The organism is Microbulbifer maximicatervae (SeqCode) (assembly GCF_052468295.1).
Genome location: NZ_CP174340.1, coordinates 2,649,631 through 2,707,301, shown reverse-complemented (window position 1 = coordinate 2,707,301; position 57,671 = coordinate 2,649,631). Strand labels below are relative to the sequence as shown.

The following is a 57,671-nucleotide window of genomic DNA, read 5'->3' as shown; positions in this document are numbered from 1 at the left end:
CCGACCGTCCGAAGTAGCTTTGTATCGCGATATGTTGGCGAGCCAAGGCGGGCACACCTCTTCGGAGGAAGAGGCAAAAATCACCCGTCATTTGCAGGAGCGGGCTAAAACTCATCCAGATGATCTTAGCAGTCGCTATATATTGGCGCAGCGGCTACTAGTGAGTGGCGATTTGGCTGGGGCGGTAGATTCCTATCGCTATGTTGTGGCTCGCGAGCCCCAGGCGGCCAATGTTAAAGCTGAGCTGGCGCAAGCGCTGTTTTTTGAAGGCGGTTCCAAGATTACCGATGAAATCCGCTCCTTGATTGAGCAGGTGTTACAGGTGCAGCCATCCAACGGCACTGTGTTGGGCTTGGCGGGTATTGCCGCTTTTGAAGATGGGGACTACCGCAAGGCTCGCCAGCATTGGCAGCTAGCGCTTAGCCAGCTTCCCCCAGGATCTGCAGCAGCAGAGGCGCTTCAGGCTGGCGTTGCCAGGGCCGAAAGCGCTTTGGCAGACAGCGGTGAGGCTGTAGCGGTGCAGGCAAAGGTAGAAACGAAAGAGAAAGGCCCGCAGATTCGAGTTCAGGTCAGTTTGGGGGAGGGGGTTGAAGCTCCAGAATCTACCCCGGTATTTATCTATGCACGCAGTGCTGCGAGCCCGATGCCTCTGGCTATCGTGCGCCTCACGGCTGGACAGTTACCGGCAGAGGTTGTGCTGGATGAGTCCCGGGCAATGATGCCTGGAAGTTCCATCGCCACTGTCGACTCTGTGCAGTTGGTAGCGCGACTGGCCATTAAGGGAGATGCGCGTCCAGCCCCGGGGGATTGGCAGGGAATGATTAGTGAGTTGCCTAAATCCCGCTGGAGTGAAACTCAGTCAATAGCCATCGATAGTCAGCTGTAACTGGCTGTGACTGTCGAAAATGAGGTCACAGTGTAAGCTGTGGCCTCATTTTTATTTGCGGCCGGATGGCATTCTTGCGTCTAATTGGCCTCAAGCTCACATTGCCCAGATATTGATGAGTTCTATTGGGGCAAGTTGGCATTTGGTAGCGATCGTCATGTTTGACTTGACCGCTGCTTGGTCGGATTGATAATCCCGACTGAACATTACTGTGAAGAATAGCGCTGAATGCTCTGGCGACACCAAGTAAGATTGAAGGTTTGGTGTCCCGCCCGGCAGAGAAAAATATCGAGTTTATAAATACATGCGTCTGAAGTGCATCAAGCTAGCGGGCTTCAAGTCTTTTGTTGACCCTACCACTGTCTATTTTCCGACAAACCTCAACTCGGTGGTGGGTCCCAATGGCTGTGGTAAATCCAACACCATCGATGCGGTGCGCTGGGTAATGGGGGAATCCTCCGCAAAGAACCTGCGCGGCGATTCGATGACGGACGTTATCTTCAACGGCTCCAGTGGCCGCAAGCCCGTGGGGCAGGCCTCGATTGAGTTGGTATTTGATAACTCTGAGGGCAAGCTTTCTGGAGCCTATGCCTCTTTCTCGGAGATTTCCGTCAAGCGCAAGGTAACCCGGGAAGCACAGAACACCTATTACCTGAATGGCGAGAAGTGCCGCCGCCGCGATGTAACCGATCTCTTCTTAGGTACCGGTCTGGGCCCGCGCAGCTACGCCATTATTGAGCAGGGCATGATCTCCAAGTTGATCGAAGCCAAGCCCGAAGAGCTGCGCGTCTATATCGAAGAGGCCGCCGGTATCTCCAAATACAAGGAGCGCCGCCGGGATACTGAAAATCGGATGAGACGGACTTCGGAAAACCTTGAGCGCCTCACGGATATCCGCGATGAGCTGGATCGCCAGTTGTCCCGACTGGAGCGACAGTCCGCAGCAGCGGAAAAATACAGCCGATTTAAAGAGGAAGAGCGCAGCCACAAGGCCAATCTTCAGGCGCTCAAATACCGCGAACTGGATGACCAATCCAAGGCCAAGCAGCAACAAATAGGTGAGCTTGAACTCACCGTTGAAGAGCTGGTTACCCGCCAGGTCACCTGTGACACAGGCATTGAGCAAAAGCGCGTGGGGTACCACGAGCTATCTGACAGCTTTAACGAAGTCCAGGGGCGCTTTTACGCCGTCGGTGGAGATATCGCCCGTTTGGAGCAGAGCATTGCCCACGCTCGTGAGCGCTCTACTCGCCTGCATTCCGATTTGGCGCAAACCGAACAAGAATATCGCGAGGCGGAGACCAACCTCGAAGTGGATCGCGAAAAAGCGGCCCAGTTTGAGGAGGAACTTGAGATTATTCTGCCGGACCTGGAGATGGTCTTGGCAGCAGAAGAGGAGTCTGCTGCGGCACTGCTCGAATCTGAAGAACAGATGCGCAATTGGCAGAACGAGTGGGACCAGTTTAACCAGGGTGCCTCTGGCTCCCGTCAGAAAGCTGAAGTGCAACAATCCCGCATCCAGCACTTGGAAACTTCTGGCCAGCGGCTGCTGGAGCGGATCAATAAGCTATTGGCGGAGCAGTCCGGCCTCCAGGTCTCTGACGACGATGAAGAGACGCTGCAGCTGAACGAACAGATGGCCGAGCTGGAAATGCAGGCTGAAGAGCGCCGCGAGGAAGCGGCAGAGCGTCGCGAGTCTCTGGACAGTCTCCGTGTGCAGGAGCGGGAGCTGGCTACCGAACTCGATCAGTTGCGCTTGCAGTTGCAAACCGGGCGAGGCCGTCAGGCGTCTCTGGAAGCCTTGCAGCAAGCTGCTTTAGGGCAGGGCAAGGCAGTTGAGAATTGGCTGCAGCAGCAAGCCCTGGCTGACAAGCCCCGGCTCGCCGACCAGATTAAAGCCCAGCCCGGCTGGGAAACCGCAGTTGAAACTATCCTCGGCCCCCAATTGCAGGCGGTATGTGTTGAGCAGCTCGAATCCGTGGCTGAAGGATTGGCGGCACTGGAAAGCGGTCAAGCGGTTCTAATCGATAACAGTGCTGTAAATAGCAGTGTGAAAGGAGCACTTCCTTCGCTGCAGGATATGGTTCAGGGGCCAGCCTCTCTCTCCGGCATCTTGGCAGGAATTTATACCGCAGAAGATTTGACAGAGGCGCTGTCCAGGCGCGCGAGTTTGCAAGCTCATGAGTCTATTGTGACTCGCGATGGGCTCTGGCTCGGCCCCAACTGGTTGCGAGTGAATCGCGCCAGTGATGCAGAGGCCGGGGTCCTGGCGCGCAAGCAGGATCTTGAAACCCTGGGGCAGGAGCTGGCCCTGTGTGAGGAGCAGATAGAGAGTATTGCCGAGCGACGTGAGTCCCTGCGCACGCAAACGGTCGATCTCGAGCGCTCCATCGAACAAGCTCGCAATGAGTCCGACCAGCTCGGGCGTCGCGAGGCAGAGCTTCGCAGCCAGTTGTCCGCCCGACGGGCGCGTGCGGAGCAGATGAATGAGCGCCGTATCCGAATTGAGCAGGAAATCGGTGAGGTGCGTGAGCAGCAGGAGCTGGAAGGGGAGTCCCTGTCGGAAGCTCGTCTAATGCTGCAGGAGGCTGTCGAGGCGATGAGTGATGATACCGATCGTCGCGAAACGCTAATGGCACGCCGGGAGGAATTGCGCGAAGCTTTGGATGCCGTGCGCCAGCGTGCGCGGGAGGACAAGGATCGCGCCCATGAACTGGCTATGCGCGAGCAGTCAGTGCGCACCCAGATGGTGTCTCTCGAGCGCACTTTGCAGGTGATGAGCGAGCAGCTGGAAAGGTTGCGCAGTCGTCGTCAGCAATTGCAGGAGCAAATGGAGGAGACCCAGGACCCCTCCCAGGATTTTCAGGCTGAGTTGGAAGAAAAACTCGGCGAGCGTATTGAGGTGGAAACGGAACTCGCCGATGCGCGCAAAAAGCTGGAAGAGGTTGAGACCGGCCTGCGTGAGCAGGAACAGGAGCGCCACAAAGTGGAGGCGGCTCTTCAGGGAGTGCGCGCCCAGCTTGAGCAGGAGCGTCTCGCTGCGCAGACTCTGGAAGTGCAACGAAACGGATTGGTAGAGCAGCTGCGCGAGAGCGAGCACGATATCGATCAGCTGCTCGAGCAGTTACCTGGCGATCTTACGATTAAGCAGGTACAGGAAGATTTGGAATTGGTAGCCGCGCGTATCTCGCGTCTCGGGCCGATTAACCTCGCCGCTATCGATGAATACAAGCAGGAGTCTGAGCGCAAGAACTACCTGGATCGCCAGCATGGGGATCTGATGGAAGCGCTGGAGACCCTGGAAAATGCAATTAAGAAAATCGACAAGGAAACGAGAACCCGCTTCAAGGAAACTTTTGATCAGGTAAATGCGGGCCTGCAGGAACTCTTCCCGAAAGTTTTTGGTGGTGGTAATGCCTATCTGGAACTTACGGGTGAAGATCTGCTCGATACTGGTATCGCGATCATGGCCCGCCCGCCGGGCAAGCGCAACAGCACAATCCATCTGCTCTCGGGTGGAGAAAAAGCGCTGACGGCGATCGCATTGGTATTCTCGATTTTCCGTCTGAATCCAGCACCTTTCTGTATGTTGGATGAGGTGGATGCTCCCCTTGACGATGCTAACGTTGGTCGTTACGCACGAATGGTTAAAGAAATGTCAGAACACGTTCAGTTCATCTATATTACCCACAACAAGATCGCAATGGAGATGGCGGATCAGTTGCTGGGGGTTACCATGCACGAGCCGGGTGTATCCCGACTGGTGTCGGTGAATGTGGAAGAAGCAGCCGAGCTGGCTTCTGCATAAGGGCGTAAAGGGAGAGGCGCTAAAAAATGGATAACTGGCTGGTTACAATCCTGGTTGTCGTTCTGCTGGTCGTTGTGGTCGATGGCATACGCCGGGCGATCTTGCGACAGCGCGCGGCAGTTAAGGTCTCCCGCAATCTGTCGCGGGCCATGCAATCTGAAGTAAAAAATGAAGCTGATCCGGTCTCAGAGAAGGCTGAAGAAGAACCCCCGGTCCGCAAACCCCTGGAGACGCGAGAGCCCAAGCCCGCAAACAGCGAATTGCCCGGGCAGGCTCGCGTTGTTCAGCGCCGTCCGCTAGAGGATGCGCTACATGTGAATCGCCAGGTGCAGGAGAGCTTTATTTCCTCGCGCAAGCCGCTCGCTGGCAGCAATCCCCAGAGGAGTCCGGAAGAGCAGGGTATCCTCGATTTGGAAGAGCAAGTCCCCACTCTGATGGAGTCGGTCGGTGAAGAGCAACGCTATGAGCCTGCATTAGATGAGGCTGAAAGCCTAAATGCGATGGATAGTGCTCACAGTCCTGAGCATGAAGCGGTGCATGAGGATTCTCAACCCGAACGATCTTCTCAGTCTCCAAGCTCTGGCAGTGTTGGTGAAGGTGCTCCCACCCGTGAGGTGCTGGTGATTAATGTAATGGCGCCAGAAGGGGATTACTTCGAGGGTAATGATTTACTTCGGGTAATGGTTGCCTGTGGCATGCGCTTTGGTGAAATGAATATTTTTCACTACCATGAGCACGGCGGTGCTGATGGGGCCATTATCTTTAGTCTCGCCAATATTGTTGTGCCCGGCGTTTTCGACCTGGCCCAGATGGAAGAATTTGCCACGCCGGGTGTTAGCTTGTTCCTGACACTACCTGTGGAAGGCGAGGCGATTAAAGCTTTCGATCAACTGCTTTCCACCTCATACAAAATTGCCGAGCTGCTCGGTGGCGAATTGAAGGATGAGAATCGCAGTGTATTTACCGCGCAAACGGCGGAGCATTATCGTCAGCGGGTTGTGGAGTACCAGCGCCGCAGGACTTTAGCGATGGCGCAAAGCTAACTCGCAATCTCTAAATAATTGTTGCCATTTTTAATGCGGCCCGGGATGCCGGCTGATTTTCATTTTGGAAATTAGCCGTAAGCTCGGGCCGTATTTGCATGTAAAATCGAAATAATTTTCTAACTATTATTTTTATTCACTCGAATTGCCGATGACTCATCAAACTATTTCCCCTCAAGTGCGCGAGCGTGTTCAGGAATTACACGAAATCCTCCAGCGTGCGAATCACCAATACTATGTGCTTGATGATCCCGAGTTGCCGGATATTGAGTACGACCGGCGCCTGCGCGAGTTGCAGGACCTGGAAAGTGAATTCCCTCAGCTACTGACACCGGATTCTCCCACCCAGAGGGTAGGCGCAGAGCCGCTCTCCTCTTTCCAGGAGGTTCGCCACGAGGTGGCGATGTTGTCTTTAGATAACGCCTTTAATGATGAAGAGTTGCTGGAGTTTGACCGCCGGGTGTGTGAGCGCCTCAACAGTAAAGGGCCAGTGGAATACGCCTGTGAACCCAAATTAGACGGTATCGCTATCAGCCTTTTATATCGCGACGGAGTACTTGAGCGAGCGGCAACGCGAGGGGATGGCACGACGGGTGAGGATATCACCCAGAATGTACGCACCGTGGGATCTGTACCTCTGCGTTTGCGTCAAGCAGATGGTATTGAAAAGTATCCGGGTGTATTGGAGGTGCGCGGTGAAATCTATATGCCGAAAGCGGGCTTTGCCGAATTGAATCGCAAAGCGGCCGCGGCGGGTGAGAAGCTTTTCGTAAATCCTCGAAATGCCGCTGCTGGTAGTTTGCGTCAATTGGACTCCCGCATAACAGCGCAGAGACCGCTGGAATTGTGTGTGTATGGCACAGGTCTTGTAGAGGGCGGTGAACTGCCGGAAGAGCACGTTGAGACTTTGCAGCTGTTGGGACATTGGGGCTTCCGTACAAACCGGGAGATGCGCGTCGCTAAAGATATTCAGGGCTGCATCGATTACTACCGGGAAATCGGCGAGAAGCGCGAGGACCTCGCTTACGATATCGACGGTATTGTTTTTAAGGTCAACAGTATTCCCCTGCAGCGCCGTCTCGGTTTTGTTGCCCGCGCACCCCGTTGGGCCATGGCCTATAAGTTTCCCGCTCAGGAGGAAATGACTGAATTATTGGATGTTGAATTCCAGGTAGGGCGCACCGGTGCGGTTACCCCGGTTGCTCGCCTGCAGCCGGTTTTTGTCGGCGGCGTTACCGTTTCCAATGCAACTCTGCACAATCGAGATGAGATCGAGCGCCTCGGCGTACAGGTGGGTGATACTGTCATTATTCGCCGTGCCGGAGATGTTATCCCGCAGGTGGTTTCTGTAGTGGAGAGCAAGCGCAAGCCGGGTGGCCACGCTATTGAATTCCCCACGCATTGCCCAGTATGCGGCTCGCTGGTGGAATCCACGCCCGGTGAGGCGGTGGTCCGCTGTAGCGGCGGCCTGATTTGTAGTGCCCAGCGCAAGCAGGCCATCAAGCATTTCGCTTCGCGCAAAGCGATGGACATTGATGGGCTGGGAGACAAGCTGGTAGAGCAGCTGGTAGATGAGGACTTGTTACACTCGGTGTCCGGACTTTACCACCTCACCTTGGAGCAGGTGGCGGGACTTGAGCGAATGGGGCAAAAATCCGCGCAGAACCTCCTTGACGCACTGGAGCGCAGCAAAGAGACCACGCTGCCTAAATTCCTCTATGCCCTGGGTATCCGGGAAGTGGGTGAGGCTACTGCGCGCAATTTGGCGCGGCACTTTGGCGAATTGAATCCGCTAATGTCGGCAGATGTCGAGGCTTTGCAGGAAGTTGAAGATGTGGGCCCAGTGGTCGCTCATTTTGTTGCTGAGTTTTTTCAGCAACCTCATGCCCAAGAAGAGGTGGAGGCACTGCAGCAGGCGGGTGTGCATTGGCAAGCGGAAGAGAGTGACGAGCAGGATCAGCCCCTGGCTGGGGAAACCTGGGTGCTCACCGGCAAACTGGAAACCCTGTCCCGTAGTGAAGCAAAAGACTACTTACAGAGGCTGGGTGCGAAAGTCGCAGGAAGTGTTTCCGCCAAGACCGGCACCCTGGTTGCTGGGCCAGGCGCCGGCTCAAAATTGACCAAAGCACAGGAACTGGGTATCACGGTTATGGATGAAGAGGCGCTTCTGGATATGCTGCGCGAAAGGGGCTTTGAGATTTAGTCCTGGTATTTTAGGCGGGGCACCATTAGTAACTGAATAGCCGAACTTTTGAGCACTTTGCAGGTTCGTGTTTTGTTTTGTGGCTTTCTGGTCGCTTCGCCGTTAAAGTTGATGCCTTAGATCTGTTTTGCCCTGGGTACCTGATGTCCAGTGGCACTGTGGTAAGGAATGGAATTAATGCTTCAGGGCGATCAGGAATCCATCGTTTACGGATGTATCAAAGACAGCAATAGCCTCGCTGGCGGCAGCGATCGGCGCAGGGTGAACCGCAATGCTGTGCTCGCTCTGCCCAGTGCTGATGAATGGCCATTCCTGTGCCGGGATATGTTTGCTATTCCCACCATTAAGGTGAAGCAATCCCAGTACCAAACCGATGTAATCCACTTTGGCGCTTCCTATCGGGCGGTAGAATACGAGTGGGATTTGTGGATACAGAAGTTTGAAGAGTTGTTGAAGAGTATGTATTGGGTTTCGGCAACTGTGCATTTGGAAACTGAGCTTTCCGGCGTTCACTCTTTCAGCTGGGAATCCGCTGGCCTTTATCACGAGCCGGGCAGCGGCGATATGCAGGTTCGCTGCGAGTGGACCCAAGAGGGGCGGGTGAGTATCTGATTTTTCTGGCCCGGTTGGTCCGGGCCCTCTCTTGCCTAATTGCCGCAAAGCAGATTTAAATAAGCAGCCCTGTCACAAATCCTATCTCTCTTTTTCTTTCCGCAACTATATTCCCTGATAGTCTCTGGAACTGCAACTTTGGTCTGTTAAAGTGTCTTTGCCGAACGGTACCAAGGTGCCGCGGCCGAGAAGCTGTAAAGCCAGATTATAAGAATTGGCGCGATCTGGGCGCCCTATCAGGAAGGAATACACATGATTAAATCCAGTTCTCTGCTGTTTGCCAGCGCACTGATGTTGTCGCCGCTGTTACATGCGTCTGAGCACGAAAGCAAAATGGATATGAGCAGTAAGGCCCCAGCAGATGCCAAGGTCTATATTATCTCGCCGAAAGATGGAGAGAAGGTGCCCCAGACATTTACGGTGAAGTTTGGTTTGTCTGGTATGGGTGTGGCACCGGCGGGTACCAATCAAGAGAATACCGGCCACCATCATCTGCTGATTGATGTGGATGATATGCCGGATATGAGCAAGCCTTTGCCGGCGAGTAAGAACATCATTCACTTTGGCGGCGGGCAAACCGAGACTCAAGTTACCTTGCCACCCGGCAAGCATACGCTACAACTGGTTCTGGGCAACTATATGCATGTGCCACATAAAGAGCCTGTAATGTCCAAGAAAATTACCGTTGTGGTCGAGTAGGGCTGCAGCAGCTAAATAGCCTTCTGTTGATGCATTAAGCGCATCTGGGGAGAGTGAAATGGGTGGCGAATTCCGCACTGAAAAGGACAGCCTGGGCGAAGTTCAGGTGCCGACTGAGGCGATGTATGGCGCGCAAACCCAGCGCGCCGTGGAGAATTTTCCTGTCAGTGGTCACGGCTTGCCGGCAGAGTTTATCCGCGCCATTGTGCTGATAAAGAAATCTGCCGCAGAGGCCAACCGGGACTTGGGGTTGTTGGATAAAGCGCAGGCTGAGGCCATTATCAATGCCTGCGACAGTCTCGGTGATGAGGAGTATGCCACTCATTTCCCTGTCGATATTTACCAGACAGGTTCTGGTACCAGTTCAAATATGAATGTTAATGAGGTGCTCGCCCACCTCGCAGAAAAGCACAGTGATCAAACCATCAGCCCCAATGATCACGTGAATATGAGTCAGAGCAGTAATGACGTGGTTCCGACCGCGATTCATGTGTCCGCCCTGCTTGCAGTGCGCGACACCCTGCTGCCTGCGTTGCGCCATTTGCACACTGGCTTGTGCGACAAGTCCACGGAGCTTGAAAGTATTGTAAAAACCGGTCGCACCCACCTGATGGATGCAGTGCCTATGACAATGGCGCAGGAAGTTGGAGGTTGGGCTGCGCAAATAGAGGCGTGCCGGGAGAGAATTCGCGCGGTAATGTCTCGGCTTGCCCAGCTGGCTCAAGGCGGTACGGCGATTGGCACCGGGCTCAATGCTCACCCGGATTTTGCCGAGCTGTTCGCGCAAAAAATCAGCGCCCACACATCTCATCAGTTTCGCCCGGCAGAGAACTTTTTTACCGCAATTTCCAGTCAGGATACGTCGGTGGAATTGTCCGGGCAGCTCAAGGTGTTGGCAGTTTCCCTGATGAAAATTGCCAATGACTTGCGTTGGATGAACAGCGGTCCCCTTGCTGGTCTCTCCGAAATCGCCCTGGAGGCCTTGCAGCCAGGGAGCAGCATTATGCCGGGCAAAGTGAACCCGGTTATTGCCGAATCAGTTACTATGGTTTGCGCCCGGGTGATGGGTAATGACACCACAGTGACCGTGGCGGGACAGAGCGGCAATTTTCAATTGAATGTTATGTTGCCTCTAGTAGGCAGTACGCTGCTGGAAAGTATTAACCTACTCGCGAATGCATCGACCCTATTGGCTGATCGAGCCGTTGCCAGTTTCGCGGTGAATCGGGCGCATATTGAGGGAACCCTGGGCCGCAACCCCATTTTAGTGACCTCCCTTAACCCAGTGATTGGCTACCTGAAAGCGGCGGAGATTGCCAAGGCCGCCTATGCCAGCTGTAGGCCAGTGCTGGATGTTGCTGTTGAAATGACGGACCTGGATAGAGAAACGCTTGAGGAATTGTTAGACCCCGCCCATTTGGCCAAGGGTGGGTTGATTAGCTAGGGGCAAAAAAGGCGATTCCCAACAGTATTAAGGATATAATGGCGGTCAGGCACATAAGCCAGTGCAAAAGCCTTAACAGCGTGGCTCGATCCTCTGGTTCCAGCATTCTTCTGCTCATTGGTGCCTCCTGCGGCGTTGACAGGAACCGGCCAATCCCTCACGATTCGACGCCGCGTCGGTACTGGGTGCCGACAATACAATGGTAGCGCCACAAAATGTGGCAGTCTCACCTGTTTTGAAAATCAATGTATCCAGATCGTCATGGCTAAAAGAAGTCGCCGCTCCTTTATTACCAGTGTCCTCGCCTGTGTCGCCTTTGTAGTGGCGGCAGTCTACAGCTGGGACCTGCCCGTTAAGGATGTTGTCACCTATTTCATTCTTCTGTTAGTGATATTACTTGTCATCATTGCTCTGGCGTTTGGGTGCGGGGCTTTATTGAATTGGTTGCGCAGGCGTAAATAATAGATGGCGTCAACGGAAGAGGATATTCGCATCCCTATCGCCTACCTCGAGCGACTGCTCGAAGAGGCGACCAAGCATGGGTGTGATCGCAAGGAGCTTTTAGCTTCTGTCGATATCGATGAGTCTGAATTGCAGGGCGTATCCGCATTTTCAGCAGTGAAGTATGGCCGCTTGTACCAGCGCGTGATGTGGCTGGCGCAAAATGAGTGGTTTGGCATGCTTAGCGGTGGAAGGGTCCGTTCCGGGTCTTTTCGCTTGTTGTGTCTGGCGGTGGTGAATTGTGCAACCCTCCGCCAGGCGATTACGCTCTGTGCCGAATTTATGGAAATCTGCCGAGGTTTTAAGGTGAAGCCGGTACTCGGAGAAGGTGGCCATGGGCGCGAGCGGGTTGAAATTTGCGGGATCAGTTCGCTGGGCAAAGGCGAATTTGAGCAGCTGCTGAATAACACGAGCCCCAGTGTGGTGCGTACAACTCTAGCGGTTTGGCACAGGTTTTATTGCTGGCTGGCAGGGCGGGAGATTCCGCTGGCCAGGTTGCACTTCTCATTTGCTTGCCCGGAAGAGTTTCGCAGTCTCGCGCAAAGCGAGGCTAATGAGTTGTTATTTGAGCAACCGTTTAATGCGCTCGAATACGATACCCGCTACCTGGAATACCCTGTGGTGCAAAGCCCGCAGATGGTTGAGGACTTTATTCGCACCGCTCCTTACCACCTGGTGATCAGCGACGGCAGTGCCAACAGTATCAAAACCAAAGTAAAAACCATTTTGAACCGGGATGTGAGCGAGTCCATGCCTGCCGCTGAGGCGGTGGCGGAGAGGCTCAATATGTCGGTCACCACGTTGCGACGTCGTCTTCAGCAGGAGGGTACCTCCTACCAGAAGCTCAAAGACGAATGTCGGATGGAAGCGGCTTTTCACTACCTCAGCTGCCCGGATCTTTCCAATGGGCAGATCGCAGAGATGCTTGGGTTCGATGAATCCAGTGCTTTCTTCCGCGCCTTTAAAAAATGGACGGGAATTACGCCAGGCGAGTATCGCCGGGGTGGTCGCGCTGCAGCTGGCCTGGATATTTGACTGGGCCAGTCACCTTTTTTCATCCTCTCGCCTCGATTTGTCACCGCTTTGGACGGGTTTGGCCATAGAGGGGGCTGCTCGCTTACTACTATGATGAACCAATCTTAGAAATTAGTCATAAATATGACTGGATGGTTTTGCCTCCGGTCCCAAACATAAGCGAATTGAGGTTATCAGGATGACCGATATCAAAATGCCACTGCGTGATTTGCGTTTCGTAATGCGCGAGATGCTGGACTCAGAAAAGCATTATGAGTCACTTGGATATGAGGAGGCTACTCCTGATGTCGTGGATGCCATCCTGGAAGAGGGTGCAAAGTTTTGTGAAAACGTTATTGCACCGCTGAACCAAATTGGCGACCAGCAAGGTTGCACCTGGAAAGATGGTGAAGTTACTACCCCGGAAGGCTTTAAAGAAGCCTACCAGCAGTTTGTAGAGGGTGGCTGGGCTGCGCTGCCTCACGATCCTGAGTACGGTGGCCAGGGCCTGCCGCCCTCGCTCGGCACTATCATGAGCGAGATGGTTGGCACCGCCAACTGGTCCTGGGGCATGTACCCCGGTTTGTCCCACGGTGCCATGAACACCCTGGAAGAGCACGGTACTGAAGAGCAGAAGCAGGTTTACCTGACCAAGCTGGTTGAAGGTAGCTGGACTGGCACTATGTGTCTGACCGAGCCTCACTGCGGTACCGATCTGGGTATTCTGCGCACCAAGGCCGAGCCAAATGAAGATGGCTCCTACGCGATTACCGGCACCAAGATCTTTATCTCCGCCGGTGAGCACGACATGACTGACAACATTGTTCATATCGTACTCGCCCGCCTGCCAGACGCACCTGCTGGCACCAAGGGTATCTCCCTGTTTATTGTACCCAAGTTCCTGCCGAACGCTGACGGCTCTGCCGGTGAGCGCAACGGTGTAGTATGTGGTTCCCTCGAGCACAAAATGGGTATTCACGGCAACGCCACTGCAGTGTTGAACTTTGACGGTGCTAAAGGCTTCCTGATCGGCGAGCAAAATAAAGGCTTGAGCTATATGTTCACCTTTATGAACACTGCGCGCCTGGGCACTGCTCTGCAAGGCCTGGCTCACTCCGAGATCGGTTTCCAGAAGTCCCTGGCTTACGCAAAAGATCGCCTGCAAATGCGTTCTCTGTCCGGCGTGAAAAACCCGGAAGGCCCGGCTGACCCGATTATTGTTCACCCTGACGTGCGCCGCATGCTGATGACCCAGAAAGCCTTCTCTGAAGGTGGTCGTATGCTGGTTGTTAAGTGCGCACAGCTGGTTGATATCACTCACAAAGGCGATGCTGACGCGAAGAAAGCCGCTGACGATATGCTGGCGTTCCTGACGCCGATTGCAAAAGCATTTTTGACAGAAGCTGGTTTCGAATCTGCCAACCTGGGTATGCAGTGTTTCGGTGGCCACGGTTATATTGCCGAGTGGGGCGTGGAGCAGAACGTACGTGATGCGCGTATCTCCACTATCTATGAAGGCACCACTGGTATTCAGGCTCTGGACCTGTTGGGTCGTAAGGTTCTGATGACCCAGGGTGAATTGCTGCGCGGTTTCACCAAGCAGGTTCACAAATTCTGCCAGGCGGAAATTGATAACGAAGCACTGGCGCCATTCGTTGCTAAGTTGCAAGAGCTGAACAAACAGTGGGGCGACCTGACCTTGCACGTTGGCGGCAAAGCTATGGAAAACCCAGACGAAGTCGGTGCTGCCTCTGTAGATTACCTGATGTTCTCCGGTTACACCGTGCTGGCCTTCCTGTGGGCACAGGCGGCTAAAGTTGCCAATGAAAAACTGGCAGCGGGCACTGGAGAAGAAGATTTCTACAAGGCGAAAATTACTACCGCGCGTTTCTTCTTCGAGCGTATCCTTCCTCGCACTTCCAGCCACGCAACGTCCATGTTGAGTGGAGCAGGCAACTTGATGGAATTGGATGCCGAGCATTTTGCATTCTGATCCCGCTCTGAAATTAAAACCGCCGGCAAATGCCGGCGGTTTTTTTGTGAGTAATAAAGCGGCTTAAACGGAGAATTTCCGATGCAATTGCCGGATTCAGTTCAAGAGCGCCTGTGTCACTTAGCTTGTTCGTACCCGCTGGCTCGGGTACAGTTCCGGCTGCCAGATGCCTGTGACTTCTATGTTTATGTCACCGAAGTATCTAAAAATTACAAAGTGATTTCCGAATTTGGTCAGACTGATAATCCAGAACTAACATTGGAAATGGAAAACAGCACTCTCAGTGCTATATTGGACGGTCAATTAAGTGGGCGTCACGCCTTCCTTTTGGGGGATGTTCAATATTCTGGAAATCGCGAATTGGCCGCAGCATTGGCAGGTTTATTTCCTGCGAATAGTGAAGAGGGAGATCGGTAAAGAGAGGTTTTAAACCCTTCTTTTTCACCGTCTCAAAGATACTACAAACAATAAATAAATTCTCGCTCGCCAAGAGATATGGCAGCTTTCGCCTATGGAGACGGAAGGTGTGGGCAAGCGACGACAACAATCAGGAATGGGAGAAGAGAGTTGGACATTGATCGCAGCATACTTGATGTCTTTAAAGGCGCTTGCGCCAAATTCGGTGACCGGCCGGCTTTCACATGCCTGGGGCGCACACTTTCAATCAGTGACATTGATACACTGAGTGGAAGATTCGCCTCTTATTTACAAAATCATACCGACTTGAAGCCCGGCGACCGCATTGCTGTCCAGCTACCTAACGTGTTGCAGTACCCTGTAGTTGTTTTTGGTGCACTGCGCGCAGGTCTGGTTGTAGTAAATACCAATCCGCTGTACACGCAGCGCGAGCTTAAGCATCAGCTGAATGATTCAGGGGCCAAGGCACTGATCGTACTGGCGAATATTGCCGATACCGCTGCTGCCGTGGTTGCTGAAACTGATGTAAAGCAAGTTATTGTTACCGAAATTGCGGATCTGCACAGCCCGCTGAAACGTACCTTGATCAACAGTGTGGCGAAGTACGTTAAGAAAATGGTGCCTGAATTTTCTTTTGCCAATGAAGTTCGTTTCCGTGATGCCATGGCAAAAGGTGCTGAACGTCCACATAAGGATGTTGAGCGCACTAAAGAAGATATTGCGGTTCTGCAGTATACCGGCGGTACTACCGGGGTTGCCAAGGGTGCAATGCTGACTAATGGCAACCTGGTTGCCAACATGGAGCAAGTGCGTATTGCCTTTGCCAATGGCATGAAAGAGGGCGAGGAATTCTATATTGCACCTTTGCCGCTTTATCATATCTATGCATTTACCATCCACTGTATGTGCCTTTTCTCCACGGGTAACCATTCGCTATTAGTACCCAACCCGCGCGATATCCCAGGTTTTGTGAAAATGTTGAAAGGCCTGCGTTTCACCGGATTTGTTGGGCTTAACACCTTATTTAATGGGCTGATGCGCAACAAGGATTTTGCTGAGCTGGACTTTAGTAAATTGCACTCGACAGCTTCTGGTGGTATGGCGTTAACTCGAGATACCGCTAAGCGTTGGGAGGAAATGACCGGCTGTATTGTTATGGAAGGTTACGGTATGACCGAGACTTCCCCGGTTGTTTCATTTAATCCGGCTGATGGTGTGCAACTGGGTACAGTGGGCGTTCCGGTTCCCGGAACCGAGGTCAAGGTTGTCGATGAAAATGGCAATGACCTGCCAAACAACTCCCCTGGTGAGTTGTGCGTGCGCGGGCCGCAGGTGATGAAAGGTTATTGGCAGCGCCCGGAAGCGACTGCGGATACTATCGATAGTGAAGGTTGGTTGAATACCGGTGATATGGCCGTTATTCAGGATGACGGTTACATCAAAATTGTGGATCGCAAGAAGGACATGATTATTGTGTCCGGCTTCAATGTATATCCCAATGAAATTGAAGATGTGATCAGCGCGCATTCGAAGGTCACTGAAGCTGCCGCTATCGGTATCCCGGATGAGAAAAGTGGTGAGCAGGTGAAGCTCTTCCTGGTGAAGGCTGATCCATCTTTGACTGAAGATGAAGTTGTCGCCTACTGCCGTGAGCATATGACGGCTTATAAAGTGCCAAAGCATGTGGAGTTCCGTGAGGACTTACCCAAAACTAATGTGGGTAAAATCTTGCGCCGTGAACTTCGCGATGAAGAGTTGAAAAAGCTTGAGGCTACTAGCGCTGCTTAAGTCACTATTTGGCTAAAGAGTTCATTCGCATAAAAGGCCCTGCTGGAGACAGTGGGGCTTTTTTATTGGTTTCTATTCAGGGAGAGGCACCTGCAGCTAATGCAGGGTTGATGTTTGGGGAGGGAAGTTTGGTGACACCGAGGAGGTGCCACCAAGGAAAAGCGGGATGTTTATCCTGTTTGGTTATTTGCGGCTTTCGGCACTGGCGTCGCGAATAGCGCGGAACTCATTGCCTTCATACCAGTTGGGCCAGTCGCGGCTGTTTGCCAGCTTCAGGCCCAATTGTAGGCCCAGCTGCAAATTCATAGCGGCGCCTTTCAGGTTCCAGTTGGGGTCGTACTCATCTCCCGGCTTGTGGTAGTGCTGGCTGAGATATTCCTTGTCCTTGGATTGTGCCCACTCCCGGCCGTGCTCATGGTTTTCGCTACCGGAATCAAAATACAGCATTGGCACGCCTTCTTTTGCCAGGCTGAAATGATCTGAGCGATAGAAGTAGCCGCGTTCCGGGTGCTCTTCAGCAGCCAGATAGCGGCCCTGCTTTTTGGCGGCTGCTTCTAAGAGATTTTCCAGCTCGCTGCTGCCGAAGCCTACGACGGTGATGTCTTTGGTGGGGCCCAAGACATTCATAGCGTCGAAGTTAAAGCCGGCAACCGTCTTTTCCAGAGGATCAACAGGGTTAGCGGCATAGTATTTGGAGCCGAGTAAACCGGACTCTTCAGCAGTTACTGCGACGAATACCAGGGAGCGATCAGCTTGATCCTCTTTTACTGCTTGGGCTGCAAGAGCAAGTAGTCCAGCGGTACCGGTGGCATTGTCCACTGCGCCATTGAAGATATGGTCTTCGCCAGAAGCGTTTTTGTTGACCCCTAAGTGGTCCCAGTGGGCAGTGTAAACAATGGTTTCATCTGCGTACTTTTTGCCGGGTAACTTAGCAATAACATTGCGAGAGTTGGACTTCTCAAGGCTGTTGCTGAGTTCGATGCTGGCTTTGAGTTCCAGTGACTTAGGCTTGAATCCCGGTGCTTTTGCAGCTGCCATTTCTTCGGTCAAGTCGAGACCTGCTGCCTGGAACAGATCCTTCGCTGCCTGGTTGGTGATCCAGGCCTCAATCGCCACGCGATCGATATTCTTGTTTTCTGCTTCAAGGCTTACCTGGGCGCCAGACCAGGAGCCGCTCACTACCTCCCAGGGGTAACCGGCAGCACCATTCTCATGGATAATAATGGCCCCTGCGGCGCCCTGACGGGCAGCTTCTTCAAACTTGTAGCTCCAGCGACCGTAGTAGGTCATGGCATTGCCATTGAATAGAGCCTCATCTTGGGTGGCATAGCCGGGGTCATTCACCAGAATGACTGCGGTTTTGCCTTCCATATCCAGACCTGCGTAGTCATTCCAGTTGTTTTCTGGAGCTACGATGCCGTAACCGACAAAAACCAATTCGCTTTCATTAAGGCTGGATGCGCTGGTTTGCCGCTGGGTAAACGCGACCATGTCGTCAATAGGTTTTAGAACCTGGCCTACACCCTCGCCCTGAATAGTAAGGGGAGTGGATTGAATATCCATCTCTACAATGGGGACTTCCTGGAACCAGCTGGGGTTACCGTCGGAATCTACGGCACCAGGGGTAAGTCCGAGCGCCTTAAATTGCTCTGCCAGATAGTTTACCGTCAGCTCCTCACCTTTACTGGCGGGAGCGCGGCCTTCGAATTCATCGGAGGCCAATACGGCGACATGCTTGTGCAGGTCGGCAGCGACAGTATCAATTTGAGCCTTCTCAGCGGCTTCTAGATTGAGCTTTTCAGTGCTGTGCTCGATATGTTCTTTATGGGAGTGCGCTTGTGAGCTGACTTCTTCGTTGCCCTTGCTACAACCGCTGATAACACCGCCGATGGCTATAGCCAAGCCAAGGCGGCGCCAGGTGGTAGGGATTCGCATAATTTTGTCCTGACAGTCTTGTTAGGAGGCAGATTATGCCTGATCTTGTCTTAACTAACGACATATCAGCGATCAGTGGAGAGTAGAGTGTGGCTGGGCCCAGAGCTATATTCCCGTTTTGGTAATTTAGTTGAATATGGTGACAGGGTTTGTGTTTGAGAGGTTTCAATAAAACTCGCCTTGGATAGGAGGCTCGGGCTTAGCCTCCTATCCAGCCTAAATCCCCAAGTCGAGATTTTTGAGGTTAATTGTGCAGCCAGTGGCCCTCAGTTATCTGGTCCTGATAGTTAATCCACACCTTGTCATAGCCAGTGGTTTCCTTGGCGCTTTTAAGGGCTTGGTTGTCCTGGCTATTGGTGGGGGCGGAAAACACATAGTCATTGCCCAGTGCCTGGCACACCCCGGCACCATAAGAGAATGGGCCTGTGGAGGCGCTGACCAGCCAGCTACCGTCAGCCGTGTTCTTACATGCGAAGCTATATTGGTTGCTGCAGTTGGCATCATTCCAGCGCCCGTTGCCCCACTGCATAGCGCAATCCTCATTGTTCAAGTTATTTGGCTCATTCTGATCCCATGACCAAATAGCTGCAGCGATGCGGCCATCGGTCGTATTCATATTATCGAGGTTGATTATGTTGTGACCTACAGCAAAGCCATTGCGCACATCGTCGGCTGTGATTCGTTCAATACCACCGCTAAAAATTTCTCCTATGGTGCCAATAGTGGTGCTGTCTTCCCACACTCGACCGATTTCCCCTAATCCGGTGAAGGCCATGTTCTTCATGTCACCATTTCCAGAGCAGCCGCTATCTTTCCATACGACGACTTGTTTCCCTGCAGCAAGCACATCATTTTTTGTAAGGCTGCTGGGAATACTCTGGCAGCCGCCACTGTAGAAAATCTTATCCCCGAATCGATCGGTTATTTGGTTGTAGAGATCTTGATGGCGCCCATCAGAGTGGTCCTCAATATATAAAATGATGACTTCGCCCTGGTTGGCGCTGTCATTTAGCCAGTCCTTTATTTCGTTAAATCCTTCAGTCGCATACTTGTCATTGATACTGCAGAGCCCATGGCACAGAAGTAATCTTTTTGGGTAGGAAAAGAGGCTCTCCATTTTCGTTGTCCAATGGACATCCAGTTCTATAAAGCGAGCTCCCATGCGCAATTGATCTTTTATGGAATGCTCCTGTTGAGGGTCCAGGTAGCGGCATCCCACTGAGAAGTTACAGGCGCGATAAACTTCTGAGTTGTAAGAATTGTGTGTCCCCAAAATATTGTTTTCACTCATGGGAGTGTGGTTGTCTATTTGACGCTGCAGATCCAAGGCTGTGCCTGTCCAGCTGTTTTGGAAATCAGAAATGCTATCGGCCCAAAGTGGGGGGGAGGCGAAGGAAAGTACAAATAGAATCGATAGGATCATCTGTCTGATAGTGTGTTTCATTATTTTTCTCCGGACTGAGTAGATACGCTACCTTTGCAGTAGACGCTAGTGAATATTTTTTAATTTTTATTGGTGTGCGGTGCCTTAAGGTACCGTCTTATTATTTTTGCTTTTTACTACGAATTGGACTTTTTTGTCTATGTGATGAGGGTTGGTTTCTTGTTGTTTTCTGGCGACATCATAATTCTATTGTTAATGGATGGATTGTGTAGCTCTCTCAGCAATAAATGCCGATAAATTATTCAGGATCTTTCCTTGCTTTAATTAACAAGCTACATAAGGGGAATTATGCGACTAATGAATAAGTGGATTGTTTTGCTTGGCTCCTTTCCAGCCACCTTTATATTGGGGTTGGACTACACCATTGTCAGTATTGCACTGCCGACAATCCAGCAAAGTTTAGGTGCATCTTTTATTCAAACCCAGTGGGTTATGAATATATTTATGTTGATGCTATGTATCCTGATGGCCAGTATGGGGAGATTGGGGGATATTGTGGGCTCCCTGAAGATGCTCAATATTGGATGGGTTTTACTTGCAGTTAGCTCCCTTTTCGCGGGATTGGCTGAGGATCCACTTTGGTTAATTGTCTGGCGGGCCTTTCAAGGTGTCTCCATTGCCATAATCGTGCCGAATAATATTGCTTTGCTGTCCCACACTTTTGTAGAAAAAGAAGCCGGATTTGCAATGGGATGGTGGATGTCGGTATTGGCTGTCGGCTTTGCTCTTGGTCCGGTATTGGGTGGGGTCCTATGTGAGTATTTGTCTTGGAGGTCGATCTTTTTTATTAATATCCCCTTTGTGTTGGTCAGTATGGTGCTTGGCCTTTTTGTGATGCGGAGCCCGCAAAATTTAGATAAAGAAAAAAGTTATATTGACTGGCGTGGAATGATACTCCTTGCGCTTAGTGTGGGTTCGCTAGTGGTGTTAGTAGTTGAAGGGGCGCAAGTGGGTTGGTTGAGCTGGCCGATACTGTTGTTGCTGGTTATTTCCATATTGAGTTTTATTGCCCTTTTTCGTGTTGAGCGAAAACTGGAGCAACCGTTGATCCATTTTGCCTATTTTAAGAATTCGCTATTTTCCGCTTGTGTTTTAACTAATTTCAGCTTGTTGATATTTCTCATTTCTGCTTTCTTTTTATTGCCATTTTATTTGCATATTGTGCGTCAGGATACAACGGTAATGTCCGGCTTGATTTTGCTCCCTATTACCTTGGTGATGGCTTTGGTATCTCCTGTGGCGGGCAGAATGGCGGCTAATTCCGCACCTGCGGCTCCAATCTTAATTGGTGTCATATGTATTTTGATTGCGGCAATCGTAATGACACAATTCTCCGTGGATACCAATTTTTCAACGCTTTTGCTGGCTTTTATACCTTTTGGTGTGGCTTGGGGGTTTGTATTTAGTGCGACAGCGCCAATCGCTATTGGCGCTTTGCCGCCTAATAGTGCAGGTATAGCAACCGGAATGTTGTGGGGCATACAAAACATAGGCGCAGCACTTGGTTTGGCTGTAGTGGGTACTGTATTCCGGATAATGGAAAAACAGAGTTTGCTAAATCAATTGCAGGAAAGTGGGGTGCAGATTACCAGTGCACTGGAAAAATATATCGGTGCATTGCTGATTAATCCTGAAAGGATAGAGCGTGGCGCAATGGGGGTGTCTGCTGCTCTGCACGGTCGCATCGCTAACATGTTTAATGAGGCTTTTGCCCAGGCTTTTCAGTCGGTGATGTGGGGGTTGGTTGTATTTACTTTTCTTCTTTTTTTGGCTGTGCTTGCTTTATTGAAGATGGCAAAAGAAAAAGGGTAATGGCTTGCGTAAACTAGCCGTAGAAAGTCAATTCAACTCATAAAATGCTGCTTTTATCCCTTCTTTAGATGAGGGGGCTTACTGCTGGGGTATAAATATAGCAGCTCTTTAGTGGGTAACATTTAAAGGCGACAATGGCAAATAAAGTTTGCATGGGTGATAGTGATGAAAAGTAAAAGTTGGCTACTTTTGACTTTCTTTTTAGCAAGGGCGATTGAGGTTAATGCCGAACAGATGGCAAGCTGTAACGATCCTATTTTGGAAGTCGACTTTGATGGAGTGGTAGTGGCGGGCTCTAAAAAAGAACTATCCAGAGTTGCCTTAAGTGGAGTGCCAATGCGAGTGGGGTGGGATTTGGACTTTAATGGAGATAAAGAGTCTGATCTTACACATTGGTCTGACGCGCAGTTTACAACTGTTATGTCTGGAGAAGTGGCAACAAAAGTTCAGTCTGTTCATCGGCAGATTCCTAGAATTAATGATACAAGGATAGAGCTTTCTTCTGAGTTTGGGCGGTGGCACGGTTTACTAGATAGCCGAGGTATTTTACTAGGGCGTTTTGAGCACTCTAATAGGGTAGATAGCGACCGTGTACATTCAGTTTGGTGTTTCACTACTCCCCCAAAACGAAACTGGGAAGTTGCTTTTCAGAAAGACCATAGTGGAAGGGTTGTTGCTGGAGGGATCTCTAATCTATTGGATGCTATACGCAGAAGGTTAGCAGTACGAATTAGTTGGTTAGGTAGTGTTAATACTGAGACCGAAGAGAGAACAGTTATTGAGGCAGAGCAAGCAATACCTGTTGTTGCCCATATATCTAATGGGGGAGAAATTACAGCGCAGTTGCCTCATCATCTCGGATCAGATGAATTTTCAAAATTAGGTATGGTTCCACCTACTTCAAACAGTATGGTATGGGGAGCGAAGTTAAGTTCTTCGGGGGAGCTAGATGTAATTTGGTTGGATACTGAAAGCGGGGATATTAGCCGTCAGCAGGCTAATCATATCGATATAATTTGGTTTATAGAAAAGCCTGTTTACTAAGTCTTGGTCGGCAAAAGCCCCTTGGCTCTTTAAGCTAGGGGCTCTTGGGCTGATTAAGACATAGTTTTTAGCGTTTCGCGAATTGGGAAAAGAATATCGCGAGCGAGTTGTTGGCTTCGCGCCGGGGACCATCCTTCGATCAAGTCGGGGAGGTCATCATTGTCTTTAAACGGCATCTCCAATGTTAGAGCCAGGGTGCGGAATTGATGTCCAGCCCAGGCGGTACCAATTGTCAAATTTGCCTCACCGGGTTTATCCAGTTCGTATCCATGCTCCGTTTGAAAGTCGGGGCTAATGGCCTCATATGCTTGCTTAAATGTTTCTTCCAGCTTGGCGTGGCGCTCGTCATAGCCGGGAATGCCTTCACAAGCCGCAACAAAGTTATAGGGCAGGGCTTCATCACCATGAATATCGAGGAAGATATCCCCGCCCAGCTCCAGCATTTTCTCCCTTACCAAAAAGACTTCCGGGCTTCGCTCCATCGTGGGGTTGAGCCACTCACGGTTCAGGTTGGCGCCCGCAGCGTTAGTGCGCAGATGCCCGCGAACGCTGCCGTCGGGGTTCATATTGGGTACTACATAAAATACGGTATTTGCCAGCAAGCTTTGCGCAGTAGGATTGGCATGGTCGAGCAAGGTTTCCAGAAAGCCCTCAACAAACCATTCCGCCATGGTCTCTCCTGGGTGTTGGCGGGCAATCATCCAAACACGATGTTTCGCGGTGTCGGCATTGCCAACCGTGAGCATGGTCATATCGCGCTCATCAAGGGTTTTACCGAGAGTTTGCAGTTTGACCAGGTCGTGGCTCTGCGCCCAAGCGAGCAGATCCAGGTGGCGTTCCCAGGAGTAGGGGGCGAAATAGGCGAGATAGATGCTGGGTTCATCCAGGGTTACAGTGAAGTCCAGAGTATTGCCGTCGTAGTTGGCGCCAATTCTGAACCAATTTTGACGATCGTATGAGGCACAGATGCGGTAGTTTTCCCAGCCTTCCGGGTAGGCGGATTTGCCGGCATTAACGATACGCAAGGGATAGCTGGTGCCAATATCGCCTTCCAGACGAAAGTGAAACCATTGGTAGAAGTCAGAATTGTTGTCCTGACGGATTGCTAGCTCAATTGGATTGCTGTCGGTATTGATAACTTCGATATTGCCGCTGTCAAAGGCGCTGCTGATATACATGTAGAGAGCTCCACTCTTGTTCTTGGGCGCAGGATACAGCGGTAGGGGGAATTTTCCAGGAAGAAAGGTAGGGGATCTCGCCAATTTTGGGTGCGATAGGACGAAATCTCCTTTATTTAGTGAAATAGAAAAGCACGGCATCGATAAGGATACCGTGCTTTAGCCAATCCCTGGCGGCACCTGCTACGACTACTGCTCCCTGAAATTTCCGGTGTCGGACCCCAGGCGACTGCTTACTGCCCGGTCAGATCACAAGTGCGTCACTCCACACTGTCAGAAATTAGTAAATCTCCTTAACATCCCGCAGCAAGTGCTGGTTAAAGTTTAGGCAATCGAGCCTGCTTGATGTTGTACGAACGTTTCGATCGGCGTAAATTTGATGATCTTTTTGTCTCAGGGCTATCTGACGTGAATTTGTACAGATAGAGAATAGATCCCATGGCATTAGTGGGAATAGAAAGAACAAGTAATAGCTCCGCATAGGGGGCTTTCGTGAGAGGTGACACCATGAATAGAGTGATTAAACGAAGTATCGTGGCATCCGCTGCGCTTGTAACAGTGATGAATCTGAGCGCCTGTGGCTATTTCCTGTACCCGGAGCGCAAAGGGCAGGCGGGTGGGCGAGTTGATCCTGCGGTCGTAATCTTGGACGGTGCAGGCCTGCTATTTGGCTTGCTGCCGGGCATAGTGGCCTTCGCTGTCGATATTACCAATGGCACTATTTATTTGCCGCCAGGTCACAGCTCGGTGTTTGATCGCCATTTAAGCAGCACTGAACAGGGGGCACCTGCGGAGGTTACAGACGAAGAGGGGCAGGTCTGGATTCGACTTCCAGTGGAAGGCGTCGATGAGAATACCCGACTAGAAGTACTCAGTGATCAGTTATCAGGGATAACAGGGCAGCAAGTAGAGGCTGAAGATATTGTTTGGTTACAGGACTCAGCCGAGCTTCGTGCAGCAAGCCGTTTCCAGGCTGCGTCTCGCTAGTTTTTCCTAGCTTTGAGCGCCTCGGGAGTTGAAGGCTCCCGAGCTTTAGCTGTTGAAGAGGCCTTTCAGGTGGCTGTGCCAAAGGGGGTAAGCCCCTCAAGGGCCAGGGGGATAACGCTTGCAGCAAGCAACAATCCCATAGCAATGTTAAAGCTTCGCAAGTAGCGTGGTTCAGTCAGGAACCGTTTTAGCCCAACGCCAAAGAATAGCCAAATGGCAACGCAAGGCCCGCCAATGGTGATAAATGCCAGTGCAACCTTAACAACTCCCGACCATATTTCTGTGCCGGGACTGGTGAAAGCAGCCAGTGCTCCAGTGGCCATAATCCAGCCTTTAGGATTGATCCACTGAAAAGCCATCGCCTGGGTAAAGCTCAGGGGTTGGCTTGAATTTCCAGAACCCATTTCCCGGGTCGAACCAATTATCCATGCCAGGTAGAGTAAATAGGCAATGCCTGCCTAGCGAATTACCTCATGCAAAAAAGGGAAGTGATTGAAGGCGGTTCCCAGTCCCAAGCCAATGGCAACCACCATGGCGGGAAATCCCAGCCAAATTCCCAGTAGGTGAGGTGTTGAACTGTAGATGCCGTGATTGAGTCCTGATGACATAATCATCAGGTTATTAGGGCCCGGTGTAATACTGGCTGAGAAAGCAAAAAGGGCGATTGGCAAAAGAGATTCAATCACAGGTGTACCAGAGGAAAAGGCGACTTCATGCTAATATGCGCGCGAATAATGGGTATCACAAGTGAAATTTATAGACAGCCATTGCCACTTTGATTTTGAGGCTTTTTCACTGGACCGGGATCAGGTGTGGCAAAGATGTCTCAATGCCGGAATAGATAGGGTCATTATCCCCGGTGTTTGCGAGGCTCAGTGGCAGTCGTTGGGCGCTCTGGTATCGGAACAGCCCGGTTGGATGATGGCTGCTGGTGTTCACCCTTGGTGGGTGAAGAAAATCCCGCAAGATTCCCGTTGGCGGGAAAACCTGATGGAGTTGGGAGTACGGCTTAGTGAGAGCCTTGAGAAATACTCATGTGTCGCTGTTGGAGAGTGTGGCTTGGATGCCTCTATCGGCACTGACTTGAATAAGCAGGAAGATATTCTCAAGCTTCATTTGGAGATTGCTAGTAACCATGAACTGCCGATTATTCTGCATGTTCACCGGGCCCACAATGAACTCCTGAGGCTGTTAAAGCAATTCAAGCTCCCGCGGGGAGGTGTGATCCACGCTTTCAGTGGAAGTGAGCAAATGGCGCAAGAGTACTGGAAGCGCGGCTTCTATCTGGGTATCGGTGGAACAATTACTTACCCACGGGCAGCGAAAACCCGACGGGCTGTGTCACGTGCGCCGCTGGAGAGTTTGCTGCTTGAGTCGGACGCCCCGGATATGCCTCTTTCAGGTCAGCAGGGTATGCGTAATAGCCCTGAAAACCTTTCTAAAATTGCACAAGCACTGGCTGATTTACGGGGAGTTTCCGTGCGGGAAATCGCCAATGCTACCTGTCGAAATACTGAGAAGTTATTTTCCCTATGAGTTTTTCCGCTGAATCATTCAGGCAGTCATTTCCCCTCTTTGCTCAAGAGGAGAATAAGGAGTTGGTATACCTGGATAATGCTGCAACGACGCAGAAACCAGAGACAGTGATTAATGCTGTACGCGATTACTATGTGCACAGCAATGCCAATACGCACCGCTCCAGTCACCGTCTAGCCCGTAAGGCTACAGAGATGGTGGAGCGAGTGCGTCGCCAAGCGGCACAATTTGTTAATGCTGCCAGCACAAGGGAAATTGTATTTTGTCGCGGTGCTACTGAGGCACTGAATTTGTTGGCGCACAGCCTGTGCAGTGAGTTGCAGGCTGGGGATGAAATTGTCATCTCAACAGCGGAGCATCATGCAAATATTATCCCTTGGCAGATGGCGGCCAAGCGATTCAATTTGAGTTTACGCTATGTACCCCATGTAGCGGGTGTCCCGGAATTTGATCGCCTGGGAGAAGTGCTGAATGAGCGCACAAGAATTGTATCCCTGACCGGCGGTTCCAACGCACTCGGATTGCGTCCGGACCTGGCTGCAGTGAGGCAATTGCTGCGCAGAAAGCACTTGATGTGGATTGTTGATGGCGCCCAGTTGGCAGCCCATGAAGTGATTGATGTGCAGAAAATTGGCTGTGATTTTTTTGTTTCCTCCGCACATAAGTTTTACGGCCCGTCAGGAATTGGTTTCTTATACGGTAGGGAAACACTTTTGGAATCTATGCCACCATGGCTGGGTGGTGGAGAAATGATCTCCGACGTTGAACTTGAAACGAGTCATTATGCAGGCTTGCCGCACAAATTTGAGGCAGGCACTTCTCCGCTGGCGGCAATAGCGGGTCTTGGAGCGGCACTGGAATTTCTTGAGCAGCAAGATAGGGTCGCAATAGCGGCGCATGAGCAGAAATTGGTGCGATGGATACATCGCGAACTGATAGCGTCCCCCAATTTTAGGGTTATCAGCCAAGTGCGCCACAATCTGGGTATTGTCTCTTTTGTGCCTATTCATGGTAGCGCTGCCGATTTGATGCACTGGCTGGACGAGCGCGATATTGCAGTGAGAGTAGGCCATCACTGTGCACAATTGTTAGGTAAAGAGAGCGGTGATTTGGTGACGGTCCGAGCATCAGTCGCAGCCTACAATACTGATAGTGATATTCAGGCTTTTTTGCAGGCCCTGAAAGAGTACTGTGAGATCCAGAAGTCAATTGAACAGGGGGATAGTATTCAGAGTGATGAATGGGCCAGGGATGATTTTTCCTCGTTATTGCTAGAGAGTTTGGTTTCCCAGCGCAACTGGCAGGGACGTTATAGAGAATTAATGCTGTGGAGTAAAACTATTGCCCGAAAGCCCGAGATACGTACCGAAGAAAACCTGGTGCGGGGTTGTGAGTCTGCAGCTTGGTTAGCGCACCGGACAGAGGGTGGTAGGCACTATTTTGGATTGGAAAGCGACAGCCGGGTTGTAAAAGGCCTGGGTGCGTTATTACTTTCACAAATTGATGGCCGCACGGCTACTGAGATTCGAGAGAGAGATCTTTCTCTGTTATTTGCTGAGCTAGGACTCGGTAAGCACTTAAGTGAATCGCGCAGCAATGGTTTTTACGCATTGCTGCAACGTGCTTTGAATCTGGTGGAGCAGACCTCCCATTAACTTAACTGGAGCGGGGTATGGGGGCCTCCACCTCAATAGGCCCGATATTGGAAATAGGCTTTAAACCAAACAGCGGCCGCAAAACTGGATTTCTTCGGATGATAAATTCATATGAAGCCCAGCAGCCAAAAATAGTGATTAATAATACTAGTAAGGGCTCCAGGATGGGCCCCAGGGCGAGTTGCCCTAATTGATACACAGCGATTACGGTAATGGTTTGATGGAGGATATACCAGGGATAAACCGCTTCAGTGGCATAGGGTAACCAGCGGAATTGCTTATTGAGAAATTGATAAGCGCAGGCTAAAACAGCCAGGAGCCATACCCATCGATTTGTATAGATAACAATAAAAAGCAGTATTTTTTGGGCGGGCATACTGCTATCAGGTAGTACTCGATCAAATAATAGATATAGGGCGAAAGTGAGGGGCGCTGCAATAACCAAGCGACTGCGCAATCTTGCCAGTATTTCCCAGGGGGCGTTACTGCTGACCAGCAAGTAGCCGCAGAAGAAATAAGTAAAAAATCTGGCATGGGTGTACCAGTCGTCGACGACGGCATAGTTTATCCCACCAAAGCGCGGAAATAGGACCAGGCCGTATACCATCATGGGTACAAGCGGCAGAATTAGCAGTTGCCAAGATTTAATATTCTCCATGAATCGGCCCAGCCACCGTTGGTGTTTAAACCACAGGGCTAGAGGAATAAGGGCCAGGGTGTAGCATGCCAGATAGGGTAGATACCACAGATGGTTCCAGGTCAGGCCAAACTCACTCCCACTCCCAGCAAAGGCATTCTCTGGCCAGGGGCTGAACAAGAAGTACTTCAGCAGGAATGATAAGTATCCAGGCTCAATAATGCCGTTGCTTAGCGCTTCATAGTAGGCCTGGGGTGGAACCACCACCAGCATTCCAAATGCCAGCGGAATCAATAGCTGTTTCATTCTTCTCAGTAAGTAATCCCCAGTGCCCAGCTTGTGGAAGAGAAAATAGCTGGCTGCACCTGAAATCAGGAACAACAACGGCATCCGCCACTGGTTAACCGCTAGCATTACCAGTTGTAGTGGCTCGCTTTGGTAGCTGCTTTTTACATGCCACCCCCATTCCGCGACATAGGCCATTCCCAGGTGGTAGAGAATAAGTAGGCCAAAGGCTAGTACACGAAGGGCGTCAATATCGTGGCGTCTCTGTGTTATTGAATGCATAGGTTTCGTCGTTCAAGGCTGTTTTAGTCGCTCGCTATGCTCCCGTTAGTAATTGCCATTAGCTATCCTAAAGTGCCGGTTTGTGCGGTATTAGGGGCCAGTGGTGGTTTTTGGGGGTGAATCGGGGGTAGACTGCCGATGAATTTTTATACTGGTTCAGGAGCAATGACGGTTCAGCAGTATTTGACGCACCGGCGACAGTTTGAGGTGGGGTTCTGGGTGTTGTTTTTTGTCGGCCAGTGGCTTGTTCAGTTCGCTTTGGCATACTTTGATCACCGCCGCTGGGGTTCTATTTTTCAGCCATGGGAATTTCTGGTGTGGGAGGGAACCAGTATCCTAATGATCGCAATCTTATTTCCGCTGATATTGCTTCTTGATCATTATTTTCCCCTGCGCAAGGGGAGAGTTCGGCAGAACTTGGCCATACATTTATTGTTCACTTTGCCTTGGTCCTTGATCCACGTTTCCGGCATGGTGTTTATGAGGACGGTCATTTACCACCTCAATGATGGTTCCTATAACTTTGGTAACTGGCCTATAGAATTTTTCTATGAATATCTCAAAGATATTCAAACCTATGCCGCTCTTTTAAGCTCTGTTTATTTGTACCGCTTTTTGTTGGTGCGTTTACAGGGTGAGGCACGCTTACTAGAAGAGCCAGATGAGGGAGATGCTGCTGAGCCAGTAGAAAGGCCGGAGCGTCTTCTGGTGAAAAAGCTGGGAAAAGAATTTCTGGTTAATGTGCAGGATATCGAATGGGTGGAAGCTGCTGGCAACTATGTCAATCTGCACTTGGGCGATAGAATTTACCCCCTGCGAGAGACTATGACCAAGTTACTGGAGCGTTTGGATCCAGGATCATTCGCTCGTATTCACCGCTCCTATATTGTGCGCTTGGACTCTATTGCGGAGATTGAACCCCTGGAGAGCGGTGATGCGCGTATTCACTTGGTTGGTGGCCAGCTGATCCCGGTGAGCAGGCGCTACCGCGATCAGCTGAGGGCTCAATTAACCCCGGCTTAGTTTTTTGCCTGGAGGAGTCGCTCGATGGCCCGGTTGGCGGCCAAAAACCCAAAGGTGCCGGTAATCATAGTTGCCGCACCAAAGCCGCCACTGCAGTCTAATTTAACACCGTCCTGCATAGCGCTCTTCTGTTGGCATACTTGCCCATCTGGCTGCGGGTATACCATTGCTTCAGTGGAAAAGATCGCATCGATGCCAAACTGGCGCTTGCGGCTCTTCTGGAAGTTGTGAAAGCGGTATAGATGTTGGCGGACTTTTGCCAGCATCGGATCATTAATTGTACGGCCGAGATCGGCGCATTCAATGCGATCGGGGGAGCGCTTGCCTCCTGCGGAACCAACCGTTATCAAGCGTATTTTTCGGGCTTTACAGTAAGCGATCAGGGCGGCTTTTACCCGGGCGGAATCTATTGCATCAATCACTACATCGATAGGGTGTATATCGGGGTTGATCAGTTCTGAGAAATTGTCATTAGCGATAAAGTCCTCTTCCGTGTGAACCGTAATCTCGGGATTAATCTGCCGGAGGCGCTTTGCCATCACCTCGACCTTGATATGGCCTACGGTATCGGCGAGTGCGTGGCTCTGACGATTGGTATTGGTGATGCAGACGTCATCCAAGTCAATTAGCGTCAACCGACCAATGCCGCTTCGCGCCAGGGCCTCTGCAGTCCAGCTCCCTACGCCACCAATACCGATAACCAATATGTGAGCAGAGGATAAAATTTCGAGGGCCTTATCGCCATACAGGCGAGCAATGCCGCCAAATCGCTGTAAATACTGGTCAGACAAGCTCATCTGGGGTCTCTTCAGGTACATCTTCCAAAAACCGCTGTTTGTCAGCGTCACACGGCAATAGGCAACTTTCCCGTTGACCAAACCAGCGATAGCGGTTTCGAGCAACCAAGTCGTAGAGCCAATCCCTTGCCGGGCGGGGAATGTAGCGCAAAATGGCCAATAAACGCCAGGGTTGTGGTAGGCGGCTGGCAATTCTCAGTGCCGCTTCACTTTTGTAAAAGGATTGGTAAGTGCCACCATGTCGTTCCAGCAAAATCATGGTCTGGTAAGTGTCCAGCGGCAGGTTCAGCTGTTTAAGGAAGTGCTGGCCTGCATTGGACTGCACTCGGCACAGGGTAAAGCGCTGCTCTCTGTCGCGCTTGAGTATTAGTTGACTCCAGCTATTGCACAGGTTGCAGATGCTATCAAACAGGATGATGTTGTTTGGCAATGACATTGGGGAAGGGGGGAACGCCGCGCGGCTGGCGGCGTTTCATATCATGGGATCAGTGCACGTGACCGTGATCAACTTCTTCGGCAGTCGCTTCGCGTACAGAAACAACTTCAATTTCGAAGTGCAGCTCAACACCGGCGAGGGGGTGGTTGCCATTGATAGTGACTTCGTCGCCGTCGATGTCGATAATTTCCACTTCAATCGGGTGACCTTCGGTACTCTCTGCACGGAATGCCATGCCTACAGATAACTCTTCAACCCCACCAAAGGCACTGCGCGGCATGGTTTGGATCAGCTCCGGGTTTTGCTCGCCGTAACCGTCTTCTGGTGCGATTACCGCAGTAAATTTATCACCAGGTGCCTTTTCCAGCATCTCGCGCTCAAGCCCAGGAATGATATTACCAACCCCTTGCAGATATTTGAGCGGCTCTCCATTGGCTGAGGAGTCAATGACTGTTCCGTCAGCATCTTTCAGGGTGTAGTGGATCTCCACAACTGTGTGGTTGGCAATCTTCATGAATAATCTCTGATATAAAAGAGTATGTGAATGAGCGCTTACCGCTGCGCAATAAAACGGGGGGTAAAGGCTGTGAAGCGCAATTGTATTGACAGGGCGGGCGCGCCGCAACTTGTGCGTGCGCGCCGCTGATAAAGATTAGCAAGCGATTGACAGGTCCTGCTCACAACCGCCATAGAGATTGGTTACGATCGCAACCAGTTGTGTGCTGAAGTCAGGGCGATAGCCCAACTCCATTAGGCGACCCTCGAAATACTCCAGCATTGAATCGAATAGCTCTGGGTTTAACCCCCTGGCTAAAAAGCGGGCGCGACTACTCCGGTCTGGTTCCGGTGTAGATGACAACGCATGGCTCAAAAACTGAGCTTGACGACTTAATTGTTTGCGGAAATCACAAGTTTCGTAGGCTGAAAGGTGGTGGCTGAGAGCACCGTAAAATTCACTGACTGTACGGTTGACAAATTTAGCACCACCGACCTGATCCAACAGGCTTTCCATATCTCTCCCCCCGGTGAGCAGTTGGCACTGATTTAAAGTTTATCCGCAGAGCCGAAAAAGTATTTTGTTAACGAGAAGCACAATGTGCATTGGCTCAATGGCGGTACAACATTAATTGGTGACGAGCCTAAGACATATTCTTTCGGTATGCCAACTTGGTTTAAGAAAATTGTCATTCTGTTCGACAGGTTGTCACATATTGGGGGTTTATTTCGCCAAAGAAGAAAATCTATGTTTGCGCAAGTATTTTCTAAGCCTTTACACTTTATTTTTTTTCTTGGTGTTAGACTGCACGCTTGCACCAAATAATAAATTTCAACCTTTTGAGATAATTTATGGCAAGTATTTTTACTCAGATTATTAATGGCGATTTACCTGGCAATTTTATTTGGAGAGATGAAAAGGTCGTAGCTATTTTGACCATTTCACCCATTAAGGCTGGTCATTGTTTGGTCATCCCTGTTGAGGAAATTAATCATTGGGATGATGTTCCGGAGGAGCTGGCGAGTCATCTAATGCTGGTTGCGCAAAAGGTGGCGAAAGGGCTGAAAGCAACTTACTCACCGAAGCGAGTGGGCGTGATGATCGCTGGGATTGAAGTGCCACATACCCATATCCACCTGATACCTGTAGATGAATTGTCAGACTTTGACTTCTCCAAGCAAAAGCCTGCTTCTTCTGAGCAGTTGGCACATGAGGCGGAAAAGATTCGACAATCCTTAAAGGAGCAGGGCTTTAGCGAGGCGGAGTGCGGCTAGGACGTTAAGAGTGATTTTTTAGACTGGCTGGTCACATGGTGTCCCCAAAATATTTGTGGGACACTGCATCCAAGTCCCCCTCTTACTGAGTCACATAGGTATGAACTTGTAATAACGATGAGATTTCTCTAATGATGATTTTGAAGAAGACGCTCTTTGCCCCGCTGGTAGTAGTCCTCGCCACAGTCGCTGTGTTTTGCACTAATGCCCAGGCAGAAGAAATGGAAACTAAGCGTTTCGATATGGAAGGGTTCACTCAGGTGTCTCTCAAGGGAAGTTCTCACTTGAAGTTGATTCAGGGGGACAGTTTTGAAGTTGTCGCTGTCGGCCCTGTCAGTACAATGCCCTACGTCAAAGTTGAGGTAAAAGGGGAAAGGTTGGAGTTATCCGTTGAGGAAAACACCCAGAACCTTTTTGGATTTGTCACCATATCCCGAGGGCAGGGAGATGAAGTTAACTTCACCGTGACGATGCCTAAAATTGAGGCTCTTAAGGTGACTGGCTCTGGTGAGGCTAGATCTTCAAGTGTTGAGAGTGAAGGCCTAACTTTGGGGGTGACGGGCTCAGGAATGATCAATATCGACAAGGTCGCCGCAGAATCCTTGAAAGCGTATGTTACTGGTTCCGGTGATTTGTTCCTCAACAAGGCATTGACTGTCAAAGGGGAAGTAGCGGTGACTGGCTCTGGCGACATGAAGATAAGTACTATTACCGGTGAGAGTTTACTTGCGGAGATACAAGGTTCCGGCGATATGTTGGTTGGCGGGCGAGTTGCCGATGTGAACGTTCGCCTCATGGGTTCAGGTGATTTTATTGGCCGCAGTTTGCGCGCCGATAATGCTAGCGGTTCAATAATGGGATCGGGTGATATTGTCTTGAAACGGCCGGGAACTGACTCCTTCTCAGTGATGGGGTCGGGAGACGTAGCGCTGGTCGACTAAGCGGCGGCTCCTGAGCCCCTTTGCATCTAAGGCGTTCGGCCAGTAAGGCTGTGCGCCTATTTCTTTTTGGGGGTATTCTTGAGCCTCCATCATCCTCTCTATTCCCATTTCTGGAAGTCAGCTTTATATGGAACCCAAAGTGACAGAGTGTGTGTCGCTGGACTGCCAAGATTCTATGTCTCGCGAGAGTCAATCTCGCCCACATTTAAAAGAAAAGCTACGGCGCTGGAGCCGAGAGGCCCAGGATAAATCCCACTGGGCCGCCGAGCGCTTGTTGGACCGACGCATCTGTATCGGTATCACTGGGCTCAGTGGTGCTGGCAAGTCCACGTTTCTCACCAGTCTGATATACCAACTCTGCAATCCAGAGAAGTCTCAATTACCTGGTTTTGCCCCTGCACTCAATGGCGATCTGTTGGGGGCAGAGTTGAAGCCAGCGCTGGACTCGGGCTTGGCGCCGTTTGATTATCAGACCTGCCTGTCGGCACTGATGGCTGAGCCACCTAGTTGGCCACAGAGCACTAGAGATGCTTCGGCTATGGAGTTACACATCCATTTACGCAGCCGGCGCCGTTTTCGGGGTAATGGTAGGAAGACGTTGGTAGTGGAGTTGCGTGACTACCCAGGGGAATGGTTGATGGACTTGCCGCTATTGCGTATGGATTACGCAGAGTGGTGTCGTCATCAAGCACACCTATTTTCTACAGATGCGCGGTCAATGCTGGCCCCCCAGTTGACAGCTCAGCTGGCAGCACTGTCCCCCCAGGCGAATGCCAGTGAAGTAAATTTGGACGAATTATGGGGGGAATACCGAGCTTATCTCCTGAGTTGCCGAACCAAGTTGAATCTCAGTTATTTACAGCCTGGTAGAGCGCTGCTAGACGAGGAGGCGTACGGGGTAGTTCCACTCCTGGATTTGCGTGGTTTAGATGCTGGGCAGTTAGCTGCTTTGTCTGAGAGTAGTGTTTTTAAGGTTTTGCAGGCGCGTTACGAACGCTATGTGCAAGCGCAGGTAAAACCCTTTGTAGACAGCCATTTTCGACATATCGATCGACAACTGGTACTGGTAGATATGATTGGCACTCTATTTGCTGGTGAACAGTCCCTGGAAGATATGCGTCTGGCATTTGCTCATATTGCCGATACATTCCGCTATGGCGAATCGGGGATTTTAAGCAAGCTATGGCGCCCAAAGGTTAATCGACTCCTTTTTGCTGCGACTAAAGTCGATCAGGTACTTGCTGCCGACCACGATGCTTTGAGGCAGCTTCTAGGCCAGCAGTTACAACAGACTTTCTCCGATGCCCGTCACCGGGGTTTGCCGGTATTTAGTGAGGCGATTGCCGCGGTTCGCTGCTCTAGAGAGGGGCAGAAGAATGGACGGAGAATGCTGATGGGTTATGACCTCGAAGGGCAGTATTTGGGTTTTGAGAATGCGGAAATTTTTGCCCAGGCGCCCTATGAAGAGCAGGGGTGGAGCCACTATGCGGGAGCTGCACCACCACAGCTGCGGCCTCCAGTGGGAATGCAGGAAGGACATATTCCACATATACGGGTGGATGCTCTTTTGAACCTTCTGTTGGGAGATAAGGTTTGATTAACAGTGATAAAAATACTGAGTACCGTCGCGAAACACGTATCGAGTCGCTAGATGAGCCTGGACAGGAGGTCCCGCACAGAGATGCGACGCGGGTGGAACCGCTTGCGGATGAGTCAGTGGAGATTCCTAGGTCAATAACCACTGGAGAGTCTCTTCCTGATCGGATTGCTTTCTCCGAGTTGCGCCTACCCACTTTCCGGTTTAAGTGGCTAAAGCCAGCAGTGCTCTCTGCGCTTGCAATAGTGGTGGTCGTGGTCGGATGGGAGTTTTATGGACTTTATCAATGGGCGGTCGATAAACACTGGGGATTGGGGCTTTTTGTGGCTGTTTTGATGGCGGGCTTCAGTGCAATCATTGGTAGTTCCGTGTGGGAGTTTTTCCGAGCGGGGCGCCCACTGAACAAGCTTGAAAAAACTCAGGCAATGGCTGCCGAGGCCCGAGACTGCCGCAGTCACCAAGAGGCGCAAGTATTCAGGCGCAATTTGCAGGAGCATTTTGCCGGTAAGCCCCAAGGTGTACTGCTCAATCGAGTTCTAGATGAGGCAGCTGACTATTACGATAGCAGTGAGTTGTTAGAGCATTTAGAGGTTACCTTCTTAAACGCCCTTGACCAAGAAGCTCTAAGGAGAGTCGTGCGCCACTCAACGAGCACTGGTGCACTGGTTGGGCTGAGCCCTTTTGCCAGTATCGATATTCTGGTTGCCCTGAGGCAGTCACTGCGAATGATTGATGATGTGGCGCAGATTTATGGCGTGCAGCCGTCTCTTGTGGTGCGATGGCGCTTGTTCAAGAGGGTTTTGTCTTTGGTCGCCTACACTGGCGCGAGTGAGTATGCGATCAGTGAAATGTGGCCGGAACTTGTTGGCGATAGCATGCTGAGCACAGTATCTGTGCGTTTGGGGCAGGGGGTCGGAGCCAGTCTGTTTGTTGCGCGTATCGGCTTGGCGACAATGCAAAGCTGTCGGCCAATCCCTTTTACTGAAAAGCAGCGCCCTCGCCTGAGATCAGTTATGGCCCGTATTGGTGGTGGCCTTAAAGAGAGGATGCCCGAGTTGTTTTCTATGGTTGGGCTTAGCTCGCGAAAGGAAGTAAAGGTTCGGAAGGCGGGTACCGAGTAGCTACTGGGATCGTAAGTCAATCTCTTGGGCTGACTATTTGATGTAAGGGGGCGAAAATCTGCCCCCTTAGTCAGCAACTTATTGAAACTGTTTTTTCATCAACATGCGGGTGTGATGTCGATCAACCAGCTGGGCCAGGGCTTCATAGCGGCGCTGTATGAAGGGGGCGGGGTTGTTATTTCCCGATTCATCCCGATATTCAACACCAGACCGGACGTGTTGGAGCTCCTTGGCTAACTCTCTGATGGCGGTGAAGATCTTTTGTGTGTCGTCTTTGCTGTGAAATACTGAGCTTTTTGTGGTGTCTGTCAAGTAATCATCGCACTCGCTCAGCCAGTCCAACCTCTGTTCGAGAAACTGTATTGTATTGCGAATTCCCCCGGTGTATTCGGGGTTGAAGTTATGGTTGATATACTTGTCGAGGCTACGCATGCCCGAGCCGACAAATTGTTCAACCACATCGCCACAGTATTTTTCTGACAGATAGGATGGATGAGACTTTGCGCTGCTTAAATTGCTGATGAGCAGTAGAGAGGTAAGCAATAGGGCGCGCTGCATCACTGCATTTGGGTATTTCATATTATTGCCCATAGGTTTTGCTCTTATTAATGACTGTTATTTTATCCGCCTCAGGTTTTTTTGTTGTGCAATTTCCTCTGGCGGGCTGATATCTGTGACAGCAGTCACATGAATATCCAAAGCGAAGTCAAGTGTCAACGGTTATTAAGTAAGAATTGTCAGCTTGAGATGGTTGTTCACAGAAAACTTATTGTCGGGCTGTTTAAAAATTATTCGAAGCATAGCTGAGTGGGAGTTTATTTTGGCTGAGTATGATTTTGATCTGTTTGTTATTGGTGCCGGCTCTGGTGGCGTGCGTGCAAGTAGGATGGCTGCTGCACAAGGAATGAAGGTCGCTGTGGCTGAAGACCGCTATATGGGGGGGACCTGTGTAAATGTAGGTTGTGTCCCCAAAAAATTATTTGTTTATGCGAGTGGTTATTCCGCAGGCTTTTCTGATGCTCGAGCCTATGGCTGGAATAGCGCGGGAGTTGAGTTTGACTGGCCAACACTGCGGGATAACAACGCAAAAGAAGTTGCTCGACTCAATGGGATTTATCGCAATTTGCTGGATAACTCTGGGGTGGAAACCCTAAATGGCAGAGCCAGCATCAAAGGTCCTCACAGTGTTGTTGTTAACGGCAAAGAAATTACTGCAGAGCGTATTTTGGTGGCGACAGGCGGATGGCCATTTATTCCGAATATTCCGGGACGGGAATTTGCGCTGACTTCCAATGAAGTTTTCTCAATGGAAAACTTTCCCAAGCGAGTTTTGGTTGTTGGTGGGGGTTATATTGCCGTCGAATTTGCAGGCATCTTTGCTGGTCTCGGCGCGAATGTGCACCTCTCTTATCGAAGAGATTTATTCTTGCGAGGATTCGATCGCGATATTCGCACTTTTGTTCGCGATGAGATGCAGAAGAAAAATATCGATCTAAAGTTTAACCACAACGTTGTTTCTATTGAGAAGCTTCAGGATGGCAGCTTGCTCGCTCATGCCGATGATGGCTCCAGTATTAATGTAGATATGGTGCTTTACGCTACTGGGCGCGTAGCAAATGTTGAAGGGTTGGGGCTAGAGGAGCAGGGTGTTGTCTTGCACAAGGATGGCACAATCTCTGTGGACGATAATTTTAGAACTAGTGTGCAGTCAATCTATGCACTGGGAGATGTAACGGGTGAGCCTCAGCTTACTCCTGTTGCCTTGGCGGAGGCTATGGCCTTGGTTAAGCATTGGCGCACGGGAGAGACGGCTGAAATTGACTATAACAACATTCCTACAGCCGTTTTCTGTCAACCGAATATCGGAACTGTGGGGTTGTCCGAAGAAGAGGCGCGGGACTCTGGACTCGACGTCACTATTTATAAGTCGGAATTCAGACCAATGCGTCACACTGTGAGTGGGAATACAGAGCGGACATTGATGAAGCTGGTTGTAGATGCGTCCAACGACAAGGTGATTGGCGTGCATATGGTTGGCGATGACGCAGGGGAGATTATTCAGGGGATGGCCGTAGCACTTAAGGCAGGAGCTACCAAAAGCACCTTTGATTCAACGATTGGAATTCACCCCACCGCTGCTGAGGAGTTTGTAACTATGAGAACTCCAGTTGCAGGTTAGGTGCTGTTGTTACGCTGTAGATATAAGTTGCAGTTGTGAATAATGAAAAAGGCGGCATTTTGCCGCCTTTTTTGTGACTCCCAGTTTTTAGCTGGGCTCTTCTGCAACCTCTTGTAGGGCTTGGTGCCGCCGTGTTTTCTTGCGTTCACTACGCTCTTTCAGGCAGCGCTCGGCGGAGGCGAATGTGTCGTTTACCGCTCGGTGTATGGATTCGTTCTCACTACTAATAGTCACGGGATTGCCACTAATCGCAAGCTCTAGTGATGCCTTGAAGTGTCTGCCTTTAGTTTTGTGTTGATGGGGAGCTTCGAGGACTACGCGACTATGTATGATGTCGCCACAATAACGTTCCAGCTTGTTTAACTTCTTGGATACGGTAGTCGCCAGGGCGGCTGACTTGTCGATGTCGCGGAACACAATGTTATCGTTAGGCGCTGATTTCATGGGCACATACCTCCGGTTAAAAGAAACCATGCAGGCCGCTGTTGCGGTTTGCTGTAAAGAAGGTAGGGCGCCCTAGTGGGAGGGTTCGAGGCTGCAGTTGAAGCGCCGAGCTGCCGGAATCGCAACGATTGTTTGCTGACAAAGCAGCTTAGGGTGTTTTACGTCCGGGTCGGGTTTCCGCTGAGTCCAGCGATCTTCTCCCTGGTATCCATAATGCTTCCGCCAAAAAAAAAATCAAGCGCTATCGCGGAAAAATTTCATATAAATTTTGGAGTGGTGTCACTGTGGTGACTCAATATTGTGGATTTGAAGGTTTATTGATCAGCTGGTTGGCTCAGGTGAACGCAAGGTCATTGCTCATAGCTTGCTCCCTGCGTAAAATTGACCATATTGCGCAGTAGCTTCACTCTGTCGTAGATTCAGAGTCGCTGCGCTTCCAAAACACGAAACACATCAATTCGAGAAATGGGTTCACGACGATGGCGGTAAAGCGGTGTTGCTCGCTCCTTTTGGCGGGCTTAGTAGTTATGGGTGGGGCAGTGGCACAAGCGCAGACGCCCCTCACGGCGGAGAAGAACCGTCTTGCGCGATTGGAACAGTCTCTTGAAAATAGGAGTGTTGGGCTCGAGGATGTCGAAAATGAGCTGCTCTCCTATGAATATAAGCTCGAGCAGGCCCAGAAATCTCTCGATGACCTGCGCCTGGAATACGAAGCGAGTCGCCAGGAGCTCAATCAAGCGACCCGGGCTCATGAGTCAACCCCCAATTCAGATACTGAGCGTCGCCTGAAGAAGGCTAAGCATGCCTTCGCTATGGCGGAGAGAGGTGTCGATAGCCGTTCACGTCGTCTCGAGTTTATTAAAGAAAATCATCAGCAGCTTCAACAAAAACTGGCTGAAGAGAAACAGGCAATTGCTGATGCCAAAGCTAAGATTTCTGCCCAACAGGATAAAATTAGCAAGATGGTTGAGGATATGCTGGCAAAGGCTGAAGCGTCCGAGAGAAGGGCAGCTATGGCGCGAGCTGCTGCTACTAATGAGAAACCAAAACCCCCGCAAATTAAAGCTCAGGTCGAGCCGCCAAAGCGCGAGGAGCCCGCTAAAGTGGAAGCTGTTGCCAAGCGTGAGATCGATGCCGACTTATTGGATTATGTAAAGCGGGAAACAGCACGCCTGAGTGATCTCCTGGCTGACGAAGAGGGTAATGATAGAAAAACGTTCCGGGATCTTGAGTTGCGGCCAATTGGAGGGGAAAGAGTACCCTTTGAGTTTTTGGGGGAAAACCAATATCGCTTGGTGACTACCGTTGAGTCAGGTCGTCAAACTTATAAAATTAACACTTGGAAATTCCGCCGTACAATTCCGGCTGAGGATGATGGGGCTCGCTATGTCTTTATTTTTGATGCGCGTCGCCTATCTCGACCAAGATTGGTTATGTACCCAGAGTATGTGCTGTCAGAATTGAATTAATTGTTCAGTGAACAAGTAAATAAAAAAGCGAGCCTAAGGCTCGCTTTTTTGCTTTTTGGGGTTTCAGAAAATAGATGTTACCAGTGGGGAGGAGTTTTACCGCGACTGTAGAATGTTTGTTTGTAGAGGGGTGTAAAGGCTTCCTGCTGGACTTGGTTGACTTTGGTAGAGAGTAATATTGTTAATTGTTATTGGGTGCTCTAGGTCGATTGGAGAAAATCCGTGAAATTGTTTCCTGTTTCTGCACAGGGTGATATGTGGGTGATAGCGCCGGTTTTCTGTTGGTATGGATAGGCTCTCTGCGAGGCATTTGACAGACATATGCAAGGTCGCCAATTGTTTGGTGGCTGTGATTTCTGCGGCGATCAGGTGAGCTTCATTGCCCGGGAAGGTATCAAGTTTAAATAGGCGGGTTTTCGTCTCAGTTGTGTTTCGAGCGATTGAGGTCAACCCGGTTTTTAGTGACGGTATTGTTTTAATTGGAACCTGGCCTAAAAAACAAAGGGTGATATGACGATTCTTATAGGCGATCCAACGGGTGCTGGCTAAGGATGAGGCGCTTTGTTTTTCCGTGATGAGGTTTGTTAAATAATTTAAAAATTCTTGTGTTTTTTTATCCAGCTGGATGCCGATAAAGATTCGGCAAGCGGGCTCTAAAGGTTTTTTGTAATTTTTTGGCATAAAATTTATCTGTCACCCTTGAATTAGAAACCTCTGCCTATATCTCTGTTGTACAGGTGGTAGCTTCAATGAAAAGTGCCCCTGAATAGAGTCCGGTCATTTGACGGACGTAGTTTTAAATATTGCTCTGAATTGAGGATATGATAATGCGTAATTTTGATTTCTCTCCACTTTATCGCTCTGCAATTGGTTTTGACCGTATGGCCAGCCTGCTCGATGCAATGACCACAAACGAGCAAAAACAGCCTTCCTACCCCCCTTACGATATAGAATTGACCGGCGAGGATAGCTACCGAATTTCCATGGCTGTCGCTGGCTTTGAGCAGTCTGAACTCGATATTCAGGTGGAGCAAAATCGTTTAGTGGTTAGCGGTACTAAGCCAGAAAGTAATAGTCAGGGAAATTATTTACACAGGGGTATCGCAGCAAGAAATTTTGAGCGGCGCTTTCAGCTTGCCGATCACGTGAAAGTGACCGATGCAAAACTGGCTAATGGGTTATTACATATAGAATTGGTACGCGAAATACCTGAAGCGATGAAGCCACGAAAAATTTCGATTACAGAAAGTAATGTGCTGCAGCACAAAGAGAGTGAGACTAAGTCCACTGCTGCAGTAGCGTAAGTTGTCGCTTCATTGCCCGCTGTGCCGCCAAAGTGCGGTACAGCTTTACCATCAGGATAAATTCCGCAGTTATCATCAGTGTGATAACTGCGCGCTCGTTTTTGTGCCGCCGCAATACCGTCTGACACCTGAAAAAGAGAGAGCTTATTACGACCTCCATGAGAATTCGATGGAGGATGACGGTTATCATCAATTTCTCAATCGTTGCGCGCAGCCGTTACTGAAAGAGTTGAGTGGGGCCTGCCATGGCCTGGACTTTGGTTGTGGCCCGGCGCCTTTATTGGCCAGAATTTTGGCGGAGAGTGGACACCGGGTGGACCTGTATGATCACTTTTACATGCCGGCCAGGAAGGCGCTGCATAGGAGCTACGATTTTATTGTTGCTACAGAAGTGATAGAACATCTTGTGAGGCCAGGAGAGGAACTTGAAAACCTTTGGCAAAGGCTTCGCACAGGGGGGGTTATGGCCCTGATGACGAAACTGGTTATTTCTGCAGAGCGCTTCGCCACGTGGCACTATATCAGAGACCCTACACATATTTGCTTCTTTAGCGTGAAGACATTTGAATGGTTGGCTCGGTCACTCGGTGCCGAGCTCCAGTTTGTTCACAGCGATGTTATTTTTCTAAGAAAATTAAGTATTGACCCTGAATAGCTTGGCTCGCACCGTGGTGCGGTATTCACTTGGAGTTGTTGCCAGGAATTTTTTAAATAGCGCTGTGAAATGCCCCATATCCTGGTAACCAACTTTTTCAGCAATTTCATTGACCGATAAATTGCTTGATTGTAAAAGCTCGCGCGCCATGTCAACCCTGACATTTTGCAAATACTGCAATGGTGTCTGTCCTGTAGCAAGTTTGAACCGGCGATTGAACGATCGCACACTCATATCGAAAAGTTGTGCCACTTCGCTAAGGCGTACCTCGGTATTGCAATGTTCCTTGAGCCAGGCCTGGGCTTGAACGATATCTTCGTCTGGGTGTAAGTGAACAGATCCTTCTGAGTAGGCTATCTCTTCAAATGGGCGGCGAATTTCGTGAGAGAAATTGCGCTCTACATGACTGGCAATGGCCGGTCCATACAGTTGGCGGATCATATGAACCGTTACGTCAGCGAGGGCATTGACGCTGGCCGCGCAGAAAAGTTTGTCTGCCTGGGTAATAAAATACTGACGTTTTAATTTTACCTCTGGATAGTCTGAGCTAAATTGATCAAAATAATGCCAGTGGGTGGTTGCAGGTTTTCCGTTAAGGAGGCCCGCTTCGGCCAAAAAGCAAACTCCGGTACCCACAGCACTAATTGCAGCTCCTTGTTTTTCCTGTTGGCGCAGCCATTCCAATATTTTTCCGCCTCGCTTAAGGGCGGGGCGGGGGTTGCGCCACATGGTCGGGATGTAGATTAGGTCGCTATCTGGTGCGTCGCTAAGAGCGACGTCCGGTTGAAGGGTAAACCCGCAGCGGGTATTTACTGGTGCCCCATCCAAACTGGCGGTCACCAGTTTTAGGCTGCCCTTGATGCCCTCAACCCTGGCGCGACTCTCCGCACCGCGGAGCATCTCAAGTGGGAGAACGGTACCGGTTGCCAGCATCTGGTCGATAAGTAGAAAAGTTACTGTTCGCATTACACATCTATGCGCACTTGCGCTATTGGCCAAAACACTCAATTTTGCTGGCCAGTATGCCCATAGCTGGACAGAATCGCCACCCCCTACACTCGCATCTCTTATTTTTATAGTGTTAAGTGCTTGGCTGGAGGTCAGGATGCAGCGCCTTCCCGTAATCACCGCATTCGGTGGATTCAACCCTGCTGGACGTAGTTCTTTCCATAGGGGGTACTCTCGCCTCGTGCTAGATAAACTGGGTAAGGAAGAGAGGGATAGCACTCTTTCCGACCTGGCCGCCCTGATGGGCTTGCGTACCGGAGACAACGCTGAAGGCATTTTGGACCCTGCCCTTGAGCAGCAGGTGTTGGATGGTACTTTGGTGCGCGAACTAGAGAGTCGCTATTACGACTACCGCAAGTGCCATTTCCATCAGTCTGCCCAGCTCGCAAACCCCCAGGGCCTGACATTCGAAATTTCCACCCGGCAGCTTCCGCAGCCTGTGCCCGCTCATTGGCACTTGGAGCATATCCAGGGCGGCAGGGTTCGGGTCACCACAGCTGAGCTGTCAGTTTTGTTGGATAGCCACCGCGAGATAAGTGTGGCTGCTGCCGGCCAGCTCCCAACCGGATTTGAACCGGGCACTAAATATAATTCTCGATTTCACCCGAGGGGACTGCAGTTGGCCCTCTTGGGTGCATCAGATGCTGTGCAGTCTTTGGGGGTTGATTGGGATACCGTTGTATCTGCGGCTGGGCCAGGAAATATTTCACTCTATGCCGCCTCGGCAATGAGTCAGCTGGACCCATTTGGCAACGGTGGTCTATTGCAGTCCCGCCTGCGAGGTGGTCGCGTAAGCTCTAAACAGTTAGCGCTTGGTCTAAATAGTATGCCAGCGGATTTTGTTAACGCTTATGTGCTCGGAAATGTCGGTTCTACTGGCGCTGTTGCCGGTGCTTGCGCAACCTTCCTGTACAACCTTCGCGCTGGCGTTGAAGATATTCGCTCGGGTAGGGCGCGGGTCGCTGTAATTGGTGCGGCTGAGGCGCCCCTTGTGCCTGAAGTTGTCGATGGTTATTCAACGATGGGTGCTCTTGCCACTACCGAGAATTTACGCAAGCTTTTCCCTGGTGAGATTGATTATCGACGCACCAGTCGCCCGTTCGGTGAGAACTGTGGTTTTACCTTGGGTGAGGGTACCCAGTGGGTCATCTTAATGGATGATGCTCTGGCGCTTGAGTTGGGTGCTTCCGTATATGGTTCGGTTGCCGGTGTGTTTACCAATGCCGACGGTACAAAGAAATCGATTTCTGCGCCGGGTCCCGGGAATTACCTGACGATGGCCAGGGCAATGGCGGAGGCGCGGGCAATTGTGGGTGAGGAAAGTTTGCGGCATCGCAGCTTTGTGCAGGCCCATGGCTCCAGTACGCCGCAAAATCGGGTTACTGAGTCCGCCATTTTTGATCGTTTGGCCGGCGCATTTGGCATTGCCGAGTGGCCGATTTGTGCGGTCAAGGCCTTTTTGGGGCATACCGTCGCTTCAGCCAGTGGAGATCAGTTAGTTATAGCGTTAGGTGTATTTGATCGCGGCATTCTCCCGGGAGTGACCACCGTTGATCACATCGCCGATGATGTTCATTGTAAGCATTTGGATATTTCCCTTGAACATACCGATAGGGGCAGGGGTGCGCTTGATTTAGCGTTCTTAAACTCGAAAGGTTTTGGCGGAAATAATGCGACGGCAACAATTTTGTCCCCGCAGATCACAAAATCAATGATGGAAAAGCGTCATGGCAAATCGGCCATTGTGGCGTTTCAAGCGTTGAACGAGAAGATTGTAGAGCAGAGCGAAAAGTACAACACCAAGGCTTCTCGTGGTGAGCTTGATGTTATTTATCGATTTGGTGAGGGCATGATCAATGAAAGTGAGATCACTATCTCAGAAGAAGAAATTTGTTTACCCGGAATGCCGCCGGTGAAGCTGCCAAATGGAAATCCCTTTGAAGATATGGTGTGATTGGCTTTTACATAATGCCTCAATTTCGGTGATTTTTACCTGAAGGGAGATTGCACAAAAGGAGCTAATGGGGAGCATGGATGATCCTGAAGAGGATGTTGGCGCCCGCTTGAAAATGGTGCGCCACATTTACGGTATCTCACAGAGGGAGTTGGCGAGACGGGCTGGGGTAACCAACGCAACAATTTCTTTTATTGAATTGGGAAAGGTTAGCCCTTCCGTAAGCTCCTTAAAAAAAATATTGGGCGCCATTCCTATGCCGCTAACCGATTTTTTTTCCTTGGAAATATCGGGCGCAAAGCAAATTTTTTTTCGCGGAAATGAAGTGCCTGAGATCGGTCACGGCTCTGTGTCCTGCCGCTTGTTTGGAGGGGCAAAAGCAAACTGCGGCATGTCGCTATTGTGGAAAGTATTTCCGGCTGGGGATGACACCGGCTTTTCTCTCGAATCTGCTGAGGGGGAGATTGGTGGGGTGGTTGTCAGTGGTGACCTGGAGGTTACGGTTGGCTCCGACTTTGCCCTGCTGAGTGCCGGTGATGGGTATTATTTTGATGCTCAGCGTCCGCACCGCTTTCGAAATACAGGTCGCTGTGACTGTGTAGTTGTCAGCGCAATGATGCCGGCTTATGGGCATCCCGACCTTCAAGAGCCCAATTCCTGCAAGGTGGTTTAGAAAAGAGGGAGTTCGTGCCAAGTGGCTGATAAGGCAGCACGATCCGAGATAGACTAGCCCAGCTTTAATTTCTCTCTGTTCGCAAACTGGCGAATTTCTGTACTTTGGCACTCCTGGTGCCACTCCATTTGTAAGAAATAGTATTCAAACAATCGTTTGAATCTGGCTATACTACGGCTGACCAAATTGGGCCTAAGTGTCACCGCGCTGTGCGGGGCGGCCCTTGGTTGCACAAAAATTCCGACCCCGGGCCCAGGATCGCGGCCCAGAATAAAAGAGGTCAATCAATGTTATTTAGTGGCAAAGCGCTCACGGTACAGATGCTGGACAACGGCATCGCCGAGCTCAAATTCGACCTGCAAGGCGAATCCGTCAATAAATTTAACCGTCAGACGGTTTCTGAATTCTCCCAAGCGCTGGATGCTATCGAAGCAGCGGATGGTGTAAAAGGTGTACTGCTGACCAGCGGTAAAGGCGTCTTCATTGTTGGTGCTGATATCACTGAGTTTGGTGGTGCCTTCTCTGCAGGTGCAGAGGGCGTTGCTGATCTGATGAATCAGAACAACGAAAATATCAACCGCCTGGAAGACCTTCCGGTACCGACTGCGGTAGCAATTAATGGCTACGCGCTTGGCGGTGGTTTTGAGGTGTGTCTTGGCTGTGACTTCCGCCTGATGGGCGAAGAGGCCAAAGTTGGCCTTCCGGAAGTTAAGCTGGGTTTGATTCCGGGCTGGGGCGGCACTGTTCGCCTGCCGCGTGTAGTGGGTGTTGATGTTGCTGCTGAGTGGATTGCAGCGGGTAAAGAGCAGAAGCCTGCCGCCGCTCTGGAAGCTCACGCTGTCGATGCGGTGATCCCCACTGCCAAGCTCAAAGATGCAGCGGTCAAGCTGCTTGAGCGCGCTATTAATGGTGAGTTGGACTACAAAGCCATTCGCGAGCTGAAGAAATCTCCAATCCCTTTGAATGATACTGAAGCGCTAATGGCCTTCTTTACCACTAAGGCATTTGTAGGTCAGCAAGCGGGTAAAAACTACCCCTCTCCCGTAGCTGCGGTTGAGTCAATCGAGCAGGGCTACAAGCTGAGCCGTGATGAAGCGTTGAAAATCGAGCAGGAGAAGTTCATTTTCTGCGCGCAGACCGGCACTGCGAAGTCTCTGGTAGGGCTGTTCCTGGCTGACCAGGCAATTGGTAAAGTTGCCAAAGGTTGGGAGAAGAAAGCCGATAAGCCGATTGAGCGTGCGGCAGTATTGGGTGCTGGCATTATGGGTGGCGGTATCGCTTACCAGTCTGCCTACAAAGGCACTCCGATCAAGATGAAGGATATCGACCAGAAGGGTATCGACCTTGGTCTGAATGAGGCGAACAAGCTGCTGTCCAAGTTGGTTGATCGCAAGCGCCTGACCCCCGTCAAAATGGGTGAAGTGCTCAACCGTATCGAGCCTACCTTGAGCTACGACGGCTTCAACGATATCGATGTTGTTGTGGAAGCGGTGGTTGAAAATCCCAAGGTGAAGCATGCAGTACTGAAGGAAGTGGAAACCAAAGTAAGCGAAGACACTGTAATCGCTTCTAACACCTCCACTATTTCTATTAACCAGTTGGCTGAGCCGCTTTCCCGCCCGGAAAACTTCCTCGGTATGCACTTCTTCAACCCAGTGCACAAAATGCCGCTGGTTGAGGTGATTCGTGGAGAGAAAACTTCCGACACAGCTGTAGCTCGCGTTGTTGCCTACGCAAACAAGATGGGCAAGAAAGCTATTGTTGTACGCGACTGTCCTGGATTCCTGGTTAACCGCGTTCTCTTCCCTTACTTTGCCGGTTTTTCCATGCTGGTGCGCGATGGCGCTGACTTCCAGGCCGTTGACAAGGTGATGGAGCGTTGGGGTTGGCCGATGGGCCCCGCTTACCTGATGGACGTTGTCGGTATCGATACCGGTGTTCACGCAGAGAGCGTAATGGCTGAAGGCTTCCCCGACCGCATGGGTAAAACCTTTACCGCTGCTTCCGACGTTATGTATGAAGCGGGTCGTTACGGCCAGAAGAACAACAAAGGCTTCTACAACTACGAGCAGGACAAAAAAGGTCGCCCGAAGAAAGTGGCTACCGAAGAGTCCTACGAGCTGCTTAAGCCGCACGTTGCTGAACGTCGCGAGTTTGAAAAAGACGAAATTATCGAGCGCATGATGGTGCCTATGGCAACCGAGCTGGCTCGCTGCCTGGAAGAGGGTATCGTGGATTCCCCAGCTGAAGCTGATATGGCGCTGATCTACGGCATTGGCTTCCCTCCGTTCCGCGGTGGAATCTTCGCGTGGCTGGACAGCATTGGTCTGGATGAATTCGTGAAGATTGCCGATAAGTACGCCGATCTGGGTGAGCTGTACAAGCCGACCGAGCGCATGCGTGAAATGGCCGCAAGTGGCAAAACCTACTACGGCGACAAGTAAGGAGAATAGCGATGAGTTTAAATCCTAGAGATGCCGTAATCGTCGACTACGCGCGTACGGCCATGGGTCGCTCGAAGAATGGCGTATATCGCCATGTTCGCGCCGATGATATGTCCGCTGAGCTGCTGAAAAAGTTCATGCAGCGCAATGATAAGCTCGATCCTGCCGAGATCGATGACCTGATCTGGGGCTGTGTTATGCAGCGCGATGAGCAGGGTTTTAACGTAGCTCGCTTTATCCTGCTGCGCGCTGGTTTGCCACACACTATCCCGGCGCAAACCGTCAACCGCCTGTGCGGCTCCTCTATGTCCTCCCTGCATACTGCAGCTGCCAACATCCAGGCTGGCGTTGGCGATGTGTACGTTGTGGGTGGTGTCGAGCACATGGGTCACCTGAACATGATGGAGCATGTTAGCCCCAACCCAATGCTGGGTCGCTATATGGCTAAAGCTGCCGGCTCCATGGGTATGACTGCTGAATACCTGGCGATGATGCACGGTATCCAACGCCAGCAGATGGATGAGTTCGGTGCACGCTCTCACCATCGCGCCGCTGAAGCTACCAAGGCTGGCAAGTTCAATCGCGAAATTATCGCTATTGAAGGTCATGACGATGACGGCGTACCTTTCCTGGTTGAGACGGATCAAACCATCCGTCCGGACACCACCGTGGAAGGTCTGGCTCAGCTGAAACCAGCATTCGATCCGAAGCACGGTCAGGTAACAGCCGGCACCTCTTCTCAGATCACCGACGGTGCCTCTGTGATGCTGGTAATGTCCGCTGAGCGCGCTCAGGCTTTGGGTATGACTCCTATTGCCCGCGTGAAAGAAATGGCGCTGGCTGGTGTTGATCCGTCCATTATGGGTTATGGCCCGGTGCCCTCTACCAAGAAGGCGCTCAAGAGAGCGGGTCTAACTGTTGGCGATATCGACAAGTTTGAGCTGAATGAGGCATTTGCGGCGCAGGCGCTGCCGGTGCTGAAAGACCTGGATCTGCTCGAGCAGATGGATGAGAAGGTCAACCTGTACGGTGGCGCTATTGCCCTGGGTCACCCCTTCGGCTGCTCTGGCGTGCGCATTACTGGCACCCTGCTGAGCGTTATGCAGAATGAGGGCGGCAACCTGGGTGTATCTACTATGTGTATCGGTCTGGGGCAGGGTATTACCACTGTTGTAGAGCGAGTCTAAGGAAATTAGACCCCGAAAAAAGGCGCCTTTGAGGCGCCTTTTTTTATTTTATGAGAAAAGTGTTCAGTAAAGTGTTGAAGACCCCAAAATGCTGTGGCACAATCTGCACCCCTTGTCGCGATGGGCTCTAAAAAAGTAGCGAAAGCGCTTAAATATCAAAGAGTTAGCGACAGGTTCGATTTGGGGACGTGGTGAAATTGGTAGACACGCCAGATTTAGGTTCTGGTGCCGAAAGGTGTGGGAGTTCGAGTCTCCCCGTCCCCACCAAATTAAAAGCCTTGAAGTCCGTGTGACTTGCCCTGGAGGGGTAGGTGCGGGCTTCTTGTGTATTTGGCGGCAGCACAAAAGTATTGTTTTGGTGCTGGGCCTACGAGGTTACTGACTAAGTCTCGGTGACCCGGTATTCGTTGGCGCTGCGGCGCGATTACAGAGATAGTCTCACGAGGATAAACATGCAGGTTTCCATCGAAACTACTTCCGGTCTGGAGCGTCGCTTAACGGTCAACTTGCCGGCAGAAATTGTCGACAAAGAAGTGGATAAGCGTCTCCAGCAGGCTGCTAAGACTGTTCGCATCAATGGCTTCCGTAAAGGCAAGGTGCCGATGAAGGTTGTTCGTCAGCGCTTTGGCGCCGGCGTTCGTCAGGAAGTTCTGGGTGAGGTAATGAGCCGTTCTTTCTACGAAGCGGTACAGAAGGAAGAGGTTAAACCTGCCGGCCAGCCTAGCATCGAAGCTAAGCAGACTGCTGCTGGCGAAAACCTGGAGTACGTTGCTACTTTCGAGGTTTACCCTGAAGTTGAACTCGCTGATCTGGCTGAGATCGCTGTAGAGCGTCCTGTTGCAGAAGTTACTGATGCTGACGTGAAGAACATGATCGATGTTCTGCGTAAGCAACAGTCTTCCTGGAAAGATACCAAGCGCAAAGCTCAAAAGGGCGATCGTGTTGTTATCAACTTTGTTGGTCGCAAAGACGGCGAAGAGTTTGAAGGTGGCAAGGCCGAAGGTCACCAGTTGGTACTGGGTTCCGGCCAGATGATCCCTGGCTTCGAAGAAGGCATTCTGGGCATGAAGCCCGGTGAAGAGAAAGACATTGATCTGACCTTCCCGGAAGATTACCAGGCAGAAGAGCTTCGCGGTGCTGCTGTTACCTTTAATATCAAGGTGACTTCTTCCGAGAAGCCTGAACTTCCCGAGCTGAACGAAGAGTTCTTCAAAGCTTACGGTGTTCAGGAAGGTGGCGAAGAGAAGTTCCGTGAGGAAGTTCGCAACAATATGCAGCGTGAGCTGAAAAATGCCGCTCTTAACAAAGTTAAGACCCAGATCATGGATCAGCTGTTCGAAAAGCATCCAGTTGAGCTGCCGTCCGCTCTGGTTGCCAGTGAAGTAACTACCTTGCGTGGTCAAATGGTTCAGCAGTTTGGTGGTCAGATCAAGGCTGAAGATGCCGAGCGTATGTTACCTGACACTATGTTCGAAGAGCAGGCAAAGCGCCGTGTAGTTCTCGGTCTGGTAGTCGGTGAGATTGTTAAGCAGAATGAACTTTCTGTTGATGCCGATCGCGTAAAGGCGAAAGTTGAAGAGCTGGCTTCTACCTACCAGCAGCCGCAAGAAGTAGTTGACTACTACTACAGCAACCGTGAGCTGCTGTCTGGTGTTGAGTCTGTTGTACTGGAAGACCAGGTTGTTGATCACGTACTGGCTTCAGCTAAAGTATCTGAAGTTGACAGTAGCTACGACGAAGTGATTAAGCCGCAAAAACAAAGCTAATCTCTCACTTCATTCAGGTGTAAGGTGGCGTCCGCTCAAGCGTGACGCCCCTACATCTCCTTCCTTTTTACCGGCTGGCTTTCTCTCGCCTGACCGGTTAAGCTCTGAAAACCAAATTTTTCAGCATGGGCATACGATGCCTATTCGCTGGCCTGCCGAATACGCCACAAAAGGAAGCAATGGTACCTATGGCACGAATTGATTTTCCAAAAGCTTCGATAGAGCCCTCAGCATCAGGTTTAGTTCCCATGGTGGTAGAACAAACCGCCAGAGGGGAGCGCTCATTTGATATTTATTCTCGCCTGTTAAAAGAGCGTGTGATCTTCCTGGTCGGGCCTGTAGAAGACCACATGGCCAATCTGGTTGTTGCGCAGCTGCTTTTCCTCGAGGCAGAAAATCCGGATAAGGATATTCACCTCTACATTAATTCACCGGGCGGCTCGGTAACTGCCGGCATGTCTATCTATGACACCATGCAGTTCATTAAGCCTGATGTCAGCACTATGTGCATTGGGCAGGCCTGTAGTATGGGCGCCTTCTTGTTGACTGCCGGTGCTGAAGGCAAGCGCTTCGTAACACCAAACTCCCGTGTGATGATTCACCAGCCCAGCGGTGGGGCCCAAGGGCAGGCGAGTGATATCCACATTCACGCCCAGGAAATCCTCAAGATTCGTCATCGGTTGAATGAGCTCATGGCGCATCACTCTGGACGTCCAGTCAGTGATATTGAGAGGGATACAGAGCGCGACAACTTTATGAGCGCCGATGAAGCCAAGGAGTATGGCTTGGTCGATGATGTATTGTCTCGCCGACAGGCATTCGATAAGTAGATTTTTCTACATTAAAAGTTTGCCGGAGGCGGATTTCAGCGAAAGTTAGTTTTTTTGACAGGCTGGCTTTCGTTGGGACTTGAAAATCACGCCAAAAGGCAGCATCTTGCTGGGTAAGCTGAATTTAGGGCCCTGGCCGGCCAGTGACGACGGAGTATTTTGATGACCGACAAAAGCAGCGGAGAAGACAGCGGAAAATTGCTGTACTGCTCTTTCTGTGGCAAGAGCCAACAGGAAGTGCGGAAGTTAATCGCTGGGCCGTCAGTCTTTATCTGCGATGAATGTGTCGAGCTGTGTACCGACATTATTCGTGAAGAAGTACAAGAGACTGCGGAGGGGCCTGAAGGGCGCCTGCCGACACCCCGTGAGATTACTGAAATCCTCGATCAGTATGTGATTGGGCAGGAGAGAGCCAAGCGTGTGCTGGCTGTTGCCGTATACAATCACTACAAGCGTCTGCGCACCAAGTCTGGTGTTAAAAGTAAGGATGAAGTAGAGCTCAGTAAGTCTAATATTTTGCTGGTAGGCCCAACCGGTAGTGGTAAAACCCTTCTTGCCGAGACCCTGGCCCGCCTGCTCAATGTTCCTTTCACTATTGCCGATGCAACCACCCTGACCGAAGCTGGTTATGTGGGTGAGGATGTTGAGAATATCATCCAGAAGCTTTTGCAGAAGTGTGATTACGATGTAGAAAAAGCCCAGCAGGGTATCGTCTATATCGATGAGATCGACAAAATTTCGCGCAAGTCAGACAACCCTTCAATTACCCGTGATGTGTCCGGTGAAGGTGTGCAGCAAGCGCTACTGAAGTTGATTGAAGGCACTGTGGCGTCTGTGCCGCCGCAGGGTGGACGCAAGCATCCGCAGCAGGAATTCTTGCAGGTCGACACCTCCAATATCCTGTTTATTTGTGGCGGCGCTTTTGCGGGGCTGGATAAGGTTATCCGCGATCGCTCGGAGAAGGGTGGAATTGGTTTCAGTGCAGAGGTTAAATCGAAGGATGGCACCAGTAATTTTGGTGAGATCCTGCGTGACCTGGAGCCTGAAGACCTGGTTCGTTACGGGCTGATCCCGGAGTTTGTTGGACGCCTACCGGTGACCGCAACTTTGGAAGAGTTGGACCGTGAGGCTCTGGTACAGATTCTCACCGAGCCACGCAATGCCTTGACCAAACAGTACGCAAAACTGTTTGAGATGGAAGATGTAGAACTGGATTTCCGCCCCGATGCGTTGGATGCAGTTGCCACCAAGGCAATGGAGCGGAAAACAGGCGCCCGTGGCCTGCGCTCTATCATGGAGTCCGTATTGTTGGAGACCATGTATGACATCCCATCCACAGATAATGTAGTGAAAGTTGTGATTGACGAGGCGGTCATTAAAGGCGAATCAGCCCCGCTGCTGGTTTATGAGAGTGAGTCCCAGCCGCAGAAGGCGGCGCCGGAAGAGTAGCTCAAATCCCACCTCAAAAAGCCCCAATATTGGGGCTTTTTTTATAGTTTTTTCTGATTACCCGGGTATCTAACTACTTGTCTGGGTATTCCTGGCTCGAATAGCACTCTTAGCTCGGCACAAATTGGTCGCGAGATTAGACTTGTATTTCGGGCCCTTCCCCCCCATTACTAGCATCTGAAGGGCGGTGGCCCAGGTTAAGCTGTCAATTCCAACAGCAGCATGATGCCGCGCCAAATACCCAGTGATAGGGCCGAGAGGAGTTCTATGGATCAGTCATCCGACACCACACTTGAATATCCGTTGTTGCCATTGCGCGATGTTGTTGTTTACCCCCATATGGTGATCCCGCTTTTTGTCGGCAGGGAAAAGTCCATAGAGGCCCTGGAAGAGGCCATGCGCAGGGATAAGCAGGTATTGCTTGTGGCGCAGCGAAAGGCATCTGAGGATGACCCAGGTGCAGACGATATCTATCGCGTGGGCACTATTGCCAGTGTCTTGCAGTTACTCAAACTCCCCGATGGCACTGTGAAGGTGCTAGTAGAAGGGGGAGAGCGCGTAAATATCCACGAAGTGATGGAGAGGGAGAACCATTTCGAGGCGACCGTTTCGCCGATGGAGACGCAGGAGTTGCCGGAAGGCGAAGCAGATGCCCTTGTGCGCTCTGTGATGTCTCAGTTTGAACAGTACGTTTCTGTAAGTAAGAAAGTCCCCAATGAGGTTATTACCTCTCTGTCGGGAATTGATGAACCTGGCCGCTTGGCAGATACCATTTCTGCACATATGTCCCTTGAGTTGGCTCAGAAGCAAGAGCTTCTAGAGACTCTCAGTGTTAAAGAGCGTTTGGAGCATTTGCTGGGCCTTATGGATGCTGAAATCGATCTGATTCAGGTGGAAAAACGCATTCGTGGGCGTGTGAAAAAGCAGATGGAGAAAAGCCAACGTGAGTACTATCTCAATGAGCAGATGAAGGCGATTCAAAAAGAGTTGGGCGAGATCACCGAAGAGCCCAATGAAATTGAAGAGCTGGAAAACAAAATTGCCGAATCCGGCATGAGTGCGGAGGCAGAGAAGAAAACCCGCGCTGAGCTGGCTAAATTGAAAATGATGTCGCCTATGTCTGCGGAAGCTTCGGTTTTACGCAGTTATATCGACTGGATGTTGAGCCTGCCCTGGAAAAAAGCCAGCCGGGTGAGACACGATTTGGTTAAAGCCGAGGAAATTCTCGAGAAAGAACACTACGGCTTGGAAGAGGTTAAAGAGCGGATTCTGGAATACCTCGCGGTACAAAAGCGAGTGAAGAAAGTGAAAGGGCCGATCTTATGTTTGGTTGGTCCTCCCGGGGTGGGTAAAACCTCCCTCGGTCAATCTATTGCCCGAGCAACAAATCGTCAGTATGTGCGTATGGCCCTGGGCGGCGTTCGCGATGAAGCCGAGATTCGCGGGCATCGACGCACTTATATTGGCTCACTGCCGGGCAAGCTGATTCAGAAAATTTCGAAAGTTGGAGTGAAAAATCCCCTGTTCCTGCTCGACGAAGTCGACAAAATGGGGATGGATCAGCGCGGCGATCCCGCCTCAGCGCTTCTTGAGGTTTTGGATCCAGAGCAGAATAAAACCTTCAATGATCACTACTTAGAAGTGGATTACGACCTTTCCGATGTGATGTTTGTCTGCACCTCTAACTCAATGAATATTCCAGGCCCGTTGCTGGATCGTATGGAAGTTATTCGAATCCCCGGATATACCGAGGACGAAAAACTGAATATTGCTCAGCGCTATCTTGTGCCGAAGCAGCGCAAGGCCAACGGCCTTAAAGATGATGAGCTGGATCTCTCCGATGACAGTATCCGAGATATTGTCCGCTACTACACCCGTGAAGCGGGTGTGCGTGGCCTGGATCGGGAGATTGCCAAGATCTGCCGCAAGGTAGTAACGGAGCACGTTCGCAATCCTTCAGAGAAGAAGGCTGTAATACAGCCAGAGCAACTTGAAGAGCTTCTCGGTGTTCGCAAGTTTGATTTTGGCCGTGCAGAGGAAGAGGACAAAATCGGAATTGTTACCGGTCTCGCCTGGACCGAGGTGGGTGGTGAGCTTCTTAACATTGAGGCTTCAGCTGTGCCGGGTAAAGGGCGCATGATCAAAACCGGCTCCCTCGGCGATGTTATGCAGGAGTCTATTCAGGCGGCCTTGACGGTTGTGCGTTCTCGCTCCCAGGCACTGGGAATAGGTCCGGACTTCCACGAGACCCGGGATATTCATATCCACGTGCCTGAAGGTGCCACCCCCAAAGATGGCCCTTCGGCGGGTATTGCCATGTGCACCGCTTTGGTGTCTGTGTTAACGGATATTCCCGTTCGCTCAGATGTGGCGATGACTGGAGAAATTACTCTGCGTGGAGAAGTTTTAAGAATTGGTGGTCTTAAAGAAAAGTTATTGGCAGCGCATCGGGGCGGTATAAAAACTGTACTGATTCCTGCTGATAATGAGCGAGATCTGAAGGATATTCCCGATAATATTCTTCAGGACTTGGTAGTTAGGCCCGTTAAGTGGATCGATCAGGTACTTGAGCTGGCGCTCGAACACAAGCCTGAATCCCTGTCTGATGAAGAGTATTCCGCCTTACAGAAAAAGGCAGAGGAGCGCTCGCAGCGAGGAATCCAAACTCACTGACTCTTGTAATGGGGTGACTTTTGTCGCCCCTTTACAACTTGCAAGGCCAAAACTTCGCCAATCAGGCTATCTACGCTGCTTGAAAAGTGTGCATCTGCCCGGAAACCCGCATGGTTCCTTGACCCGCTTCTGGGCAGTTGGTATAAAACGGGGCTTATTGCCCGGCGCGTAAATTGCCGAAGGCTAAAAAATTTAAAGTATGGGTGTCTTTTGTAGACCACCCGAAGCATATTTAAAAAGAACAGAGGGATTAAGCGTGAATAAGTCCGAACTGATTGAAGCAATTGCCGCATCTGCAGATATTCCAAAAGCAGCAGCTGGCCGTGCTTTGGACGCAATGGTTGATAGCATCACTGATGCCCTGAAAAAAGGTGATCAAGTTGCCCTCGTTGGCTTTGGTACCTTTGCTGTGAAAGAGCGTGCAGCTCGTACTGGTCGCAATCCTCGCACTGGCGATCCCATTGAAATCGCTGCGGCAAAAATTCCTAACTTCAAGGCCGGTAAAGCCCTGAAAGACGCTGTAAACTAAGTTTTCAGCAGGCTTTGAAACTTTGTAAAAGAGTCTGAATGTCAAAGAGGCGTGTCAGTTGGGATGCGCCTTTTTTGTATCTGATAGTAGTTAAAAACAATTAATTTTCGGAGCTGAGCATGCTTCAGTCCATGCGTGACAACCTGAAAGGGACAGCCGCGATTATTGTCGCAGCCTTTTTCGGTTTTATTATGGTCATTGGGGGAATTGATTTCTTCA

The 57,671-nt window shown here is 50.8% G+C and carries 50 protein-coding genes and 1 tRNA gene (2 of these 51 only partly in view); 37 read left to right on the top strand and 14 right to left on the bottom strand.

Annotation, left to right across the window (positions count from 1 at the left end; all coding sequences use genetic code 11):
* The 12 genes from ccmI to ACJJIQ_RS12205 form a co-directional block, all read left to right on the top strand.
* Positions 1–886, top strand: the 3' portion of a protein-coding gene (gene ccmI / locus ACJJIQ_RS12260; protein ID WP_445364747.1) for a c-type cytochrome biogenesis protein CcmI. It extends 344 nt beyond the left edge of the window; the window shows 886 of its 1,230 coding nt (coding positions 345–1,230); the start codon falls outside the window, past its left edge; its stop codon occupies positions 884–886.
* Positions 887–1,190: 304 nt separating this feature from the next.
* Positions 1,191–4,694, top strand: a complete 3,504-nt coding sequence (gene smc / locus ACJJIQ_RS12255; protein ID WP_445364746.1) for a chromosome segregation protein SMC — start codon at positions 1,191–1,193, stop codon at positions 4,692–4,694.
* Positions 4,695–4,720: 26 nt separating this feature from the next.
* Positions 4,721–5,737 carry a cell division protein ZipA gene (zipA, locus tag ACJJIQ_RS12250; RefSeq protein ID WP_444912635.1) on the top strand — a complete coding sequence of 339 codons (1,017 nt, stop codon included), beginning with the start codon at positions 4,721–4,723 and terminating at the stop codon, positions 5,735–5,737.
* A gap of 151 nt (positions 5,738–5,888) precedes the next feature.
* Positions 5,889–7,940, top strand: a complete 2,052-nt coding sequence (gene ligA / locus ACJJIQ_RS12245) for an NAD-dependent DNA ligase LigA (RefSeq protein ID WP_445364745.1) — start codon at positions 5,889–5,891, stop codon at positions 7,938–7,940.
* Positions 7,941–8,117: 177 nt separating this feature from the next.
* A complete protein-coding gene (locus tag ACJJIQ_RS12240) occupies positions 8,118–8,552 on the top strand; it encodes a hypothetical protein (protein ID WP_282933471.1) in 435 nt (144 codons plus the stop codon).
* A gap of 252 nt (positions 8,553–8,804) precedes the next feature.
* Positions 8,805–9,251 (top strand): DUF4399 domain-containing protein, encoded by a 447-nt coding sequence (locus ACJJIQ_RS12235; protein WP_282933470.1) that lies wholly within the window; start codon positions 8,805–8,807, stop codon positions 9,249–9,251.
* 58 nt (positions 9,252–9,309) lie between these two features.
* On the top strand, positions 9,310–10,695 hold the full coding sequence (locus tag ACJJIQ_RS12230; RefSeq protein WP_445364744.1) for a class II fumarate hydratase: 1,386 nt from the start codon (positions 9,310–9,312) through the stop codon (positions 10,693–10,695).
* 261 nt (positions 10,696–10,956) lie between these two features.
* Positions 10,957–11,157, top strand: a complete 201-nt coding sequence (locus ACJJIQ_RS12225) for a hypothetical protein (protein ID WP_282933468.1) — start codon at positions 10,957–10,959, stop codon at positions 11,155–11,157.
* A gap of 3 nt (positions 11,158–11,160) precedes the next feature.
* A complete protein-coding gene (locus tag ACJJIQ_RS12220) occupies positions 11,161–12,231 on the top strand; it encodes an AraC family transcriptional regulator (protein WP_282933467.1) in 1,071 nt (356 codons plus the stop codon).
* Between the two features lie 178 nt (positions 12,232–12,409).
* Positions 12,410–14,203: an acyl-CoA dehydrogenase C-terminal domain-containing protein gene (locus ACJJIQ_RS12215; RefSeq protein WP_282933466.1), complete on the top strand. Its 1,794-nt coding sequence runs from the start codon at positions 12,410–12,412 to the stop codon at positions 14,201–14,203.
* A gap of 81 nt (positions 14,204–14,284) precedes the next feature.
* Complete coding sequence (locus ACJJIQ_RS12210; RefSeq protein WP_282933465.1) at positions 14,285–14,620, top strand: SCP2 sterol-binding domain-containing protein; 336 nt, start codon at positions 14,285–14,287, stop codon at positions 14,618–14,620.
* A 150-nt stretch (positions 14,621–14,770) separates the two neighbouring features.
* Positions 14,771–16,408 carry an AMP-binding protein gene (locus ACJJIQ_RS12205; protein ID WP_445364743.1) on the top strand — a complete coding sequence of 546 codons (1,638 nt, stop codon included), beginning with the start codon at positions 14,771–14,773 and terminating at the stop codon, positions 16,406–16,408.
* A 183-nt stretch (positions 16,409–16,591) separates the two neighbouring features.
* Here the strand turns inward: ACJJIQ_RS12205 and ACJJIQ_RS12200 are convergent, their stop codons facing one another.
* Both ACJJIQ_RS12200 and ACJJIQ_RS12195 read right to left on the bottom strand, forming a co-directional pair.
* Positions 16,592–18,343 carry a M28 family metallopeptidase gene (locus tag ACJJIQ_RS12200; protein WP_445364742.1) on the bottom strand — a complete coding sequence of 584 codons (1,752 nt, stop codon included), beginning with the start codon at positions 18,341–18,343 and terminating at the stop codon, positions 16,592–16,594.
* 244 nt (positions 18,344–18,587) lie between these two features.
* Positions 18,588–19,787, bottom strand: a complete 1,200-nt coding sequence (locus ACJJIQ_RS12195; RefSeq protein WP_445364741.1) for a phosphatidylinositol-specific phospholipase C domain-containing protein — start codon at positions 19,785–19,787, stop codon at positions 18,588–18,590.
* Positions 19,788–20,084: 297 nt separating this feature from the next.
* On the opposite strand from ACJJIQ_RS12195, the gene ACJJIQ_RS12190 reads away from it, so the two are divergent.
* Together ACJJIQ_RS12190 and ACJJIQ_RS12185 are read left to right on the top strand one after the other, a co-directional pair.
* Complete coding sequence (locus ACJJIQ_RS12190) at positions 20,085–21,599, top strand: MFS transporter (protein ID WP_445364740.1); 1,515 nt, start codon at positions 20,085–20,087, stop codon at positions 21,597–21,599.
* 165 nt (positions 21,600–21,764) lie between these two features.
* Positions 21,765–22,643: a hypothetical protein gene (locus ACJJIQ_RS12185; RefSeq protein WP_445364739.1), complete on the top strand. Its 879-nt coding sequence runs from the start codon at positions 21,765–21,767 to the stop codon at positions 22,641–22,643.
* 53 nt (positions 22,644–22,696) lie between these two features.
* Here the strand turns inward: ACJJIQ_RS12185 and ACJJIQ_RS12180 are convergent, their stop codons facing one another.
* Positions 22,697–23,821, bottom strand: coding sequence for a M14 family metallopeptidase (locus ACJJIQ_RS12180; RefSeq protein WP_445364738.1), 1,125 nt, complete (start codon positions 23,819–23,821; stop codon positions 22,697–22,699).
* Positions 23,822–24,328: 507 nt separating this feature from the next.
* Here ACJJIQ_RS12180 and ACJJIQ_RS12175 point away from each other — a divergent pair.
* Positions 24,329–24,808: a hypothetical protein gene (locus ACJJIQ_RS12175; RefSeq protein ID WP_444957259.1), complete on the top strand. Its 480-nt coding sequence runs from the start codon at positions 24,329–24,331 to the stop codon at positions 24,806–24,808.
* Between the two features lie 65 nt (positions 24,809–24,873).
* Here the strand turns inward: ACJJIQ_RS12175 and ACJJIQ_RS12170 are convergent, their stop codons facing one another.
* A complete protein-coding gene (locus ACJJIQ_RS12170; protein ID WP_445364737.1) occupies positions 24,874–25,212 on the bottom strand; it encodes a LysE family translocator in 339 nt (112 codons plus the stop codon).
* A 54-nt stretch (positions 25,213–25,266) separates the two neighbouring features.
* Positions 25,267–25,494 (bottom strand): LysE family translocator, encoded by a 228-nt coding sequence (locus ACJJIQ_RS12165; protein ID WP_445364736.1) that lies wholly within the window; start codon positions 25,492–25,494, stop codon positions 25,267–25,269.
* A gap of 61 nt (positions 25,495–25,555) precedes the next feature.
* On the opposite strand from ACJJIQ_RS12165, the gene ACJJIQ_RS12160 reads away from it, so the two are divergent.
* The gene (locus ACJJIQ_RS12160) at positions 25,556–26,344 is read left to right on the top strand and encodes a TatD family hydrolase (protein ID WP_445364735.1); all 789 of its coding nucleotides are present in this window, start codon (positions 25,556–25,558) and stop codon (positions 26,342–26,344) included.
* Positions 26,341–27,999 (top strand): aminotransferase class V-fold PLP-dependent enzyme, encoded by a 1,659-nt coding sequence (locus ACJJIQ_RS12155; RefSeq protein WP_444916086.1) that lies wholly within the window; start codon positions 26,341–26,343, stop codon positions 27,997–27,999. The genes ACJJIQ_RS12160 and ACJJIQ_RS12155 overlap by 4 nt, the downstream gene beginning before the upstream one ends.
* A 1-nt stretch (position 28,000) precedes the next feature.
* Here ACJJIQ_RS12155 and ACJJIQ_RS12150 read toward each other — a convergent pair whose 3' ends face one another.
* The gene (locus ACJJIQ_RS12150; RefSeq protein WP_445364734.1) at positions 28,001–29,203 is read right to left on the bottom strand and encodes an acyltransferase family protein; all 1,203 of its coding nucleotides are present in this window, start codon (positions 29,201–29,203) and stop codon (positions 28,001–28,003) included.
* A gap of 138 nt (positions 29,204–29,341) precedes the next feature.
* Here ACJJIQ_RS12150 and ACJJIQ_RS12145 point away from each other — a divergent pair, with 138 nt between their 5' ends.
* Entirely contained in the window at positions 29,342–30,226 is an 885-nt protein-coding gene (locus ACJJIQ_RS12145) for a LytR/AlgR family response regulator transcription factor (protein ID WP_445359952.1), read from the top strand.
* On the opposite strand, the gene tcdA is transcribed toward ACJJIQ_RS12145, so the two are convergent.
* From tcdA to ACJJIQ_RS12125, 4 genes are all read right to left on the bottom strand, one after another.
* Positions 30,223–31,023, bottom strand: a complete 801-nt coding sequence (gene tcdA, locus ACJJIQ_RS12140; protein WP_445364733.1) for a tRNA cyclic N6-threonylcarbamoyladenosine(37) synthase TcdA — start codon at positions 31,021–31,023, stop codon at positions 30,223–30,225. The two genes, ACJJIQ_RS12145 and tcdA, sit on opposite strands and share 4 nt — an antisense overlap.
* The gene (locus ACJJIQ_RS12135; protein ID WP_444894339.1) at positions 31,010–31,459 is read right to left on the bottom strand and encodes a thiol-disulfide oxidoreductase DCC family protein; all 450 of its coding nucleotides are present in this window, start codon (positions 31,457–31,459) and stop codon (positions 31,010–31,012) included. Before ACJJIQ_RS12135 ends, tcdA begins: the two co-directional genes overlap by 14 nt.
* A gap of 49 nt (positions 31,460–31,508) precedes the next feature.
* Positions 31,509–31,973 carry an FKBP-type peptidyl-prolyl cis-trans isomerase gene (locus ACJJIQ_RS12130; RefSeq protein ID WP_413665157.1) on the bottom strand — a complete coding sequence of 155 codons (465 nt, stop codon included), beginning with the start codon at positions 31,971–31,973 and terminating at the stop codon, positions 31,509–31,511.
* Positions 31,974–32,111: 138 nt separating this feature from the next.
* On the bottom strand, positions 32,112–32,471 hold the full coding sequence (locus ACJJIQ_RS12125) for a hypothetical protein (protein ID WP_444957263.1): 360 nt from the start codon (positions 32,469–32,471) through the stop codon (positions 32,112–32,114).
* A 335-nt stretch (positions 32,472–32,806) separates the two neighbouring features.
* On the opposite strand from ACJJIQ_RS12125, the gene ACJJIQ_RS12120 reads away from it, so the two are divergent.
* The 4 genes from ACJJIQ_RS12120 (at position 32,807) to ACJJIQ_RS12105 (ending at position 36,888) form a co-directional block, all read left to right on the top strand.
* Entirely contained in the window at positions 32,807–33,229 is a 423-nt protein-coding gene (locus ACJJIQ_RS12120; RefSeq protein ID WP_445364732.1) for an HIT family protein, read from the top strand.
* A gap of 131 nt (positions 33,230–33,360) precedes the next feature.
* Entirely contained in the window at positions 33,361–34,170 is an 810-nt protein-coding gene (locus ACJJIQ_RS12115) for a GIN domain-containing protein (protein WP_445358674.1), read from the top strand.
* A 175-nt stretch (positions 34,171–34,345) separates the two neighbouring features.
* Positions 34,346–35,767: a YcjX family protein gene (locus ACJJIQ_RS12110; RefSeq protein ID WP_445364731.1), complete on the top strand. Its 1,422-nt coding sequence runs from the start codon at positions 34,346–34,348 to the stop codon at positions 35,765–35,767.
* Positions 35,764–36,888 carry a TIGR01620 family protein gene (locus tag ACJJIQ_RS12105; RefSeq protein ID WP_445364730.1) on the top strand — a complete coding sequence of 375 codons (1,125 nt, stop codon included), beginning with the start codon at positions 35,764–35,766 and terminating at the stop codon, positions 36,886–36,888. Before ACJJIQ_RS12110 ends, ACJJIQ_RS12105 begins: the two co-directional genes overlap by 4 nt.
* A 78-nt stretch (positions 36,889–36,966) precedes the next feature.
* Here ACJJIQ_RS12105 and ACJJIQ_RS12100 read toward each other — a convergent pair whose 3' ends face one another.
* A complete protein-coding gene (locus tag ACJJIQ_RS12100) occupies positions 36,967–37,467 on the bottom strand; it encodes a hypothetical protein (RefSeq protein WP_413665163.1) in 501 nt (166 codons plus the stop codon).
* Positions 37,468–37,708: 241 nt separating this feature from the next.
* On the opposite strand from ACJJIQ_RS12100, the gene gorA reads away from it, so the two are divergent.
* Positions 37,709–39,067, top strand: a complete 1,359-nt coding sequence (gene gorA, locus ACJJIQ_RS12095; protein WP_413665164.1) for a glutathione-disulfide reductase — start codon at positions 37,709–37,711, stop codon at positions 39,065–39,067.
* Positions 39,068–39,154: 87 nt separating this feature from the next.
* Here the strand turns inward: gorA and ACJJIQ_RS12090 are convergent, their stop codons facing one another.
* Positions 39,155–39,511 (bottom strand): HPF/RaiA family ribosome-associated protein, encoded by a 357-nt coding sequence (locus ACJJIQ_RS12090; RefSeq protein ID WP_444916682.1) that lies wholly within the window; start codon positions 39,509–39,511, stop codon positions 39,155–39,157.
* A 539-nt stretch (positions 39,512–40,050) separates the two neighbouring features.
* Here ACJJIQ_RS12090 and ACJJIQ_RS12085 point away from each other — a divergent pair.
* Positions 40,051–40,980 carry a hypothetical protein gene (locus tag ACJJIQ_RS12085; RefSeq protein ID WP_445356069.1) on the top strand — a complete coding sequence of 310 codons (930 nt, stop codon included), beginning with the start codon at positions 40,051–40,053 and terminating at the stop codon, positions 40,978–40,980.
* 96 nt (positions 40,981–41,076) lie between these two features.
* Here ACJJIQ_RS12085 and thpR read toward each other — a convergent pair whose 3' ends face one another.
* On the bottom strand, positions 41,077–41,661 hold the full coding sequence (gene thpR / locus ACJJIQ_RS12080) for an RNA 2',3'-cyclic phosphodiesterase (RefSeq protein ID WP_445364729.1): 585 nt from the start codon (positions 41,659–41,661) through the stop codon (positions 41,077–41,079).
* A gap of 146 nt (positions 41,662–41,807) precedes the next feature.
* Here thpR and ACJJIQ_RS12075 point away from each other — a divergent pair, with 146 nt between their 5' ends.
* Positions 41,808–42,284, top strand: a complete 477-nt coding sequence (locus tag ACJJIQ_RS12075; protein WP_445364728.1) for an Hsp20 family protein — start codon at positions 41,808–41,810, stop codon at positions 42,282–42,284.
* 1 nt (position 42,285) lies between these two features.
* Entirely contained in the window at positions 42,286–42,939 is a 654-nt protein-coding gene (locus ACJJIQ_RS12070) for a class I SAM-dependent methyltransferase (protein ID WP_445364727.1), read from the top strand.
* Here the strand turns inward: ACJJIQ_RS12070 and ACJJIQ_RS12065 are convergent.
* Positions 42,919–43,905, bottom strand: coding sequence for a GlxA family transcriptional regulator (locus ACJJIQ_RS12065; RefSeq protein ID WP_413665170.1), 987 nt, complete (start codon positions 43,903–43,905; stop codon positions 42,919–42,921). The two genes, ACJJIQ_RS12070 and ACJJIQ_RS12065, sit on opposite strands and share 21 nt — an antisense overlap.
* Positions 43,906–44,044: 139 nt before the next feature.
* Between ACJJIQ_RS12065 and ACJJIQ_RS12060 the strand changes: the two genes are divergently transcribed.
* From ACJJIQ_RS12060 to ACJJIQ_RS12010, 11 genes are all read left to right on the top strand, one after another.
* Complete coding sequence (locus tag ACJJIQ_RS12060; RefSeq protein WP_445364726.1) at positions 44,045–45,901, top strand: beta-ketoacyl synthase; 1,857 nt, start codon at positions 44,045–44,047, stop codon at positions 45,899–45,901.
* A gap of 76 nt (positions 45,902–45,977) precedes the next feature.
* The gene (locus tag ACJJIQ_RS12055; RefSeq protein ID WP_445364725.1) at positions 45,978–46,574 is read left to right on the top strand and encodes a type II toxin-antitoxin system RelB family anti-toxin; all 597 of its coding nucleotides are present in this window, start codon (positions 45,978–45,980) and stop codon (positions 46,572–46,574) included.
* A gap of 287 nt (positions 46,575–46,861) precedes the next feature.
* Positions 46,862–49,018 (top strand): fatty acid oxidation complex subunit alpha FadB, encoded by a 2,157-nt coding sequence (fadB, locus tag ACJJIQ_RS12050; RefSeq protein WP_445364724.1) that lies wholly within the window; start codon positions 46,862–46,864, stop codon positions 49,016–49,018.
* 11 nt (positions 49,019–49,029) lie between these two features.
* Positions 49,030–50,205: an acetyl-CoA C-acyltransferase FadA gene (gene fadA / locus ACJJIQ_RS12045; RefSeq protein ID WP_413665174.1), complete on the top strand. Its 1,176-nt coding sequence runs from the start codon at positions 49,030–49,032 to the stop codon at positions 50,203–50,205.
* A 182-nt stretch (positions 50,206–50,387) separates the two neighbouring features.
* Positions 50,388–50,472 (top strand) — tRNA-Leu (locus ACJJIQ_RS12040).
* Positions 50,473–50,657: 185 nt separating this feature from the next.
* Entirely contained in the window at positions 50,658–51,971 is a 1,314-nt protein-coding gene (tig, locus tag ACJJIQ_RS12035) for a trigger factor (RefSeq protein ID WP_444942154.1), read from the top strand.
* 188 nt (positions 51,972–52,159) lie between these two features.
* Positions 52,160–52,801, top strand: coding sequence for an ATP-dependent Clp endopeptidase proteolytic subunit ClpP (clpP, locus tag ACJJIQ_RS12030; protein ID WP_282933430.1), 642 nt, complete (start codon positions 52,160–52,162; stop codon positions 52,799–52,801).
* Between the two features lie 162 nt (positions 52,802–52,963).
* Positions 52,964–54,250 (top strand): ATP-dependent Clp protease ATP-binding subunit ClpX, encoded by a 1,287-nt coding sequence (gene clpX, locus ACJJIQ_RS12025; RefSeq protein WP_282933429.1) that lies wholly within the window; start codon positions 52,964–52,966, stop codon positions 54,248–54,250.
* A gap of 267 nt (positions 54,251–54,517) precedes the next feature.
* Positions 54,518–56,923 (top strand): endopeptidase La, encoded by a 2,406-nt coding sequence (lon, locus tag ACJJIQ_RS12020; protein WP_413665176.1) that lies wholly within the window; start codon positions 54,518–54,520, stop codon positions 56,921–56,923.
* Between the two features lie 256 nt (positions 56,924–57,179).
* Entirely contained in the window at positions 57,180–57,452 is a 273-nt protein-coding gene (gene hbs / locus ACJJIQ_RS12015; RefSeq protein ID WP_010132873.1) for a non-specific DNA-binding protein Hbs, read from the top strand.
* Between the two features lie 119 nt (positions 57,453–57,571).
* On the top strand, positions 57,572–57,671 hold the 5' end (the start) of the coding sequence (locus ACJJIQ_RS12010; protein WP_444912656.1) for a SurA N-terminal domain-containing protein. 1,784 nt of this gene lie beyond the right edge of the window; the window shows 100 of its 1,884 coding nt (coding positions 1–100); it begins with the start codon at positions 57,572–57,574; the stop codon falls past the right edge of the window.

Coding starts and splice junctions, on each gene's coding strand:
- smc (WP_445364746.1), top strand. CDS start 1,191: ATGCGTCTGAAGTGCATCAAGCTAGCGGGCTTCAAGTCTTTTGTTGAC.
- zipA (WP_444912635.1), top strand. CDS start 4,721: ATGGATAACTGGCTGGTTACAATCCTGGTTGTCGTTCTGCTGGTCGTT.
- ligA (WP_445364745.1), top strand. CDS start 5,889: ATGACTCATCAAACTATTTCCCCTCAAGTGCGCGAGCGTGTTCAGGAA.
- ACJJIQ_RS12240 (WP_282933471.1), top strand. CDS start 8,118: ATGCTTCAGGGCGATCAGGAATCCATCGTTTACGGATGTATCAAAGAC.
- ACJJIQ_RS12235 (WP_282933470.1), top strand. CDS start 8,805: ATGATTAAATCCAGTTCTCTGCTGTTTGCCAGCGCACTGATGTTGTCG.
- ACJJIQ_RS12230 (WP_445364744.1), top strand. CDS start 9,310: ATGGGTGGCGAATTCCGCACTGAAAAGGACAGCCTGGGCGAAGTTCAG.
- ACJJIQ_RS12225 (WP_282933468.1), top strand. CDS start 10,957: ATGGCTAAAAGAAGTCGCCGCTCCTTTATTACCAGTGTCCTCGCCTGT.
- ACJJIQ_RS12220 (WP_282933467.1), top strand. CDS start 11,161: ATGGCGTCAACGGAAGAGGATATTCGCATCCCTATCGCCTACCTCGAG.
- ACJJIQ_RS12215 (WP_282933466.1), top strand. CDS start 12,410: ATGACCGATATCAAAATGCCACTGCGTGATTTGCGTTTCGTAATGCGC.
- ACJJIQ_RS12210 (WP_282933465.1), top strand. CDS start 14,285: ATGCAATTGCCGGATTCAGTTCAAGAGCGCCTGTGTCACTTAGCTTGT.
- ACJJIQ_RS12200 (WP_445364742.1), bottom strand. CDS start 18,343: ATGCGAATCCCTACCACCTGGCGCCGCCTTGGCTTGGCTATAGCCATC.
- ACJJIQ_RS12195 (WP_445364741.1), bottom strand. CDS start 19,787: ATGAAACACACTATCAGACAGATGATCCTATCGATTCTATTTGTACTT.
- ACJJIQ_RS12190 (WP_445364740.1), top strand. CDS start 20,085: ATGAATAAGTGGATTGTTTTGCTTGGCTCCTTTCCAGCCACCTTTATA.
- ACJJIQ_RS12185 (WP_445364739.1), top strand. CDS start 21,765: ATGAAAAGTAAAAGTTGGCTACTTTTGACTTTCTTTTTAGCAAGGGCG.
- ACJJIQ_RS12180 (WP_445364738.1), bottom strand. CDS start 23,821: ATGTATATCAGCAGCGCCTTTGACAGCGGCAATATCGAAGTTATCAAT.
- ACJJIQ_RS12175 (WP_444957259.1), top strand. CDS start 24,329: ATGAATAGAGTGATTAAACGAAGTATCGTGGCATCCGCTGCGCTTGTA.
- ACJJIQ_RS12170 (WP_445364737.1), bottom strand. CDS start 25,212: ATGGGTTCTGGAAATTCAAGCCAACCCCTGAGCTTTACCCAGGCGATG.
- ACJJIQ_RS12155 (WP_444916086.1), top strand. CDS start 26,341: ATGAGTTTTTCCGCTGAATCATTCAGGCAGTCATTTCCCCTCTTTGCT.
- ACJJIQ_RS12150 (WP_445364734.1), bottom strand. CDS start 29,203: ATGCATTCAATAACACAGAGACGCCACGATATTGACGCCCTTCGTGTA.
- ACJJIQ_RS12145 (WP_445359952.1), top strand. CDS start 29,342: ATGAATTTTTATACTGGTTCAGGAGCAATGACGGTTCAGCAGTATTTG.
- tcdA (WP_445364733.1), bottom strand. CDS start 31,023: ATGAGCTTGTCTGACCAGTATTTACAGCGATTTGGCGGCATTGCTCGC.
- ACJJIQ_RS12135 (WP_444894339.1), bottom strand. CDS start 31,459: ATGTCATTGCCAAACAACATCATCCTGTTTGATAGCATCTGCAACCTG.
- ACJJIQ_RS12130 (WP_413665157.1), bottom strand. CDS start 31,973: ATGAAGATTGCCAACCACACAGTTGTGGAGATCCACTACACCCTGAAA.
- ACJJIQ_RS12125 (WP_444957263.1), bottom strand. CDS start 32,471: ATGGAAAGCCTGTTGGATCAGGTCGGTGGTGCTAAATTTGTCAACCGT.
- ACJJIQ_RS12120 (WP_445364732.1), top strand. CDS start 32,807: ATGGCAAGTATTTTTACTCAGATTATTAATGGCGATTTACCTGGCAAT.
- ACJJIQ_RS12115 (WP_445358674.1), top strand. CDS start 33,361: ATGATGATTTTGAAGAAGACGCTCTTTGCCCCGCTGGTAGTAGTCCTC.
- ACJJIQ_RS12110 (WP_445364731.1), top strand. CDS start 34,346: ATGTCTCGCGAGAGTCAATCTCGCCCACATTTAAAAGAAAAGCTACGG.
- ACJJIQ_RS12100 (WP_413665163.1), bottom strand. CDS start 37,467: ATGAAATACCCAAATGCAGTGATGCAGCGCGCCCTATTGCTTACCTCT.
- ACJJIQ_RS12090 (WP_444916682.1), bottom strand. CDS start 39,511: ATGAAATCAGCGCCTAACGATAACATTGTGTTCCGCGACATCGACAAG.
- thpR (WP_445364729.1), bottom strand. CDS start 41,661: ATGCCAAAAAATTACAAAAAACCTTTAGAGCCCGCTTGCCGAATCTTT.
- ACJJIQ_RS12075 (WP_445364728.1), top strand. CDS start 41,808: ATGCGTAATTTTGATTTCTCTCCACTTTATCGCTCTGCAATTGGTTTT.
- ACJJIQ_RS12065 (WP_413665170.1), bottom strand. CDS start 43,905: ATGCGAACAGTAACTTTTCTACTTATCGACCAGATGCTGGCAACCGGT.
- ACJJIQ_RS12060 (WP_445364726.1), top strand. CDS start 44,045: ATGCAGCGCCTTCCCGTAATCACCGCATTCGGTGGATTCAACCCTGCT.
- ACJJIQ_RS12055 (WP_445364725.1), top strand. CDS start 45,978: ATGGATGATCCTGAAGAGGATGTTGGCGCCCGCTTGAAAATGGTGCGC.
- fadB (WP_445364724.1), top strand. CDS start 46,862: ATGTTATTTAGTGGCAAAGCGCTCACGGTACAGATGCTGGACAACGGC.
- fadA (WP_413665174.1), top strand. CDS start 49,030: ATGAGTTTAAATCCTAGAGATGCCGTAATCGTCGACTACGCGCGTACG.
- tig (WP_444942154.1), top strand. CDS start 50,658: ATGCAGGTTTCCATCGAAACTACTTCCGGTCTGGAGCGTCGCTTAACG.
- clpP (WP_282933430.1), top strand. CDS start 52,160: ATGGCACGAATTGATTTTCCAAAAGCTTCGATAGAGCCCTCAGCATCA.
- clpX (WP_282933429.1), top strand. CDS start 52,964: ATGACCGACAAAAGCAGCGGAGAAGACAGCGGAAAATTGCTGTACTGC.
- lon (WP_413665176.1), top strand. CDS start 54,518: ATGGATCAGTCATCCGACACCACACTTGAATATCCGTTGTTGCCATTG.